The following is a 57,671-nucleotide window of genomic DNA, read 5'->3' on the forward strand; positions in this document are numbered from 1 at the left end:
GTGAGCTGAAAGGTTCATGCCCGGTTTAGGGCGGGGGAAAATCCGGAGATAACATCAAAGGATTACCTATCGCTATTCAAGGAGCTGCGTGACCTGACAAGCTATGACGAGTTGGGACTTGATATGTTAGGAGATGAAAAGACAGCGTTGTTTGTCATTATCTCCGATACGGACGATACATTTAACTTCATTGTATCAATCATGTACACGCAGCTTTTTAACCTGCTCTGTGACAGGGCAGACGATGTGTATCATGGAAGGCTGCCTGTCCATGTACGCTGCTTACTCGATGAGTTTGCGAACATTGGGCAGATACCAAAGTTTGAGAAGCTGATCGCTACAATCCGCAGCCGGGAAATATCAGCTTCCATTATTTTGCAGTCGAAGTCGCAGCTTAAAGCGATTTATAAGGATAACGCCGACACCATTGAAGGGAATTGTGATACCACCTTATTCCTCGGAGGGAAGGAAAAGACCACCTTAAAAGAGATGGCGGAAATTCTGGGTAAAGAAACAATAGACCTTTACAATACCTCGGATACAAGGGGTACGTCGCAGTCCTACGGTCTGAACTACCAAAAGACCGGGAAAGAGCTTATGAGCCAAGACGAGATTGCGGTTATGGACGGGGGCAGGTGTATCATGCAGCTTAGAGGGGTAAGACCATTCTTCTCCAATAAGTTTGACATCACGAAGCACAAGCAGTACAAGCTCCTGTCCGATTATGACGAGAAGAACGCCTTAGACATCGAAAAATATGTGAAGAACCTGTGCAAAGCAAAAGTTAGGGACAATGACACCGTTGATGAGGTGGAGGATGCGGGCGTTCTTGAAGCATGACAACTGAATACTGAAAAACTGAATATGGAACCCGTCAACCAGTCACAGAACTTTTGGACAAAAAGTCCAGAAGTGGAAAGGAGTTTTGAATGTACTTGGGAAAGGACAAAAACAAAGCACCCGGCACAGCCAATCGCCAAACTGAATGTACCGGATGCCCGCAGGGTTCTTCCCAAAGGATTGCCCTGTCTTTATCTTACCATAAGGCAGGGCATTTTACACGAAAAACTCTTTCAGAAACCAGACAAAACATTTGATGAGAAAGAAAGAGGTAGAACAATGGCATTTTTTACAACAGCGGTAACAGGATTAAAGACAGTCGTAACAGCAATCGGCGCAGGCGTGGGCGTATGGGGCGTCATCAATCTGCTTGAGGGATATGGAAATGATAATCCGGGTGCAAAATCACAGGGCATTAAACAGCTTATGAGTGGCGGGGGCATTATCATTGTGGCGCAGACGGTGATTCCACAGCTTTCCACACTGTTCTCATAAGAGATAACCCTTCATGGGCGGAATCATTGACAAAATCACTGATTTCATAAAGGAAATGCTTCAGGGGTGGGTGCTTGACAACCTCGGCACGATGTTTACCGACGTCAATGACAAGGTAGGCACGATTGCCGGGGAAGTCAGCAAGACACCAAGTACATGGAACTCCGGCATATTCAGCATGGTAAGGACGCTGTCGGAGAATGTGGTAATCCCCATAGCAGGGCTGATTATCAGTTTCGTGCTGATTTATGAGCTTATCACAATGGTAATAGACAAAAACAATATGCATGACTTCGATACAAGCCTGTTCTTCCGTTTTTTATTTAAGGCTTGCATCGCTGTCATGCTGCTTTCCAAGACTTTTGATATTGTCATGGCGGTATTTGACGTTGGAAGCCATGTAGTGACGCAGGCGGCATCTTCCATATCAGGCTCAACAAGCCTTGATGTGGAAGCAACGCTTACTTCCATGTTCAACAGCCAGATTGACACAATGGGCATCGGGGAGCTGATCGGTTTAGGTCTGGAAACTATGGTAATCAGCCTGTGTATGAAAATCATGTCCGTCCTCATCACCGTCATTTTATACGGGCGCATGATTGAAATATACCTTTATGTATCGGTAGCGCCAATCCCGGCAGCGACAGTTACCAACCGGGAATGGGGTACAATCGGGACAAACTATTTAAAAGGGCTTGTCGCACTGGCGTTTCAGGGATTTTTTATCATGGTATGCGTGGCGATTTATGCTGTGCTGGTGGCAGGCGTCGCAGTGGCGGGCAATCTGCACAGCGCATTATGGTCGGTAGCGGCATATACCGTAATCCTCTGTTTCAGCTTATTCAAGACAGGCTCTTTAAGCAAATCAATTTTCAATGCCCACTAAGCGCAAAAGGCTGTGCTTGGCGGGCATTGCCCACGAAAGGAGCAAAATTTATGGCAATTTCAGTACCAGTGCCAAAAGACCTGAGTGGAATCAAGACAAAAGTAGCATTGAACCTTACCAAAAGGCAGATTATCTGTTTTTCGGGAGCTGCCCTTGTGGGTGTTCCTTTATATTTCCTCATAAAAGGGGTATTAGGCACACAGGGAGCGGCGCTTATCATGGTGGGCGCAATGCTGCCATTCTTCTTTTTGGCAATGTATGAAAAAGACGGTTTCCCGGCAGAGAAGATTTTATACTTCATGCTCCGGCAGAAGGTACTCACGCCGGGAATCAGACCGTATAAATCGGAAAACCTCTATGAGCAGTTGGAGGAACGGGAAAAAATCAGGAAGGAGGTATGTTTCCTTGAAGAAAAAGCAAAAGGCGGCAGTGGGAAAGCCAAAGCCGCAGAAAAATAGGCAGACACCGGAAAAGGCAGGACTGACTTTTTCGGAAAAGAAACGTCTGACGGAGCTTAGGCGTGTCCTTGCCGGGAATAGCAAAGAACAGGCGAAGCCGGACACCGCACAGAAGACCATTACATTCAAAAAAATGTACCGGGACGGCATCTGTCAGGTGGCGGACACTTATTATACAAAAATGGTGGAATTTTTTGATATTAACTATGATTTACTGGAGGTGGAGGATCAGGCTGATATTCTGGAGGAATACAGCAAGCTGATTAACTATTTTGATCCGTCCATAAGATTCCAGTTGTTCTTATTCAACAGGCAGGTCAGCGAGCAGGCGCTTGCGGAGCAGTTCGACACTCCCCTGCAGGACGATGATTTTAATGATATTCGTGAGGAATACACGCAGATGTTAAAGCACCAGTCGGCAAAGGGAAACAATGGCATCATCAAGTCGAAGTACATTATTTTCGGCGTGGAAAGCACAGGCATCAAAGAAGCAAGGAGCAAGTTAAGCAACATTGAGAAAGATGTGGTACACAATTTAAACAACATCGGCACAAACGCCAGAGGTCTTGACGGGAAGGAAAGGCTCCGTATCTTACATGAGTATTTTAATCAGGGTACGATGGAGCCTTTCCGCTTTTCATTTAAGGAGCTGTCAGAGTCCGGGAAGTCAGTTAAAGATTATATTGCGCCGCCGGGGTTTGATTTCCGTTATCCGAGCCGCTTCAAGTCCGGCAGCATTTACGGGAGCGTGTCTTACCTTGACATGATTGCGCCCAAGTTTACGGACGAGATGATTAAGAAATTGCTGGATATTGATGATAACCTTACCCTTACCATGCACATGCAGACCATTGATCCGGTGGAAGCAATCAAGATGATAAAACGTGCGCTTACCGACATTCAGAAAATGAAGATTGAGGAACAGAAAAAGGCAGTCCGGAGCGGTTACGATATGGATATTCTGCCGACTGACATCGTGACGTATGAGAAGGACACTCTGGAACTGCTTGACGATTTGAACACAAGCAACCAGAAACTTATCAAAATGACATTTCTGATTACCTGTTACGGGAGGACAAAGAGGGAGCTTGAAAACCTGACGCAGAGGGTGTCCGGTATTATCCAGCAGGCAAACTGTAATTTACGGTGTTTGCAGTATTTACAGGAGCAAGGGCTTATGGCAAGTGCGCCGATTGGGTGTAATGACGTGGGGATTGAAAGGAACCTTACCACAAAAAGCACTGCTGTCCTTGTACCGTTCTGCACACAGGAGCTTTTCATGCCCGCACCTGCTATTTATTACGGTCTGAACGCACTTTCCAATAACATGATTATGGCAGACCGGAAAAGGCTTCGTACACCGAACGGAGTTATTTTGGGAACACCGGGAAGCGGTAAGTCTTTTTCTGCAAAGAGAGAGATTTTGTCCTGTTTCCTTATCACAAAGGACGATATTATTGTCTGCGATCCGGAAGGCGAGTATTTCCCTCTGGTGCAGGCGCTTCATGGGCAGGTGGTAAGGCTTGCCACCAATTCAAAGGATTATCTGAACCCGATGGACATTCAGCTTTCCCATAAAGGGGATAAGGAAGCGTTGAAGCTAAAGAGTGACTTCCTGATTACGCTGTGTGATTTGATTGCCGGAGGGAAGGACGGTCTGGAAAATGATGAGAAGGGCATTATTGACACCTGCATCAAGCATATCTATGACGGGTATTTCAAGCACCCGAAGCCGGAGAATATGCCCATACTGGAAGATTTGTATAATGCGCTGTTAAAGTATGAGCCGAGGGATGTTGCGCCGGAGATGCAGAGGGAAGCGAAGCAGAAGGCGGTTCGGATTGCCAACAGCCTTGTACTGTATGTGCATGGCTCACAGAATTATTTTAACCACAGAACGAATGTGGACGCAAACAACCGGATCATGTGTTTTGACATTCGTGACTTGGGAAACCAGTTAAAAGAGATTGGGATGCTGATTGTGCAGGATGCGGTCTGGAACAGGGTGTCGCAGAACCGGGAGCGCAAAGTTGCCACAAGGTACTACTGTGATGAGTTCCATTTGCTTTTGAAAGAAAAGCAGACAGCTATCTATTCGGTGGAGATTTGGAAACGATTCAGGAAATGGGGCGGAATCCCGACAGGTTTGACGCAGAACGTGGGCGATTTTTTGAAATCGGAAGAAATCGAGGGCATCTTGGGGAACAGCGATTTTGTATATCTGCTGAACCAGAACGCCAAAGACCAGCATATCTTGGCGGATAAGTTAGGATTGTCGGAGAAACAGCTCATGCACGTCACTAATTCTGAACCGGGAAGCGGTCTGATACTGTTTGACAATGTGGTTATCCCATTCGTGGATAAATACCCGGCTAATACAAAAACTTTTGCGATTATGAACACAAAACCGGAGGAATCCGTAACGAAGGAAGATGAGGAAGGTTAATGGCAGAAAAGAAAGGGAAGAAAAAACAGGATACCGCCTACCGTAAAGAAGTAAATGCGGAGTTCCGTAAGGGAGCTGAGAATGTCTTTACAGGTGGCGGCAGTGCTGCCTATCAGCCGAGGGATGCCGATACCAAGAAGCCGGGGCATGGTTCAGCCGGGAAAAGGCAGGCGGAAAAGGTTACGCAGGCGCATCAGGAAACTTTTGGACAAAAAGTCCAGAAGTCCGGGAACGGGCAGTTACAGGAAAATCAAACTTTTTCGGTACATAAGGGCGTGGATTCCCAAAAGGGAGATACCAGACAGCGGGAATCGAACCATGCTTCAAAAGCCAAAGCGAAAAAGCAGATGTACCAGACCACTTCTGGACAAAAAGTCCAAAAGTCCGATGCGAAGCCGGGGCAGGAAGAAAAGCCTGATTTTGTCAGGGAAAGCAGTGGATTTGTCGGGCAGGACAATTTCAGCCAGCCGGAGGAAATGGAGAAAAAACAGCCGGATACGGAAGATTACCACCGGAGGGATACTTACAGGCAGTCGCAGAAAAAAGGGAAATACCATAAAAAACGGGTACAAAAGGAACACCGGGTAAAAAGCGAAACAAAGGAAAAAACGGAAAATAAAACCTTTACCGAAGAATCTTTTGCGGAGAATACCGGAAATCTGTTTCAGGGGGAAGGAGGCTCTGAATTTACAGGCAGTAAAAAACTGCAAAAGAAACAGCGGCAGGCAGGGAAAGCCGGGAAGAAGGTACAGAAGGCAAGGGCAAAGCTGCCAAAGACAAGGGAATACACCTTGCAGAGAGTATTTGACGAGAAAACCGGGAAGGGAAAATATGTGGTTGTCCCTCTGGATAAGGAGAAACCCTTCAAACAGGAGGGCATACCGAAAACCACCATGCGCCGGGTGCAGAATGAGAGCCGGAATTTTGTGCATGGGAAGATCGCTGAAACGGAGAAAGAAAATTCAGCGGTGGAGGGCGCACACAAATCGGAGCAGAAAGGGGAAGAACTGTTTTCTTTCGTCAAAAGGCAGATAAAAGGAAAAGAGCAGAAACAACGGGCGAAGGTGGTAAAGCTGGAAAAAAAGCAGTTTAAAAAGGAAGTCAATTTCCAGTACCAGAAATTTTTGGAGGAAAACCCGCAGATGCAGAAAAAGGCGTTGCAGAAGCGGTTACAGAAACAGCGCATCAAGCGGGAGTACATCAAGGCTAGGAAGAAAGCGGCATCTGCCAAAACAGCGGAGCAGGCATTTGAAAAGACGAAAAATGGAGCGGTTACTGTGGCAAGAAAGTTACAGGAGTTTGCAAGGAAAAATGCCGGCTTGCTTGTGACGGTGGGCATCATGGCTCTGCTCCTTATGATGATTATGGTTTCCGTATCGTCCTGTGGGGCGATGTTTGCGGATACGCAGTCAACAATTTTAGCGGCGAGCTATTTAAGCAAGCCGAAGGAGATTGACGCCGCTGATTTGCAGCTTACCCGTCTGGAGCTTGACCTGCAGAAAGAGATTGACCGGGTGGAAACAGACAATCCGGGGTATGATGAATATTCCTATAATCTTGGCGCAATCGGGCATAACCCGTTTACCCTTATCAGCTATTTATCCGCAGTCCATACAGAGTTTACCGCAAGCGGGGTGGAAAGTGAAATACAGGCTCTTTTTGACGAGATGTATACGCTGACACTCACGCCGGATACGGAAACGAGGACAAGGACGGTCACAAAGACTGGAACAAGGACAGTCACCGATCCAGTTACCGGAGAAGAAACAGAGGAAGAATATGAGTACGAGGAGGAAGAAGAATACGAGGTCAGTATCCTCAGAGTGACACTTACGGTCATACCGTTAGAGAGCCTTGTTTCCGGGAAAATGGATACCGAACAGGCGGAGATTTTTGCCATGTATGGGGAAACGAACGGTCTGCTTCAGGAGTTTGCTTCGCCGCTTAACCTCTACTGGTATTATTATGTGTCAAGCTATTACGGATACCGGAAAAACGAGGTCACAGGGAATGAGGAATTTCACCGGGGCGTGGATATAGCAGTCCCGACAGGCACAACCGTATATGCAGCGCATGACGGTACGGTAACAGCGGCGGCATACGACAGCCATTATGGGAATTATGTAGCGATTGAGATAGACGGTTATACAACCAAGTATGCCCACATGGACAGCTTAAGCGTGAGTGCGGGGCAGACAGTGGAAAAAGGGGCGGTCATCGGGACAACGGGCAATACCGGGAGCAGTACAGGAAGCCATTTGCATATCGAATGTTTATATAACGGGGAGTATTACAACCCGCTATTTTATTTTGATGTGGGCGAAGGCACACTGTACGGGGAAACACCGGGCGGACTGCCGGGGAACGCCATACCACCGGATGCCTACGATGATGCATCGGTGCAGGCTCTTATGGAGGAAGCCGCAAAATATTTAGGATTCCCGTATGTGTGGGGCGGTTCAAGCCCTTCCACAAGTTTTGACTGTTCTGGTTTTGTCTGCTGGGTATTTACCAACAGCGGAGTACACAACCTTCCACGAACCACCGCACAGGGGATTTATGACCAGTGTACGCCTGTTTCCGCATCGGACGCAAAGGCAGGGGATATTATATTCTTTACCGGGACTTACAATTCAGCCGGGGCGGTGAGCCATGTGGGGATTTACTGCGGCAATGGTACAATGATACACTGCGGCGATCCGATCAGTTACGCAAGCATCAATTCCCCGTACTGGCAGAGCCATTTTTATGCGTTTGGCAGGCTTAACTGACAATAAAGTGATATAGCAATTTCATAACTAAAAAAGGAGAGTGATACTATTAAAATCGGATTGATTGATGGGACAGTCACAATTTCCCCAATTTGTGTCTGATGAAATTGTCTGCCTATCATAAGGCGAGGGGCGATACGGTGGAATGGCATGATGGGAGGAAACATTATGACCTTGTATATATGAGCCGGGTGTTTACAGATAGTTATTCAAAGGATTATTCTGGCACAATCCATGCTGACCACATTATAAGGGGCGGCACTGGGTATGGACTTGAAAACTATCTGCCGGAAGAAGTAGAGCATACATATCCAGATTACGCATTATACCCGAAATTTGCGGGAACAGCATACGGTTTTCTGTCAAGAGAGTGTCCTCGTGGATGCGGTTTTTGCATTGTAGGGGATAAAGAGGGGCGCAGGACAAAAGCGGTTGCTGACCTAGCCGAGTTCTGGAATGGGGAAAGGGAAATAAAGCTGCTTGATGCGAATCTGTTAGCCTGTCCGGATTGGGAACGGTTATTACAACAGCTTGTGCAAAGTGGCGCAATGGTGGACTTTACACAGGGGCTTGATGTGCGCTTGATTACTCCGGAGAAAGTGGAGATGCTGAATAAAGTGAAAACAAAAATGCTGCACTTTGCTTGGGATAATCCGGAAGATGACCTGACAGGGTATTTTAAAAGATTTTCAGAGCTTACAACTGTGAATGATTACCGGAAAAGACGGGTGTATGTGCTGACAAACTATAACAGCAGCCACGAACAGGATTTGTATAGGATATATACTCTGCGGGATATGGGTTTTGATCCTTATGTGATGGTATATGAAAAACCCACCGCACCGCCTGTTACCAGAAAACTGCAAAGATGGGTAAATAACAAATGGCTTTTCAGAGCTGTACTGGATTTTAATGATTTTGATCCCGCCGGATGGGAAAAACGGAAAAAACAGAAGGAAGTGAGGAATTTATGACAAAGGAACGCATTGAAAAGGAGCTTACCAAAGTGCGGGCGCAGCTTGAAACATTACAGGCGAAGCAGAAGGATTTGGAAGAACAGAAGCGCATGGCGGAAAGAGCCGAAAAAATGGATATTATGGAAAAGCATAAAATCTCGTCCGAGAAGCTGCAATTACTCATTAAATTCAGCGAGGACGAGATTTTGAAGTTATTGGAAGAAAAAGAAAACGCAAAGGAGATGTCAGGAAATGAAGAAAAAGTTATCAGTTAGGGCAGTGGCGTCGCTGCTGTTATCGGCATTATTGTTCTGTATGCCCATAGGGGTGGTTATGGCGAACAGTGGGAATACGGTAGACGCTTATGCGGAGGAAAGCAGTACCGAAGGGGAAACAGAGGAAAGCACCGGAACAGAGGGCAGCAAAGAAGCGGAGGAAAGCACTGAAACAGAACCCGGTGAGAGCGGCAGCGAATCAGAAGAAGAAACGGAGGGCGGAACGGTATCGGGGAATGAGATTCCAAAGCCGGAATGTACTTGTAAAGAAAAATGCTCGCAGTATTCCATTGACAAAGATTGTGAAGCCTGCAAGGAAGATTACAGCTTATGTGAATATGTGAACCCGAATATTAAAATCACGATCTCCACTCCGTCCGGGTGGCACAATGACACCACAAAGGTACATATCTCCATAGAAGATGTGGCACATTCCGGCAATTTCACCATAAAGACCGTACAGGCAAAAGTCGCACAGAATGGGAGCTGGACGGACATCACAGAGGATATGTATGTGAAGATTTCGGAGAATACCACCGTCTATGTGCTTGTGACAGACCAGAGGGGCAAGACCTATGAGAAAAACCGCTACATTAAATGTTTTGATTTCACAAAGCCTACCCTAAACGCTGCGGTCAGTGACGGTCTGTTAAGCGTACAGGCGCATGATACGGATTCCGGCATCAAGGCGGTGTATGTGAATGGGTACGAATTTACGGAGCTTACAAACGGTGTCTTAAATATCCGCCTGCAGCAGTTTGACGCAGGTTATCAGTATTTTACCATTTCCGCTATGGACAATGCCGGGAATATGTCAGAGGTCTATAAAACAGCCAACCCGTATTACACCGATCCGGAAAAGGAGGACAGCGGTGAGAAGAACCCGGCAGAGCAGCTCCCGGTCAATGCACAGGCAACCAAGCCTTCCTCTGCCACCGCACAGGTAACGGAGCATACCAAAACGGACAGTGACGGGAATACCGTATCAGAATTAAGCCCGGCTGAACAGAAAAAACAGGCAATGGCGGAAGCGGCTGCATCGGAGGAAAAGGAAGAATCCGGGGAGAAGGAAAAAAGCGAAACCGGGAAGGAATTTTATACAATCCAGACCGCATCGGAAAAAGTGTTCTACCTTATCATTGACCGGGACGGGGAGGAAGAAATGGTGTACTTCCTGACGGAAGTTACGGAAAATGACCTTTTAAACGTGACAGCGGACAACAGCGAAACCTTACCGAAAAATTCCGCTGCTCTGGAATCTGCAATCCCTGTGCCGGAGGGCGCACTGCCTAATAACAACGGGGAACAGGAAACAGAAGAAGAACTTACAGAAGAACCAGACGGGGACGGGGAAGAAAATACCGAAGAACCTGAACCAGAGCCGGAGAAAGCAGAAGAAAACCCGATGGCAACCTATATCATTCTTGGAATTGTGGCAGTTATCGCTATCGGCGGCGGCTATTATTTCAAGGTAGTCCGGAAAAAGAAAGAGGAATTTCTTGACGAGGACGATGATGAGGAGGACGAGGAAGAAGAATACGAAGATGACGAGGAAAATGAGGACAGCGAGGATGATTTTTTCGAGGATAAAGAAGGGGAGGACGAATAAATGCAGTTAGTGATAACGGAAAAACCAAGTGTTGCGAGAAGCATTTCAGAGGTAATCGGCGCAACGGAAATCAGTGACGGATATATGGAAGGGAACGGTTATGTTGTGAGCTGGTGCGTGGGGCATCTGGTGGAGCTGGCACAGCCGGAAAGCTACGGGGAGCAGTGGAAGAAATGGACGTATGAGAGCCTTCCCGTAAAGCCGGAAAAATGGCAGTATGAGGTCAAGCCGGACACGAAAGCGCAGTATGACGTGCTTTGCCAGTTGATGCACAGGAAAGATGTCACCGCCACAATCTGTGCCACTGACGCCGGGCGGGAGGGCGAGCTTATCTTCCGTCTGGTGTATGAAATGGCAGGCTGTGACAAGCCGATCAAACGCCTGTGGATTTCCTCAATGGAGGAAAGCGCAATCCGGGAAGGGTTTGAGAATTTACAGCCGGGGAGCGATTACGATAATTTATACCATTCCGCACTGTGTAGGCAGGAAGCGGACTGGCTTGTGGGCATCAACGGTACAAGGCTGTTCACTGTTTTGTATGGCGGGAAAGTCCTGAAGGTGGGCAGGGTACAGACACCTACCCTTGCGATGCTGGTGGACAGGGAAGCAAAGATTATGAATTTCCAGAAGGAAAAATATTACATGGCGCATATCCTGATGGATGGGATGGATGCCGCCACCGGGCGCATTGATGATAAAAAGAAAGCAGATGAGATTGCGGGAGCTTGCCGGAACGGGCAGGCTCTTACCACGTCTGTTGTGAAAGAGGAAAAGACAGTCATGCCGCCGAAGCTCTATGACCTCACTACGCTCCAGAGGGATGCGAACCGCCTGTTTGGGTTTACCGCAAAGCAGACCTTAGAGTACACACAGAGCCTTTATGAGAAAAAGTTAGCCACATATCCGAGGACGGACAGCCAGTTTTTATCTGACGATATGGGGCAGACCGCAGAGGGTGTAATCGAAGCGGTGTTCCATTCCCTGATATTTGAGGAAAATAAGGCTCCCAGACCGGATATAAAGAGGATTCTGAACAGTAAAAAGGTGACAGACCACCACGCCATTATCCCCACAATGGAGATTGCGAAAGCTGACCTTGCAGCACTGCCGGAAACGGAGCGTAAAATCTTATCTCTGGTTGCGAACCGCCTTTTATGCGCCACCGGGGAGAAGCATCTGTATGAAACAGTCAAGGCGGAGTTTTCCTGTAACGAACACACCTTTAGTGTTTCCGGGAAGTCTGTCACGCATAACGGGTGGAAGTCTTTTGAAGATGCCTTTAAGCGTTCCTTTAAAATCTCCGGGAATCAGGAGGAAGAAAAAGAGGAAAAGAAGCTGCCGGAACTGTCGGACGGACAGGCATTTGACGGTGTGCAGACGAAAATCAGCGAGCATTTCACTTCCCCGCCGAAGCATTTTACAGAAGATTTGTTATTATCGGCAATGGAACGTGCCGGGGCGGAAGATATGGGCGATGATGTGGAACGGAAAGGCTTGGGTACGCCTGCGACAAGGGCGGACATCATTGAAAAGCTGGTAAAGGACGGTTTTGTAAAGCGTGAGAAAAAACAGATCATACCCACTGAGGACGGATTGAAGCTGATTACAGTCCTGCCGGATGTTGTGAAATCCCCGAAACTTACTGCCGATTGGGAAAATGCCCTGACACTGGTAGCAAAAGGGGAGCTTCCAATGGAGGACTTCATGGCAGATATTGAAAACATGGTGTCGGAGCTGATACACACCTACCATGAAGTCAATGACGCACAGAAAAAGATGTTCGCACAGGAACAGACAGTGCTTGGGACGTGTCCGAACTGCGGCGGTCAGGTGGTAAAGGGTAAATTCGGTGCGTATTGTGTGAAGAAGTGTGGCATGAACGTGAGCCGGGTAATGGGAGCTGCCCTTACCGACACGCAGGTAAAGGATTTGCTTGCCGGGAAGAAAATCCTGTTAAAAGGGTTAAAGAGCAAGGCGGGCAAGCCTTATGATGCCTATATCATTCCGAGCGGGACGGAGGAATACCACTATACCAAAGACGGGGAAGAAAAAAGCGGGGTACAGTTTAAATTTGTCATAGAATTTCCAAAAAAGAAATCTTCCGGTGGGAAGAAAAAATAAAGGGAGGAAAAGATATGTTTACAACAGGAGATAAGTTATTAAATATGATGAAAGAGGAAGAAGTCAGCATTATGGAGCTTTCCAGAATGTCAGGAGTGCCGGAGAGGACAATCATGGATATTCTGGCGGGCATCAGAGAGCCGGAGCTTGGTGTGGTATGCAGGATTGCGGACGGACTTGGCATCTGTGTCCATGAGCTTCGTGCCGATGAGGAACAGTATGCAATATCTGTACAGAAAGATACCCTTGCAAAGCTGATTGTAGTCAGCGAGATTAACGGTGTGGAACTGGAGGAACTGATACATACCATTCTGGAAAAAGGCATTGAGGAACATGGTTTCTATGAGTAATGCCGGTAATTAGTAGAAAATGGGTTGCGGGATACATAAAGTATCCTGCAACTATAATGTGAGAAATTACAAGAAAAAATTGAGTTACAACTGATAGAATGATATAATTCCTATGATATGCTAGTTAAAAACAGATATAGTAAGTATGGGAGGATATATGTTAGAAGGATTTTTGAATGGTCTTGAGGAAAGCGAAATTCGTTTTATTTCAGAGAACCATGAGAATTTTAAAGTTATAGTAGATGAAGAACATTTTTTTCGTTTGCAGAATGAAATAATAGAAAAGGATATTGTTGAGGGGTATCTTTTTAACAATCGTAATTTTAAAATGTTTGGATGTATATATAATGGACGAAGTATTTCATGTAAAGGATACATTTACTCAAGCAGTAATAATCCTCCAGACGATCTTTCTATATTTGACAGAATTATGTTTACTGGAAAACCAATAGATATATTTGCGGGTGGTAGTGCTAATGTGATGAAGCCAATTAAGGACGGGGTAGATTGGAATGAGCGCTTATATGCAAAAGAGCCTCGATATTGGAATGAAATAAATACAAGATATTCGGCAAAGGTTAATGGAATTTGGTGTGAGGTAGGAATTGATTATACTATTTATTACAATGATAGGTGGGGAGAACGTAATATAGGTACTTGTACACCACGATTTTATATTGATTTTAAAGAATCGGCTGGAATTGAAATAATACCGGATTGTTATTTATGGGTATTTGATTTTATGAAATTTTTGAGTTTCCGCCGAAATATTAAATTTGATGAAATTAAGATATATAAGAAAAATATAGAGAAAAAATTTGAAAAAACGGGGATTGTTCATTTCAGAACGATAGATAGAGGGGAGTATACAAATATAGATAGAAATACAATCCTTACAAGAGATATTGGTGATAAATTCGGAGAACTTTTTCAATACATTGCAGAAAGGCGTCAAAGGGATACTTCGGATGAGTTGTTTGTTCCAGATAATGATAGGGAATATAAGGAAGTAAGCCATACGAGTTTTTTGGAATGTGCTTTAAGTTTTGAAGGAGAATATGACCGTACACAGGAAACAAAAACAGAAACTAATACAGAGTTCCAGCAAATAAAACAGTTGGCAAATGATGTTGTAATAAATGAATCATGTAAATTAGTTCATCAGGATGAAAGTGATGATTTAAGAGAGGAATTATTGGAATACATTAAAAACCGCTTTCAAAGTGATGCAGAAGAATTAAAAGAGCAACAGACATCGAGAAAAAAGAAGGACAAAATTGTAAAATATGCGAAAAAATTATTAGATGATCTTGATAAAATTGATTTCTCTTTAGAAGAACAATTCAATAATGTATTAAAGAAATACGCAGATGTTCTAAATGATTATAAGAAAATGTTAGCATTACGAATGAAAATCAGTCTTGAGGGAAATATCAATTTAGGTCAGACATTTTCCAAGATGAGAAATGAAATAGGACATGGACACCCGAAGGACTTAGATGATATTCACGCTTATACATATCAATTAGCTAGATGTATGATATATGTTATGATTTTGGATAATACGGGCATTTCACACGATGCAATAAAGCGTATAATTCATAAGATTTTTTAGGAAATGGAGATAAGACAGAAATGCACTTAGGAGGAATCTTAGGTGCTTTTCTTATTTGAAATTGAGGAAAGGAGCAGATAAGAATTGAATAAAGTTTACCGTCACTGGTGGCAATGGCTTATGAACGAACCATAGCCGCCTTTTTTATTGCCCAAAAACAATAAACAGGAAATGGAGGTTTACCATGAGAAAATATGACTTAATTTCCGCACTTTCCGCAGAAACGTCAAAGGAAGTGGCGAGGAATGAAGAAAGCTGGAAGAAATATCTGAACACAGCATCAAGGCTCTACAAATACCCGTTCAAAGACCAGCTCCTTATCTATGCCCAAAGACCGGATGCCACAGCCTGCGCTTCCATAGAGATATGGAATGACAAAATGCACTGTTGGGTAAACAAAGGGGCAAAGGGTATTGCCCTGATTGATGAAGAAGGAAGTCCTTACACCGGACTGCGGTATGTCTTTGACATATCGGACGTGCATAAGGCAAGGCGTATCGGGCGTTTCCCGCAGCTATGGGAAATGAAAGAGGAACATCAGGAAGCGGTGCTTGACCGTCTGGAAGGGATTTACGGGGATACCAACAAAGAAGCCGGGTTTACGGACAGGATCAGGGAGATTGCTGCCCGGATTGCACAGGATTGTTATGGGGAGCTTGCTTCGGATATGGAATATCTGAAAGAGGGAAGTTTTCTGGAGGAACTGGACGAACTGAATGTTGCTGTGCGTGTCCGGGAAACGCTGGCAGACAGTATCGCTTACATGGTCTTAAAGCGGTGCGGCATGGATGATGCGGAGCTGGCAGAGGAAATCCAGTTCCCTTATATCCATGAATTTAATACGGTGGAAACCCTGTCGCATATTGGGGACAGCATATCCGATTTATCCAAGCCTGTCCTTATGGAAATCGGGAAGGCAATCGGGGCGTATGACAGAGCGTATGCCAGAAATGAAGCATCGAAAAATTTAGTTGAAAAAGGACTTGCAAATACCGCTGACACACGCTATAATGCTTTAAAGCGTGAAAGTGAAACGCAAGACGTACAATCTACCACACAGACCGGAAATGCCGGGGAAAGGGGAAATAATGATGAATCTGACCTACGAGAAAAACGGGGATTATCTGATACCGATGTTACAGATGGACGAGCAGCCGGAGGGGACGCTGACGAAGTACGGACTGATGAGGAAGAATTACTTGCAGGAACACAAGAAGGGAATCTACACCGGACTTCTGCTGAAAGGGAAGCTGAAAGAGCATCTTCTGACTATTCAGGAACAGGCAGAACAGAGGATGGAATTGCTGACAGCGCAGATGGCGAAAGCGGAGGGCGTGACGGAGGAACTGAAAGCCACCAATCAGATGAAATGGGTGGGGATGATGAACAACATCAGGCACTCAGCGGAGGAAATCGTGCTGAAAGAGCTGATATACAGCCTGTAAATGAGGAAGAAATAACTGAAAATAGGGAACTGTCAGAGCCGGGTAATGAAGAAAACACATTATCCGGCTTTTCTTTGTCCGGGGAGGAAATCATTAATAGGCATTGGGCAGAGATAGAAAAAGGCATTTTGCAGTTTGATGAGTTTATGGAGCATAAATGCCCGGATATTGCCGGAGTAATGCTTTTTGAGCCGGATAAGGATAAGCAGACGGAATATATTAAAAACAGCTACAGGCATGGAGAATATACAGAGTTTTATGTTGGGGAGGAAAGAGCCGGGTACAGGGCAGATGAAAACGGCATGACGCTTTGGAGCGGAACATATCTGAACCGGAAAGCAGAAGCAGTTGTATCATGGGAAACTGTGAGGGACAGCATCGCCTTTTACATGGAGAAAGGCGAATATCTGAAAGAGGGGCAGATACCGCAGTGGGAGGAACCAGAGCCAAAGGAAACGGAAGTTTACCAACAGCTTAGTCTTTTCCCAAGTATCGAGGAGCAGATCGGCACGATTGAAGCGGCGCAGGCAGGAGAGAAATACATCATGCCCGCCGCTTTTTCCCTGCCCAAAGAACAGCTTGAAGCCATTTTGCGTACAGGCGGCGGACGGGATAATAACAGAAGCCGCATTTATGCCAAGTACCAGCAGGGCAAGACGCCGGAGGAAATGGCGGAGTTTTTGAAAAACGAATACCGGACTACCGGGAAAGGTTTTGATTTTGGGAACAATCCTATTTCTGTCTGGTTCAGTGAATCCGGCATGAGCATCGGCTACGGGATGTCTGCAAAGGAAAACCCGGTTGCGGTGATGGACTGGCAGGAAGTGGAGGGCATTGTTCGGTCTATGGTGGAGAATGGCACTTATATGGGCGCTAATGAAGTGTTCCTTGTGGACGCAGTGGAGCGGCAGAGGGTGTCAAATGACCTGTTCAATTTCTTCCGGGACGGTATCGGGGAAGTGCCGGAGAACATACCCATAAAGAATTATAACCACCCGGAAAGCATCACGAACCTTTGTGAGCTTTTATCCACGCAGGAAGGGCGGGATATTGTTTCCGGGGAGCTTTCCAAAGCGAAAGAACAGCTTGAAGCCGGGGAAAAGCAGATAAAGTGGCGATATGTGAAAAGACCGGAGCATTTGCTTTCAGAGATTGCAGATTTAAGTGTGGAAAAAAGAGAATATCCGGCACAGGACAGTGTGGAGGTGCGGAATGAGGATTTTATCACACAGGACGAGATAGACACCCGGCTGACAGGGGGCAGCGGCTTTCATCATGGGCATTTCCGGATTTATGAGTATTTCATGGAGGGGCATGATAAAAAAGATAATATTGCGTTCCTTAAAAATGAATATGGCACAGGCGGCAGTTCCCACGCACTGATCGGGAGCGATAAAGGGCATGAAGACCATGACGCAAAGGGTATCCGTTTGGAAAAGGGCGGTTATGGAAACCCATACGCAAAAGTCCTTTTGAAGTGGAATGTGGTGGAGAAACGCATCAGGGAGCTTGTAAAAGCGGATAAATACCTTTCGCCAAAGGGCAAGGAAGCCTATGCACAGTATAAAAAAGAGCAGGCGGAGGAAGCCATGCGCCGGGAACAGGAAAAGCTGGAGCATGGTATCCGGGTAGAGTGCAAAAATGCCATAGAACAGGCAATTGCGGAAAAATTTGACGGTTATACACTTCCGAGGGATACCGCCGAGGGCGTTATCAGGCAGTACGGGAAGGAGCGTGTAGAGCTTGTCCTTGCTAACACAATCACGCATTTATCCCATGACGGGCGGTTTTCACCGAACAATAAGGAATGGGCAAAAAGTCTTGTGCCTTCCGCTGACTGGCAGACAAGAGATTATATCGTCACTTCCCACCCGGCTGTACTGGACGGTTTTACCAATCAGGCAAGACGGTACATAGAGCGTGACAGGGAGCCGGAGAAGGCGGCTGTACCAGAACGGGAAGTAGGAACTTCCGGGGAAAAGGCACAAAATCCTGAACCGGAAAACAAAATCAGTGACAGTGAGAAAGCACTGATTGAAAGGCTTGCGGAGATGTCTGCTGTGGTAAAAATCTGCGGTGCGCTGTCCATGAAAGATGTGGTCGGCTGGAATGAGGATACCGGGGAGGTTGCCATTGAGGATGCCGACAGGCGGTTAGAGGGAAAAGCGGTTTATGATGCTTTGTTTTTAGAAGCCGCCGATTATGTCCTGATGCAGTCATTAAGCGGCAATACAGAAAAAGCGGTGGAGATGGACGCTCTGCTGAAGGAAGCACAGAAATATGCGGCACGTTATGAGAATGAGCCGGCACAGCAGAGGGAAGAAAAAGCTGCGGAGAAAATTTCAAGAACAGAGCCGGAAAGTTTATCTGAAGAACCGGAGCAGGAAACAGCAGAACGCTTTACTGTTACAGAAACAACAGATGCCTTTACAGAGCCTTATGCGATATGGGATAACGAAACGCAGGATTATTATGTGGCGGGCGATGGCACAGTGCCTACATTTACTGCGATAGAGGAAGCGGATATTTTCTGCGGTAAACTCAACGGAGATTTACAAGGAAAAGATTTATCAACAGAGGATTTACCGGATACAGAAACAGTTTCAGGAACAAAGGAGGTTTCTGGAAAAGAAGATGATTTCCCAGACATTGATGCACAGGCAGTCCGGGAGCATTTGGAAAAAGCAGGCATTGTGGACGGACAGCTTGTAGATGAAAACGCCTTAGAGAACGATCCGTTTATCAGGCAGGTCATGGGTGACGTGGAAGCACTGGCAGGGGAATCAGAGGAAGAATCGGAAAAAGCATCAGAAAAAGAGCCGGAGATTGATAAGTCTGGAGCAGTAAATTATCATATTTCTTTTAATGAAGCCGAAAACACCGGGAAAGGGTTTGCGCCGAAAGAGAAATTCCGCCAGAATATAGAAGCCATACGCACCCTTGAAAAGATTGAGGGCGAACACCGTACCGCCACACCGGAAGAACAGGAGATTTTAGCAAAATATGTAGGGTGGGGCGGTCTTGCCGATGCTTTTGATTCTTCCAAAGCGAATTGGGCGAATGAATATCAGGAATTAAAGAGCCTGTTATCCCCGGAGGAATACGCTTCCGCAAGGGAAAGCACATTAAATGCCCATTATACAAGCCCTGTGATTATTCAGGCAATCTATGACGCAGTGGGGAAAATGGGATTTACCAGAGGGAACGTGTTAGATCCCGCCGCAGGGATAGGGAATTTCTATGGCTGTCTGCCGGAGGGGATGAAGGAAAGCAGGCTGTACGGGGCGGAGCTTGACGGGTTGACCGGGCGGATTGCAAAACAGCTTTACCCTCATGCGGATATTAAAATAACAGGCTTTGAGAATACCAGTTATCCCAATGACTTTTTTGATGTTGCGGTGGGAAATGTGCCTTTCGGACAGTATAAAGTGTCTGACAGGCAGTATGACAAGCACAATTTCCTTATCCATGACTATTTTTTTGCAAAGACACTGGATAAGGTCAGACCGGGCGGCATTGTCGCTTTCGTCACTTCAAAGGGGACAATGGATAAGAAAAACCCGGAAGTGCGGAAATACCTTGCACAGCGGGCGGAACTTTTGGGGGCAGTCAGGCTCCCGAATACAGCCTTTAAGGAAAATGCGGGTACGGAGGTCACTTCGGATATTCTGTTTTTAAAGAAGCGTGACCGGGTAATGGATATAGAGCCGGACTGGGTGCATCTGACGGAAAAAGACGGTATTGTGATGAACCAGTATTTTTCAGACCACCCGGAGATGGTATTGGGAAAAATGGAGATGGTTTCCGGGGCGCATGGCATGGAAAGCGCCTGCCTGCCGGACGCTTCCCTTCCCTTGTCGGCACAGCTTAAAAATGCGCTTTCCCATGTGGAGGGCAGCATCGAGCAGGCGGATTTTAACGAAATTGACGATGAACTGGCAAAGGAGAACATACCCGCCGATCCGGACGTGAAGAATTACAGCTATACGGTGGTGGACGATACCGTATATTACCGGGAAAATTCCATTATGAAGCCTGTGGACGTGTCGGAAAAGGCAGAGCAGAGGATTAAGGGCATGGTGGCAATCCGGGACTGCACACAGGAGCTGATAAATTTCCAGTTGGAAGAATACCCGGAAGATATGATTCAAAACAAGCAGACGGAGTTAAACCAGCTATACGATGATTTCTCCAAGAAATTCGGTCTTATCAGCTCACAAACCAATAAAAGGGCGTTCAATCAGGATTCCAGTTACTGCCTGTTATGCTCCCTTGAAAGACTGGACGATGAGGGGAACTTCATCGGCAAGGCGGATATGTTCACGAAGCGAACCATTAAAAAGCAGGAGGTTGTGACAAGCGTGGACACAGCCAGTGAAGCGCTGGCGGTATCGCTGAGTGAAAAGGCGGGTGTGGACTTAGCTTATATGTCACAGCTTGCGGGTAAAAGTGAGGAAGAAATTACAAAGGAGCTTGCGGGGGTAATCTTCCAGAACCCGGTGACAGAAGAATGGGAAACCGCAGACGAGTATTTAAGCGGGAATGTGCGGGAGAAGCTGTCAGTGGCAAGAACCTTTGCGGAGAACCACCCGGAATATGCCATTAACGTAACTTCATTGGAGGGCGTACAGCCGAAGGAGCTTGACGCATCGGAGATTGAGGTGCGGATCGGCGCAACATGGATTTCCACAAAATATATTGAGGATTTCATGCGTGAAACCTTTGAAACGCCGGAATACCTGTTTGACCGTAAGGCAATGGGCGTACAGTATTCCAATGTGACCGGGCAGTGGAACGTGAAGGGGAAAAATGCGGACAGGGGAAATGCCCTTGTCAACATGACCTATGGCACAAGCCGGGCAAATGCTTACAGGATTTTGGAAGATTCCCTGAACCTTCGTGACACCCGTATTTTTGATGTGGTGACGGAGGACGGGAAAGAAAAGAGAGTTCTCAATAAAAAGGAAACCATGCTTGCAAGCCAGAAACAGGAAGCGATACGGGAAGCCTTTAAGGATTGGGTATTTCGTGATCCGGAGCGCAGGCAGGACTTATGTGCAAAGTATAACGAGCTTTTCAATTCCACCAGACCGAGGGAATATGACGGTTCACACTTAAAATTCCCCGGCATGACACCGGACATCATACTAAGACCGCACCAGCTTAACGCTGTGGCGCATCAGCTATACGGGGATAATACGCTGCTTGCCCACTGTGTAGGGGCAGGAAAGACCTTTGAAATGATTGCTGCAGCAATGGAGAGCAAGCGGTTAGGACTGTGCCAAAAGAGCTTATTTGTTGTGCCGAACCATTTGACAGAACAGTGGGCAAGCGATTTCCTGCGCCTGTATCCGGGTGCTAATATTTTAGCTGCCACGAAGAAAGACTTTGAACCGGCGAACCGGAAAAAATTTTGTTCAAGGATTGCAACAGGCGATTATGATGCTGTGATTATCGGTCACAGTCAATTTGAGAAAATCCCGCTTTCCACTGAAAGACAGATGGCGATGATTGAAAGGCAGATAGCAGAGATTGAAATGGCAATCGAAGCCTTGAAAGCAGAGAATGGGGAGCGTTACTCCATTAAGCAGATGGAGAAAACAAAAAAATCGCTGAATACGAGGTTGAGCCGCTTAAATGATGCAAGCCGGAAAGATAATGTAGTGACCTTTGAACAGTTGGGCGTAGATAAGCTGTTTGTAGATGAAAGCCATAACTATAAGAATCTCTTTTTATACACAAAAATGCGGAATGTGGCGGGCATCGCACAGTCGGAAGCACAGAAATCTTCTGATATGTTCGCAAAATGCCAGTATATGGATGAACTGACCGGAGGGAAGGGCATCACATTTGCAACAGGTACGCCAATTTCTAACAGCATGACAGAGTTATACACGAATATGCGCTATCTCCAGTACAATACCTTGCAGCGTTTAGGTTTGGGGCATTTCGACAGTTGGGCGGCATCGTTCGGGGAAACGCAGACAGCCATAGAGCTTGCGCCGGAAGGTACAGGCTACCGGGCGAAAACAAGGTTTGCTAAGTTTTTCAACTTGCCGGAGCTGATTGCACTGTTTAAAGAGAGCGCCGACATTCAGACACCGGATATGTTAAAGCTGCCTGTGCCGGAAGCGGATTATGAAAATATTGTGTTAAAGCCGAGCGAATACCAACAGGACATGGTACATTCCCTTGCAGACAGGGCGGAAGCGGTCAGGGATAGGAAAGTGCAGCCGAACATCGACAATATGCTCAAGATAACCAACGATGGAAGAAAGCTGGCGTTAGACCAGCGGCTTATAAATGCTATGCTCCCGGATGAAGAAAATTCCAAAGCTACAACCTGTGTGGAGAAGGCGTTTGAAATATGGGAGCAGACCAAAGAGCAGAAGTCGGCGCAGCTTATCTTCTGTGATTTATCTATACCGAAAGGAGATGGTACATTTAATGTATATGAGGACATCAGGGATAAGCTCATGGCGAAGGGAGTGCCGGAGAATGAAATCGCCTTTATCCATGATGCCAATACGGAAACAAGGAAAGCGGAGCTGTTCGCAAAAGTAAGGAGCGGGCAGGTTCGTTTTTTATTAGGCTCAACCGCAAAAATGGGAGCCGGAACCAATGTGCAGGATCGGCTTATCGCTTTGCACCACCTTGATGTGCCTTGGCGTCCTTCCGACATTGAGCAGCAGGAAGGCAGGATTTTAAGGCAGGGCAACATGAATGACAAGGTAAAGATTTTCCGGTATGTGACGGAAGGCACATTCGATTCGTACAGTTGGCAGCTCATTGAAAATAAGCAGAAATTTATCGGGCAGATTATGACGAGCAAATCTCCGGTGCGGAGCTGTGAGGACATAGACGAAGCGGCGCTCACTTATGCGGAGGTGAAGGCTCTTGCAACCGGTAATCCCTATATTAAGGAAAAGATGGATTTAGATATTCAGGTATCGAAGCTAAAACTGTTAAAGGCGAACCATACCAGCCAGAAGTACCGTTTGGAGGACAATATCGTGAAGCATTACCCGATACAGATTGCTTCCATGAAAGAACGCCTTGCGGGGTATCGTGCCGATATTCAGACCTATACACAGAATAAGTTCCCGGATAAAGATACCTTTTCTATAAAAATCGGGAACCGGGTATATACGGACAAAAAAGAAGCCGGGGCAGCACTGATTGATATGTGCCGGAGCGCAAAACAGCCGAATATGGCGGTCACAATCGGGGAATATCAGGGATTCAAAATGAGTGTTTCCTATGATTCGTTCTTTTCCAAGTTTACGGTCAATTTGAAAGGCAGCATCAGTCATGAGGTGGAAATCGGCGCTGATCCGTTAGGGAATTTGCAGAGGTTAAGCAACGCCTTAGAGGGCATGGGTAAGAGAATGGAAGAAGTGGCGCAGAAACTGGAAAACGTGGAGCATCAGCTTGAAACCGCAAAAGTGGAGGTTACAAAGCCATTCCCGCAGGAAGCGGAGCTTGCGGAGAAACTGGAACGCCTGACGGAATTAAATGCCCTGTTGAACATGGATGAAAAGGGCGGCGATGGGATTGATATGGACGATGAACCGGGGAATGACGGGGAACAGGAGGAAATGGATACAGAGGAAATGGGGCATGATGCGGAAGCTGTGGCGGATGCGCCTTTTAAGCCGCAGATTAACCGGGCGGTATCGGAAAAAGTAGCGGAGCATGGGAAAGGGCAGATGTTATCAGACAGTCCGAGAGGGCGCATTTCCGTAAAAGAAAAACTTGCCGAGATGCGGCAGAAGGCTTATGGACAGAAAATGCCGGAAAAGCCGGAGATTCAGAAAAGCAAGGGAAAAGAAGAAACTTTATAACATTTAGAACAGGCAGCCATAAAAAGCTGCCTGTTCCCATTTTACAGACAGGAGGACAACATGAACAAGCATACAATCAGTGATTTATACCAGATGCAGTCACTTCCGCTTTCCGCTAAAATACGGATGACAGAATACCGTATCCGGGAATGGGTGGACTATTATGGGGATGATGGCGTTTATATCAGTTTCAGCGGGGGCAAGGACAGTACAGTTTTATTGGATATTGCAAGGAAAATGTACCCGAAAATAGGGGCTGTATATGTGGATACAGGACTTGAATATCCGGAAGTGAGGGAATTTGTGAAACAGCATGACAATGTTGAAATCATCAGACCTAAAATGAATTTCCGGCAGATTATTATAAAATACGGCTATCCAATGATAGGAAAAGAAGTGGCAGGCTGTGTATATGGCGCAAGGAGATATGTGGAAAAACTGATAGAACAGGAAAAAGGTGCAGACAGTGGGGGAATAATTCCCAATTATAGCTATATAGCGGATCTGATAGGGATAGACCGCCGGGAGGATAGGGAAAATACAGCGTACAAAAGCCTGAGCCGGGGTGAAATACCAAGTTCGGATATAAAAATGCCTGTCCGCTACCTTATCCTGCAGGGGAAATATCCGCACAAAGAAAATGGGGTGGAAACATCAGAATATTCCAAGATGTACAATAAAGAAAGATATAAATTCTTTTTGGAAGCTCCTTTTGAAATATCAGACCACTGCTGTTCGATTATGAAAAAAGCGCCTATGCACAATTATGCAAAAAAGACAGGGAAAATGCCAATGACAGCGCAGATGGCGAGTGAAAGCAGGTTAAGGACTACAAACTGGCTGAAAAGTGGCTGTAATGGTTTTAACATGAAAAGCCCTATCAGCAATCCTATGTCGTTCTGGACAGAACAGGATGTGCTGGAATATATCTACCATAACCATATACCCATTGCGGATGTATATGGGGAAGTAGTGGCAGATTGTGGAAAAGGGCAGGCACAGGAAAATTCAATGGATTTGGGGATTTTTGATACGGGGAAGCCTGTATTTGAAACTACTGGATGCAATAGAACAGGGTGCGTTTATTGTGGATTTGGCTGTCATAGGGAAAAGTCACCGAACAGGTGGGAACTTGCGGAGAAACTGTCTAATCCTGAAATCATAGATTATATGATGCGTGGCGGGGCATTTGACGAAAGTGGTATCTGGAAGCCGGATAACAGAGGGCTTGGGTTCTGGTTTGTTATAGAATGGATCAATGTGCATGGAAATCTGCATATTATCATGCCGCACCGGGAGAAATATCTTGGGCAGTACATGACGGAAGATACAGACAAGTATCTTGTTGCATAAAAATGGGAAAGCGGAGGAATTTGACAATGGGAAAAAAGAAAACAGAAGAAACGATTGTAACATTTACAGTGGCGGAGTGTGGGGAATACCACAATCTTGGAGAATATCATGAGGGTATCAGGACATTAGAGGAAGCGGTCAGATTATATCAGCAGATACCGTCGGAACGCATGAACGGTATCCCTTCCATTGGTATCAATCTCCATGTAGTGGGGACTAACAAGTTGGAAGATTCACAGGCTGACATACTTTCCGGAAGTGAGATTGATATAGGATTTATCAGCTTTATGCCGGAGTTTAGCGGGAATCCGCAGGTACAGGCAGCAATAAAAGAAATCATTGAGCTTTTTCCGGATAAAGAGGTCATTGATTATTAAGTTATAAGTTGAAATGGCAGTTGTGCAGAGGGCAGTCAGGAAAAGACTGTCTTTTATTATGCGTAAATTAAAGGAGGATTGCAAAAATGGAAACAGCAGAACAGAACACAAAACAGGTCATGGAAGAAAATGAGGCATTAAAACAGCTTATAGAACTGCTTAACCAGCAGGATATGGACGGACAGTCACAGGATTTCATGGGGATTTTCTGGTATGTGGCGGGTATGCAGATGCAGCTTACCGCAATGGTGGATGAATTACAGGGTGTCCGGGAGCAGCTTTCGCAGATGCAGGAAAACCAGCCAAAATCTGTGACAGAGAAGCTCATGGATAAAGTGGCGCACCTTCAGGAGAAAATCACAAGCCTTTCGGAATGCCTGTCATCGGTAAGAAACAATTTGGTGGAAACAGCGCAACAGGCGGTCAGCGCCTTTAAGGAAAAAGGGAAAGCGGAGATGTGCAAGGTTCTCCAGACCGGAATTTCCGGCGTGAAGTCCATGCTTTCCGATTACCGGGAGCGTCTGGTTGATGTAATGACGGACTGTGAAAAGACAGCCAACCAGATTGACAGCATCGGGGACGAACTGAAGCAGATCGGGAACAGCGTTTCCAACGTGGGCAGGCTGTTAGCCGGGAAAGGCACGAAAGAGGTATCGGATGAAAAGCCGGGTGTCGGCATGACAAGGGTAATCAATAAGCCTGTAAAAAAGGCGGTGGAGAACCTTCGGAAGAAGATTGACGGGATAGATAAGGCATTTGAAAAGCTGGATCGGCTTTCTTCCAGTCTGGATGCCGGGAAGGAAGCGGAGAAAGGAGGGCGGGTGTCCGTAAAGGATAAACTGTCGCAGATGAAAGAAAAGGCAGGGCAGAAGAAAGCGCCGGAGCAGGATAAGGCAAAGCCAAAAAGCAAAGAGGAATGTTTATAAAAATAACTGCAAATAAAAATATCCGGAACGGGGGCAGAGAGGGAAACCTATCTGCTTCCTGTTTTTATGGAGGAAAAGGAGAAATAGCTGTATGGCAGATGCGAGAACTGAAAAACAGAAAGTGAAGGAGATAACGGACAGGCTGGAGGAAGGCTTGAAGGAATTATTTGAAGGGGAAAAGTACAAAAGCTATCTGAATACCATGTCAAAATTCCATAATTACAGCGCAAACAATATCCAGCTTATCGAGATGCAATGTCCTGACGCAACCTACGTTGCCGGGTATAAGGCATGGCAGAAGAATTTTGAGCGCCATGTGAACAGGGGCGAGAGGGGTATCCGTATCCTTGCGCCTTCGCCTTATAAAATCAAAGAGGAACAGGAAAAGATTGATCCGGTCACGAATGAGCCTGTGCTTGACCGGGACGGGATGCCCGTTGTGGAGGAAGTGGAGATAAAGATACCTGCTTTCCGGGTTGTCACAGTGTTTGACTATTCACAGACGGACGGGAAAGAGCTTCCCGGACTTGGCGTGAGCGAGCTGCAAGGGAATGTAGAGCGTTACCGGGATTTTATGGAAGCACTTGCAAGGGTTTCCCCTGTACCAATCCGCTATGAGGGCATGGAAGGTGACAGGAAAGGCTATTTTATTGATTTAAACCACCCTATCGCTATCAAGGAGGGCATGGGAGAAGCGCAGACTGCAAAAACCGGGGTACATGAGGTAGCACACGCAAAACTCCATGCAAAGGAGGTTGAACAGGAAACAGGGATTGCCAAAGACAGGGAAACAAAGGAAGTGGAAGCCGAGAGCATCGCCTATACCGTCTGCCAGCATTTCGGGATTGACACGTCCGACTATTCTTTTGGGTATATCGCCGAGTGGAGCAGCGGGAAGGAAATGCCGGAGTTAAAATCTTCCCTTGATACGATACGCCGGACTTCCTCGGAGCTGATAAAGGGGATTGAAGCACAGCTTTTGGAGATTGATAAAGAACGTGCTGCAGAACAGGCACAGGAGGACATCATTCTGCTTGTGGCGAATACAGACCGTTCAGAATATGACCTTTTGAGCGTTAGGGGCATGGAACGGACAGAGCTTTTTAATTCCCTGCATGATATGAAAGATGATGACAGGCAGAGCGTGGAAGCCTACCTTGAAAGAGCCGGGGCGTGGGTAACACTGCTTGGGAATGAACGGAGCGAGGAAGTGGAGGAATACCACTTAGATTACGCTTACAATACGGATACTTATGAGATAACCGATTTTAAGGCATTGCAGGAAGAACGGGAGAGAGCTAACAAGCCGATTGAATATGCCGATGTTGTTGTCCGGATAGCCATGCCCGAAAACGGGGAGTATGAAACCATTAAAATCATAAATATGCAGTCAGAAGTGGAAAATGCCTTATATGATATGCTGCCCGGCGAAGGAAATGAGTGGGGTGGGAGTGTTACGGACTATCTGAAAGAAAAAGGCTTTGAATGTGTAACAATTATGAAAAGCGGTGGGGTAAATGACGGTTATCCGCAGTTTTATGATTTTGAGGTAGATATGGGCAAAAAGGAGATTCATGCTGCTTCGGAGCTTCCAATCATGCAGCGGGCAGAGCAGCTCATTAACCTCATGGAGTTCCACAGGTCGGTATATGGCACTGACGAGCGCAACCTGATTATGAACCATGCGTTTAAACTGGATGATATGGAGAAAACCACTTCCCTTGCATATTCCCTTGCGGAGCAGAAAGACGATTTACCTCTGCTGTTAGAAACAAAGGAAGTGGCACAGGCGGAGATAGATGCCCTTCCGGATGGCATGGTAGGTTTATCGGAGATGCACGAGTATGGCTATCTTTGGAATGAAATGCTGCCGCTGACAAAAGAGCGGGCATCAGAACTGTTTGAGGAAGGTATGGAGGTATATCTGCTCCATTCAGACGGTTCGGAAACGCTTGCTGAAGATTGGGGCGCAGTGCAGGGGCATGACGGTCTGTTTGGCGTGGAACAGGACGATTGGAGTGCTTATCTGGAACAGGGATTAGAGGAAGATGCACCAAGCCCGGAAATGCGGCTTCTGTATGGAAATGAGAGCAGGTTTGGTATCTATCAGCTTAAAGATACGGAGGAAACAAGGGATTTTCGTTTTATGGCAATGGACTATCTTGAGATGAAAGGTATCCCGGTTTCTAAAGAGAATTACACTCTGGTCTACACCGGGGAGCTGAAGGAGGGCATGAGCCTTGAAGATATTTATACCCGGTTCAATATAGACCGTCCGGTGGATTTTACCGGACATTCCCTTTCGGTCAGTGATATAGTAGTGCTGCATCAGGACGGGGAGAATACAAGCCATTATGTGGATGCTGTTGGTTACAGGGAGATACCAGAGTTTACGAAAGAACTTTCGGTATTTTCAGAAACCAGAGAAGAAAAAAATACAGATATAGAGGATGTGGCAGAAGTGGCGGAAAATACCGCAGAAAGCGGCATACAGGAAGAAGCGGATGCGGATAAATTTACCTACTATGTCATTGAGGATTTATCTGCAGGGGTAGGCAGTAATCCGGAAAAAGGCGAGGTAGAGCGATTTGACAGTCTTGTGGAAGCAATCACAAAGTTTAAGGAGTGCCGGGAGAGGGAAGATTCTGATCAGACAGGCATGACAAAGGCAGTATTTGGATTTGGTATCAATGGAAAGGAATTTGATGTTCTCCATGTGAAAAATAACCGGAACTGTGTGCCGCTTGAATTTACGCAGAATGAAGTGGAAAACAGTCGGTTCAAGAGTGATTTGCAGACTTTATATCAAGAGGTCGGTTTTGACCGGGCAGAGGTTTACCGGGAGAGAACGCCGGAGGAAACAAAAGATTTAGTAAAAGAACTGTTTGAGTTTCAGCTAAAGACCAGCGGCATAAATGATGTTTCAATGTATATGGACAGGTTTGATATTCTCTATGAACAGGGGAAAATGGGAAATCTGATGCCAGAGGGGGAGCAAAACCATATCCTTGAAAATATCCCTTTTACGGAATGGAAGAATCCGTACATAGATGCCAGTGGCAGGGAAGAAACAGAGCTTGCTTTCCAGTTGGCAGACCGCTATATCAGTATTCAGGAAGCCAGTGAAGGGTATGACTACACAATTTACGATATGGGTTACTGGAAATTGGACGGTGGGGTGTATGACAATCCGGATATAACAATCAGACAGGCACTTGATGAGATTGTGGCGGATTTGAAAGAGCCGGCGCACCGGAGCGCTTTGGAAGGCAACATACAGGCGGATGATGAACTGATACCGATTGATTATGACGGATTGATGGAAAAGGCAGAGCAGGCGGAAATGGCGCATCTGGAGGAACGTATCAGAAATGAAGTGCCGGAAGCGGCGGAAAGCAAGGTTGTAGCTGATTTTAAAGCCCGGACAGAGGAATTATGGAATGGCATCAATGGGCAGACACAGGAGGATATAGAACTTACCATATACGCCTATTTGCAGTCCAAGATTGACGAGTATGATATGGACATAGAGCTTGTGGATGTGGCGGTGTCCGGGAGCAGGTGCAGAGGTCTGGAACAGGACAATTCTGACCTTGATGTGGTTGTGGAATACCGGGGCGGGGAAACGGAGGATTTCCTGTTTAACACATTTAATGAGGACGGGTTAAGCATTGGCGGCGTGAAAGTTGACATCAACCCTATCACAGAAGGAAAGACCGGGACGCTTGGGCAGTATCTTCCGGGGGTAGAATCGTACCTTGCGGAAAGACGTGCTGCCCTGCAGGAGAGGAATACAGAACAGGCACAGGAAGAAAAGCAGACAGTGATTACCCTTACAGTGGCAGAGTGTGGGGAGTTCCATAACCTCGGAGAATACCATGAGGATATAGCAAGCGTGGAGGAAGCAATCGAAATTTTCAACCAGATACCGCCGGAGAGGATGAATGGTATCCGGAGCATCGGCATCAACATTCATACGGAAGGAACGGAAGCGTATGAGGACACACAGATGGATATTGTGTCGGGCAGGACTGCCGATCTGGAGATTTTAGATTATGTGCCGGACATTACAGACAATCCCAAAGCGGTAGCGGTAATTGCGGAGCTGATCGACAAGCTGCCGGATATTGAAGTGCTTGGCTCACTGGAAAAGTGGCAGGCGGCTTTCCTTGCCGCAGAAATAGACCAGCTTTCCTATGACTATGACACTTATCAGTACAATGATACGGTGAAGGACAGGGAAGCACAGGTAGCAAATATCGCAGAGGACATCAGGAACGGGAATACGGAGTATCTGAATGATTTCCTCAATGCCATGATTTCAGACAGCATGAGGGAGGGCATAACGGATTTATTCGGGAAAGGGACGGAGCTTGATGATAGTGAGGGTGTACAGACTGCAAGGAAGGCAAAGGAGCTTTTAGACAAACTGGCAGAGTATAAGCCGCTTGCGAAGATTGAGGAACTGGAAGAATGTAACTATAACATGATTGATAACGTCCTGAACAATGAGAAGCCAAAAGAGGAAAAAGAACACAAGGCGGGCAGGGTTTCCATAAAGGAAAAACTGGCGGAGAAAAAGGCAGTCATCGAGCAGAGGGATAAGTCAGGAAAAGAAGCTCCGGAAAAGGGGACGGAGAAAAAATCAGAGAGGGAGATATGAGCTATGGATAAATTTACAGTGGAAGAAGTCAATCTGATGTGTGTGTTTGAGGGGCAGGACAGAAGGGGCATGATTGCCGACATAAAGAATGTGATTCCCCACATACAGGACAGCGAAATGGTGGAGCTTGCCGGGCAGGTCTTAGGGAAACTGGAAACTATGAGCGATGAGGAATTTGCGGAGATTGAACTGGAAGCGGCAGAATAATTTATCGTGAAACTTTTATAGCATTATTCGACAGGAAGTGCTATAATTCTTTTTAGTCAGATTAGAGCAGGTAGGGATAGTCTGCGGTTGTCCTTTCTGGAAACGGAAAGGAGGTCGGTATGAATACGTTAGAAGTGCTTACGTTGGTGCTGGTGATTTTTGCAGCCTTGACATACATAGACAATAAACACAACCGCAAGTAACGGAAAAGGCTATCCTCTACTGCGAATAGGGGATAGCCAGTGATCCGTTTGTTTTTCTAAAATTGATTACTCGTTTCCGATTGTACAACCGTCGGACGTGCTAGAATCCTTCGGCTTCTATGATGATTATAAACCAACACTGCAGATTTTGCAAGAGGGTTTAGGAAGTGGGGGTGCTTCGGCACTCCTATTTTTTTGCGGATTTGTTGACTATATTACAGGAAAAGAGCCTTGCCTGCAAGAGATTTTTACGAATCATATAAAAAGGCAGGAAGGAAAGGGTGGGATTCAGCAGGCGTCGGCACTGTGCGTAATGTGTATAACTCCCCTTCTCATGGAGTTGTGGGCAACATTGTTTGCAGGATGTGGGAAAGCTGCATTTTGCTTTTCCATGTCCTGTGAACGGTGTTGTCCATGACGGAATGGGGAGTTATGCACATTTCCACAGTGCTTTTTTTGGCTTTTAACAGGCGATTCTCCGCCCTTTTTACCGGGCAGGGGTGTTATTCCTGTCTGGCTCTTTTGGTGCGTCTTTTAGCGGCTCTGAGCGCCCTAAATACTGGTTGAGATTTTCAAGTTTCCGGTTCAGCGTTTTCAGTTCCTTATCACAGTTTTTGTAGGTGGCAGCCAGTTCTTTCTTCTGTGCGGTCAGCTCCTGATATTCAGCTTTCAGCTTGTCAATGTTCAAGCCTTTTAGACTGATGCCCGCCTGCTCCAGCATACGCCTTGCGCCGCCATAGAGAATGATCTGGCTCTCATGCTTACGGAAATATGCATCGGGGTTTTTAGCTTTTTTGTAGGCGATGTTATAGGATTTATTTGCCTTATACTGTTCTGCATACTTGATGATTTCCGCAAGGTCTTTGATGCGGTTTTCTAACTTACGGACAGTCTGTTTTGCTTCCTTCCCGGTGGCGGCTATGGTGGCTATTTTTTGTTCCAGTTCCTTAATAGAACCGGCTTCGTTGTAAGCCTGTGCAGCTATCTTTAAATTTTCAATCGCTGCCCACCTTTGCAGTCCCGGACTGTTCTGGAATTTTTCATCAGAGGTGTCAACCAGTCTTTTGCCTGCGTAATCTTTTTTCGGGATAACAGCTTTCCGCTCCCGTTTCAATTCAATCCGTTCTTTGATGCGTTCTTTTGTGTATTCCCTGCCGAGTGACTTCACACTGCCACGTACAAAACGGTCTTTTCCAAGCGGACGGAATGAGATATATTTTGGCGCATCTTCCCCAGAACTTTCCCCTTTTATTTCATAGCCTTTTGCCCGCATCAGGAGTAGAAATTCCTCATAAGTGGAGGATGATTTTATGGCAGCATTGATGTCCTTTCTTATCTGTGTTTTCCATGCGGCACCGTTTTTGTCTGACTGCCATTCGTTATATTTTTTGCCACGCTCCCCGCCGGGGATAATGACGGAAAGGTTATGCTCGCTGCACAGCTCATCGCTTAATTTTCGGATGCGGTAATAGGTCTGTTTACAGTCGTGGTATTTGTTATGTTCAAGGTTGTCGGCAGCACAAAAAATGATGTGGTTATGGACGTGACCTTTATCAATATGTGTGGTGACAACGTAAGAATATTTCCCTTCTAAAACTTTGTCGGCAAGCTCTTTCCCTATCTGGTGCGCTTCTTCAAAACTGACCTCTCCGGGAGCGAAAGCCTGTATCAGATGATAGGCTTTATTCGGGCTGTTTTCCCGGCAGTGGTCTAAGGTATATTTGAAGTCAATCGCTGCGGTTTCCGGCGCACAGGCATAAGAGGAAATGTAGATGCTTTCATCAGTCTTATCCGGGTTACAGATGTAGGCTACCGCTTTATCAACGGTTGCTGTGATAGCATGGATTTTTGTGTATGCCATACCTGTTTCATCAACTCCTTTACTTCGTCCATATCTTCCTGATAGACATGGTTTGTACTGTTAATTCTTTTCGCAATCTGGTTCAGGCTGGAGCTGATCCGTCCAAGCTCTGTGTTGTACTCCCGGAGGAAACTGTAATCAACATCATAGACATATCCGTAGAGGATAAGTTTCCGGAGGAAAGCTGATTTGCTTTTCATGCCGGACAGCTTAAACTTCTCATCAAGGATAAACTGCTCTTTATCGTCTAAATGAAATTCATTCCGGTTGGTGCGTGTCCTGTTTGCCATTTCTGATACTTCCTTTCCTGTTTTTGGGTACAAAAAAACTGCTGTAAAATGCTCGGTTTACAACAGTCTGGTTTCGTGTCTGTTCAGTTGTTTTTGGATAGAATTATCCATGTATTATTATAGCAAATCTGCGGAAAATGTTCAAGGACTGGCAGGGAAAAAGCAGAAAGAAAATCAAAGAGGGTTAGGGATACTTCCCTATGGTAATTTCATCATACGGACGGTAGGGAAGTATGGGGAATTTCGCCTATGTGTCCGGACATAGGCAGTGCTTGCTATTCTACCCTCGACACTCCCGGAGGGTGTGTTGGTTTGTGGAGTTTTTGTGCCTTTATAATGATTCTCGACTTTCAACTTGCTTTTTGATATAATAAAAACACACAAGGCATAGGAGGAAAAACAGAAATGTTAAGACCGAAAGAAGTTGTTCAGTTATGGGTAGATGCATTCAATAAACATGATGTGGAAGCAATTACAGCCCTTTATCATGAAAATGCGACGAATCACCAAGTAGCGAATGAACCAGTAGTAGGAATTGAAGCAATCCGTACCATGTTCACAGCCGAATTTTCAACAGCGGATATGACAGCTATCGTGGAAAATATTTTTGAGGATGGGCAATGGGCAATCTTGGAATGGCGTGATCCATTGGGGTTACGGGGGTGTGGTTTTTTTCAGGTAGTGAATGGGAAAATTTTATTCCAACGAGGCTATTGGGATAAGCTTTCATTTTTGAAACAGCACAATCTTCCAATAGAGTAAATATAGCATTAAGGAGAAAATATGGAATACCGGACATTGGAAAATACAGATTCCGTTTGTATATACGAAGCGTTTACACAGGCATTTTCTGATTATCAGGTTTCAGTTGATATGCCTTTTAAATCTTTTGAAACAATGCTGAAAAGAAATGGATTTATGCCTGCGGTTTCAGTTGGAGCCTTTGCAGATAGAACGCTTGTCGGTTTTATCTTGAATGGAGTGAGAGATTGGGATAACGAAAAGACAGTCTATGACCTCGGAACAGGAGTTATCCCCGATTTTCGGAGAACAGGAATTATGGGGGAATTATTGAATCTGGTTAGCACTATATGTATAAAAAATAAAATCAGCATGTATCAACTGGAAGTGATTCAAGATAATGAGAAGGCGCTCACTTTATATAAAAAACAGGGATTTCGAATTAACAGAATATTGAATTGTTACCAACTGACGGGCAAGATAAAAGAACCGGGCGTACATAAAGTGTGGAAACTGGAACATCCGGAAAAATTACAAGATGATCAATGGACAGCGGTCAAAGATTTTTGGACTTATCCACCTTCATGGCAAAACGCAAAAGATGCTGTTTGTGCAATCGCTAAATCCTTTTCTTATACGATTGTTAAATTTGATGGAAACTTGATTGGATATGGTATTGTGGACAAAATAAAAGGAGATATTGCGCAGTTAGCGGTACATCCCCAATATCGCAGAATGGGAGTTGCCACAGAGATTTTGTTAGATTTACTTAAACAAACAAAGAGTTTAGAGATGAGGGTAATAAATGTGGATGAACGGGATCAGGCATTGAACGCTTTTTTGAAGAAATTGAAATTTAGTGTATTTGTTAAACAATATGAAATGAGAAAACATTTTTCTGATTAGGATATTGTATAGATGAAGAAGCTGACTTTGAGGACAGTTGTCAGTAAAGGAGCAGTTATGAGATATAACAAAACAATAATATTAAGTAATGGCATGGAATGTTGTTTGAGGAATGGAACAGAGAGTGATGGTCAGCTTGTAGTGGATAATTTCAATCTGACACATAGTGAAACAGATTATTTGCTTACATATCCAGATGAAAACAGTTTTAATGTCGAACAGGAGAGCCAGTTTCTGAAAGAAAAAGCTGAGAGTGAAAGAGAGATTGAATTGCTTGCCATAGTTGACAGTGTAATTGCGGGAACAGCAGGAATTGAGGCAATCGGTACAAAATATAAGGTACGGCATCGAGCAGAATTTGGCATCAGTGTTGTGAAAAAGTATTGGGGACTTGGAATTGGTAAGGCTTTGCTGGCTTCGTGTATCGAATGTGCTAAAACAGCGGGATATAACCAGCTTGAACTTAAAGTAGTTGCTGAAAATGAAAGAGCAGTTTCTATGTATGAACGGGCTGGATTTGTTGAGTGTGGAAGAAATCCCAAAGGATTTCGCTCCCGCATAGTCGGATTTCAGGAAGTCATTTCCATGAGATTGGAATTGTGATGATCGATAAATTTATTCCAGTTTCAAAATGGAGGTTACTGTCTGCTGGGGTGACTGGTTGGAGTTGTTTAGCAAAAGCCAGTATGGGGAGTAGCCAAATTTTCCTTAATGTTTTTTAAATATTATCTTCCTTTTCAGATTATGGTTCTTTCGATTAATATTACAGCATTCAAAACGAATGCCAACGCCAAAGATACACTTGTTTTGAATTTACTGACTGTTTTCAATCTCGTTTTCTATAAAATAATTTGCTATTTCAAAAGCCCTTATCCGTCTTTTCGCCAAAGTAATCTGTGACTTATATCTCTCTGGAGTTTCTTTTGCTTCAAAGGTTATTATGGTTTCCCGCAATTTATGCAATGTTGAATCAATTTGCCGTTTTGCTTCCATTAAATCTTCCTTACTATATTCCATTGTTACCCTCCATAACTTCTGATTGTTGCTGTCTTGACTATTATGTATCTTTTCTTTCCAAAATGGTATAGGCTTTTATTTTTGTAATGCTGCAAAACTTTTCTTCTGTAAGGTATGCAAAGGATATTTCCCTTTGCCGCCGCTTGCATTAAGCCGCCGCTATTGGAAAGCCAAAAGCAGCGGCTTTTTTTGCGATATGACCGAAAAGTCCAGAAAGCAGGATATGTCATCATTTGTCACTTCTTCTCAATGTAATTACCGCATGGCATAGCAAGCCAAATACAAGAGAAAAACAGCCACCGCCAAATAGTGATGCTCCCCACCCTGCACCCGACATTGTCATAAAACCGCCAACAAAGAAAATACCAATGCCAAGAAATATCCCGACACCATAAAAAAGTCCAATTGCCATATCATACTTATTAAATTGTCGTTTCTCCTTTTTTTCACATGTTTCCATTTTTGTTATTATCTCCTTCGCAAAATCGTCCATGTGGACGCCAAAAAGAAAACAAATTTTTTTCAATGTATTTAAATCGGGTTCATTAACATCTCTCTCCCAATTCGATAGCGCCTGCCGGGTAACATTCAATTCCCCGGCCAGTTCTTCCTGTGTCATTCCCGATTGTGTCCGCAGATGACGTATTTGTTTTCCTGTTGTAATATCCGTCTGTTTCTGGTTCAAAATAGTTCCTCCTCTCTGATGCTGATTTTATCAATGATATTTCGCAATAGCCAGCAATGAACGTTTGCATTGCGCAAGATGTTACATTATCTTCTGAAACATATGCCGGATCTTGTCTAAACGGCTGTTCGGGCGGCGTGGCTGAAACACAGGCTCGCCGGAAGTTTCCTGATACCCTTTTAATTCTGTAATGCAGACACTTCTTCCATTTGTATAAAAATTCAAATCATTTCTATATTCACCGATACAACGGGCAGGGATTTCCCCCTTAAAAATAACTTCATCTTTTTCAAGTCTGGTTGATTCAATGATTGCGCAATACTTTGGTGCGTCATTATAAGCCCGTGAAAGATATTCCTGCGGTGCAAAAAGGGTAAAGGAAAGGTATGGTTCCAACAGTTGTGTTCCTGCTTTTTTCAATGCCTGCTCCAACACGACAGGCGCAAGAAAACGAAAATCAGCGGGGGTGCTGACCGGGCTGTAATAAACTCCATAATCAAAACAAATTTGGCAGTCTGTCACTCCCCAGCCATATAAGCCCTGCTCCATTCCATAACGCACACCCTCCATGACGGCATTTTGAAAACTTTGGTTTAAATAGCCGAGAGATACCTCGCTTTTATATTGTGTTCCGCTTCCAACAGGAAGCGGTGTTACAGTCAGACCAATAGATGCCCAAAACGGATTCGGCGGCACTTCAATATGAATCGTGCAGCTCGCTTTTTTTTGCGGTCTTTCCAGATAAATAACCGAAGGCTCTTTCATAGCCACGCCCACATGATATTTTTCTTCTAATAGCGAACAAATAACTTCTAACTGTACTTTTCCCAAAAAAGATAATATAATCTCATGTGTAACAGTATCAATGTCAAAATGCAAAAGAGGGTCTGTATCAGCAATCTCTGCGAGGGCATTTAACAGGGCTTCCCTTTGCTCCGGCTTTTGCGGCTCTACCGTTGTCCGAAGTAATGGCATGGGATTATCAATCCGTGTTTTGTGAGGCAGGAGTTTTTCATTTCCCAGAATGTCGTTCAGTTTCAAAGTATCATCAGCTAAAATAACAATTTCTCCCGGACAGGCATGGTCAACCGGGACGATTTCACCATTTGACGGAATACACATTTCTGTAATCTTTATTTTTTCCTTTTTTGACAGCAGCAGGGTATCCCGTAAATGGAGCGTCCCATGATACAGGCGTAAATAAGAAAGCCGTTTTTTCCGCTCTGTATACTCAACCTTAAAAACATATCCACATAATTCAGACTGAATATCGTCTGTTTCTGTAATGAAAGTTTCTGTAATCGCTTCAATCAGTTTTTCTGTTCCTAAATTGTCTTTTGCACTCCCATGATAAACAGGAAACAAAGAGCAGCATCTGGTTCTTTTGCACTTTTCATATTGTAATTCCTGTATATCCAAAGAATCCTCTGCAACATATCGTTCTAATAGTTCATCGCTTCCGGAAATAATCATATCCCATTTGTCCAAATCAGAAATATCGGTCATGGTTATCTTTGGCGACAGGGAAACCTCCTGCATGACAATCATATCACTGGTAAGTTTATCTTTAATGCTTTGGTAAACACGCCGCAGGTCGATCCCATTTTGGTCTATCTTATTTATAAAGATAATTGTCGGGATGTCCATTTTCTGAAGCGCATGGAATAATATACGGGTTTGTGCCTGTACGCCGTCTTTTGCCGAAATGACTAAAACAGCTCCGTCAAGGACAGATAAAGAGCGGTATGCTTCGGTTAAAAAATCCATATGGCCGGGAGTGTCCACAATATTGATTTTATAATCATTCCAGCAAAAAGAAGTAACCGCTGTCTGAATAGTAATTCCCCGTTGCCGTTCCAAAATCATAGTGTCTGTTCTTGTAGTTCCTTTATCCACGTTTCCTTGTTCCGCAATCGCTCCACTGGTGTACAGCAGGCTTTCCGTCAATGTTGTTTTTCCTGCGTCTACATGGGCGAGAATTCCAATATTGATTATTTTCATGTGATTGTCCTCCTTTTACAGCCCCAAAAGGGCATAAAAATCCCCAGCAGTAAAATACTTTTACCACTGGGGATTATAATTTGCGGACATACACATATACAGCATACACCTGTTTGTGATTGCTGTTTTTCGGATATGTCAAAATTGATAAGGCAAAAGTATTTTTAAATTGGGTACAAAAAACCAAGCCCCCACAAAAGGGACTATCATAATCCTTTGTTCCCACTATTTGATTATAGTTTTATTTAAGAATACCTTGCCGCATATTTTTTACTCCTTTTTTGGAATGATGCTATTATATCACATTAGTTTTAGGAAAGAAAGTACCTAAAAGAAATTTTTCTTCCCCTTATATGTAACAATCATACCGACTTTCTGGCGTTCAGAATGGTTTCTGCTGTCTGCTGTGGTGTTTGGTTGGAATTGTCCAGCCAAAAGCCGATCCGTGGTGTTGTCTGCATAAATGTATCGTATAAGGTTTCGACCGTAAAGCCGGAATAGCCTGTTTTCTCCCTGTATCGTTCCCTTTCTTTTATTGTTTCCACATCTGGACAAAGAACGATAACCTCAACAGGGTATTTATGCAGATAATTTATCATTCGGTTTAATTCATCACCGTAGTAGTTATCTTGGATCACTACAGAAAAGCCGTTATCAAAGTATGACTTTGCCGCATCAGCAGTCAATTTGTATCGAAGGTACAGCTGGCGGACTGCTTCCGCTGATGGGGTAGCTGACATATTTTCTCTGCCTGAAATAATCATTTTTCGGAACACATCACCACGAAGATGGACGCATTTTTCTATTGATTTTGCCAGTAAATCGGAAACTGTAGATTTTCCAGAAGCCATTAAGCCTGTAATGAGATAAATTTTTGGATTCATTTCACTTCCTCCGGTACAAAAAATATGTACATGTAACTAATTCAACACATTTTTAATTTGAATAGGGACATTATAGCAGTTACTAAATACAAATTCAATGTATACGGAAAGAAAGGTATAAGGAGTGGGAGGGATTCCGCCGTAGTCGGCATTGTAGGAAAATCCAAAAGTTTAAATTTTCCCACAATGCTTATTTTTTGGTCTTTGGTTCAGCTTTGAATATGGTGTTTATTACGGCCCGGTCAGTACTCCGGCAGATTTCCGCCTTCTTGCGCCTGTTGTGTTGGAACAGGTATAAAAAAGCGGGAACACAAGTTTTAGAACCCTATCTTTCTTTTACCCTATTTGCGCCACAGGAATATCTTTCACGAACTTATCATGATGCTGTGAAATATGATGCGGTAATTGAAACAACTTCGTTATAAAATAATGAGGCAATTTTAACTGGAGAAATACCAGCTCGGCGGATCGGGGAATATAAAAGTGATTTGAATTTCTATACAAATGGAAGAAGCGTTTGCTTGGCAGAATTGAAAGGGTATCAGGAAACTTCAGAGGAACCTGTAGTACAACCTTGCCGCCCAAATAGTCGGTTAGATAAGGTTCGCCATATGTTTCAGAAGATAATGTAATGTCTTGCGCAATGCAAGTGTTCATTGCTGGCTATTGCGAAATATCATTGATAAAATCAGTATCAGAGAGGAGGAACTATTTTGAACCAGGAACAGACGGATATTACAACAGGAAAGCAAATACGTCATTTGCGAACACAATCGGGAATGACACAGGAAGAACTGGCCGGGGAATTGAATGTTACCCGGCAGGCGCTATCGAATTGGGAGAGAGATGTTAGTGAACCCGATTTAAATACATTGAAAAAAATTTGCTATCTTTTTGGAGTCCACATGGACGATTTTGCGAAGGAGGTAATAACAAAGATGGAAACATATGAAAAAAAGGAGAAACGACAATTTAATAAGTACGATATGGCAATTGGACTTTTTTATGGTGTTGGTATATTTCTTGGCATTGGTATTTTCTTTGTTGGCGGTTTTATGACAATGTCGGGTGCAGGGTGGGGAGCATCACTATTTGGCGGAAGCTGTTTTTCTCTTGTATTTGGCTTGATATGCCATGCAGTTATTACATTGAGAAGAAATGACAAATGATGACATATTCCGCTTCCTTAAAAAGAAGCGTTCTGTACAGCAAAACGAGCCACAGTTTTACAGAGGAAGGAGGTAATTAGGCGGCTAAGGGTAGCCGCCCTTGTTTTAGAAAAGAGATAGGAGAGGGAGTGGATTTACTTTGAAAAATTTTTATATGTCCGAAGATAGGCTTCCACAATAGCGAGAATTGTTGTAATCTGTTCTTCTGTACATTGTGACAGATAAACCAACAGCCGCTGGTAGTCGAGGTTGTCTGCCGGGACAGTTGGATAAAAAAACGGATCGGCGGAAATATGTAAGGCTCGTATGAGCTGCCCTAGCTTTTCAAGGCTTGGCACGTTTCCATGATTTTCGATTTCCTTGATATAGCGTGAGGAAACGCCGGATTTTTCTGCCAGTTCTTCATAGGTCAGTTTTTGTTCAGTCCTAGCCTGTTTCAGACGAAATCCCATTTCCTTGTCAATTTTCTTTTTTCTTGCCATATATGCACCTCCATGTATAGTGTATATTGCACATTTTACTTTTGAAATGTACTAATAATTCACTTTATAAGAGGGGCATAATGCACACAACGAAATAGAATAACTTTGGATATTGCATATAAAAAAACGCAGTATCCAGAGGTTTTTTGCGTGGATTTTATCCTTTGGGTACGTTTAGGGGAATTTATGTGTTCTGAACGGTCTGAGGGATATTTTTTTGACTTCGGGAACCTGTCCGGCTATTGGCGTGGGAAGGTTCTTTTATAAGGTGCTTTACTGGAAGTGAAGCAGAATATACCTTAGAGAGTGAACTATACGCACTCGTAGCTTGTGGAGAAAACAGAATAACAGATATGAATAGCGTCCAACGGGCATCAGCCTGTCAGGGCGTTTTTTATATACATAAAATTTTTACTCCCACCCGAACATCAGCCTATCGCCATTTGGCAGATACAACGGAAAGGGAAAAGGCGTATGCCTTTGTCACGTCACAACGGGGGAGGAGGTGAACTCGTATGAAGAAACCTTCTTGCCATGATGAACTGACAATCAGACATCGCTTTGACCGCCTGTGTCAGATGTCGCTGAAAGGTGAAGCGATTAACTATTACCGGCACATGGATTACCGCAGGGAGCATGAAGCCATGTTTTCTGAACTGTCTGAAAAGGAGCTGAACCAGTTGTTTGTTATGGATGAGTATGGAGTGGAAAACAGTCATTTTACAGTACATGGATATGACATTGAAGTGAAAGACACCCTGATTGCGGAAGCATTGCAGGCACTTTCAGAACGGAAGCGGAATGTAATACTGCTTTCGTATTTTCTGGAAATGAGCGATGCGGATATAGCAAGGGAAATGAACCTTGTACGCAGTACGATCCACGAACACCGGACACGCTCCCTTGAGATTTTAAGAAAGATTATGGAGGAAAAAGCAGATGAAAAAGAGATGTAAGAATAGCGAAGAAAAGAATTTGCTGCCTTTCCATATCATAAAGGCAGCATCAGAAGGCGATGTAATGGCAATCAACACAGTCCTGAAGCATTATGAGGGATACATAATTACCCTGTCCACCCGGAAAATGTATGACGAGGGAGGACGGCTGCATTTTTGTGTTGATGAAACGCTGCGCCGGAGGCTTGAAACAAAGCTGATTACGAAGATACTGGCGTTTGAAGCGGTATAAGGGGCGGCTATCTGCCCTTTTCCATAGCTGATTATCAGCGGTGTACCTTGAAAATTGAATATTGTATTGCATACAGGACGTGAGGATATGCAGAGCCACTAAGCAGATGCGCCATGACGTACCTGCCTTGTCTTATGACGGGGTGAACGTGAGGAAATGTTGAAACGGTACATTGAAGCAAAGGTAAGGAGCGAGTGAGATCGGGCAAAATATGTAGCAGTTACATGGGGCGATGAAGCATATCTGTAATAATGATACTTCCGGATTGCAGAGCAGTCTGCAATCCGGTCAATAAAATGACGGTGCAAGACCGATGTGGGCAGTGTAATGAGCTGCCACCTGTATTGCAGTTTTTATCTGCTAATAAATGGGGAGAAGCGTATTCTGCCTATTTATTAGCAGATAAGGCTGTGCAAGGAAATAGGAGGATATTTGGAAATTTACGAAAGGATGATTGCTTATGGAAGGAAAGAAGATATTAAGATATAGCATTCAATTATCTATGCTAAAACAACTATTAAATCTGAAGCTAATAAATGAGTTGGAGTATGAGCAGATTCAAAAAAAGCTAATGCGGGATTATGGGATAGTGTCCAACATTACAGCTTGACTTATGAACTGTATTGCATTATAATAAAAGCGAACACTACGATAGGAACACAAAAAAGGAGGAAGATATGGAAGTAGAAATTATAAAGGCAAACAATCCATTCGATGAATCTTCCAAAGTCCGAAAAGTAGACCGCTTGAGAGTTGCAGCATATTGTCGTGTCAGTACGGATGATGAGGATCAGATTAAAAGTTATAATTCGATGGTCAAGCATTATACCGAATTGATACAAAATAATGAGCAGTGGGTATTTGCGGGCGTATATGCGGATAAAGCGATTACAGGAACGAAAGTTGATAAAAGAGAAGATTTCCAGCGTCTGATTCAAGACTGTATGGATGGTAAGATTGATATGGTTATTGCCAAGAGCTTACCTCGATTTGCAAGAAATACATTGGATACCTTGAAATATGTCAGGATGTTAAAAGAAAGAAAAATCGCAGTTTATTTTGAGGTTGAAAAGATAAATACATTGAAAGATGGCGAATTTTTAATGACAATTTTAAGCTCTGTTGCACAGCAGGAGGTAGAGAATACCTCGGCATATGTAAAAAAGGGATTAAAAATGAAAATGAAGCGTGGAGAATTGGTCGGATTTCAGGGGTGTTTAGGATATGATTACGATGTTGCAACAAAATCAATTTCCATAAATGAAGAAGGTGCAGAAGTTGTAAGGTATATATTTGACAGGTATGTTGCTGGTGCGGGAAGCTCAATGATTGCCAGAGAATTAAATGAACAGGGGATTACAACGATAAGAGGTAATAGTTGGACATCTTCCAGTGTAATGGGAATTATCAATAACGAGAAATATAAAGGCGATATACTATTAGGAAAAACGTTTACCGTTGATCCGATTTCAAAAAGAAGATTAGAAAATCTTGGAGAAGAAGATAGGTTTTATATCAAAGACCACCATGAACCCATTATTTCAGCCGAAACTTTTGCTAGGGCGCAAGAGATTCGAGAGCGGAGAAATGGAGGAAGGAAGTCGGTTACTCCGGGGAAACGAGAGAAATATAGCAGACAATATGCATTTAGCTGTCTGTTGGAATGTGGGTTTTGTGGAGCAAATTTATCAAGGCGAAGATGGCATAGCAGTTCTAAATATAAAAAGACGATTTGGCAATGCGTTAAATCTACAAAGGACGGAAAAAGATTCTGTCCGGATAGCAAGGGAATACCGGAACAAGTAATAGAGGAAGCATTTATCGAATCGTATAAAATGCTGTGTGCAGATAACAAGGATGTACTGGAAGAATTTATTTCCAGAGTAGAAAAGACTTTGAGTGAGGATTCCATAAGAGATAAACTCATAAAGCTACAAAAGAGTGCAGATAATCTTCAAGCTAAAAGAAAAAGATTGTTGGAAAATTATCTCGAAGGAATTGTTGCACAAGATATTTACGAAGAAACAGATGTAGGTTATGAGAGGAAATTATCAGATATAAAAGCCAATTTAAAGATTTTAGAGCAACAAATGGATGATGAATTTTCTTTAAAGCAGCGAGTGGCAGATTTTAAAAAGGCATTATCAAAAAATGGTGTATTGGAGGAATTTGACAGAGGAATATTTGAGAGCATAATTGAAAAAGTCATAGTCGGTGGCTATGATGAAGATGGAAACAAAGATCCCTATAAAATCACTTTCATATATAAAACAGGGTTTAAAAATGAAATTGGAAAGGCAAAAGAGCGTTTCGACAAGTCTAAGAGTGTGAGCGATAAAGCCAAAGAATTGTGTTCCCATATCGTAGACGAGGTAAAAGGTGTGTGTTCCTATGTTAGTGACAACACATGTGGAGACCGTCACGCTTCTCGTGCGGAGACCTTGATTCTAGGCGGGATTTTTAGCGGGAAATGGAGTTGTGTTTTTACAAAAATAAAGATGGATAAGTTGCTGTGAAAGTGGAGATGGGGTAACGCCGTGTGAGTATAAAAATGATTTTTATCTCGGAGAAAGAATCTACGGGACAAAACCTTATACTTTTCTGCAAGATTAAAGTTTTCAGTTAAATATTATTGTATTTTATTAAATAGAGAAAATGGTGAAAAATTAATGAAGATTTGGATTGAGATGAGTCGGGATATAGAGCATGGTGGTAATGAATGGGGATTCACTAAATGTATATGGGCACCGACGTATAAGAAAGGTAAAGGTAGTAATAAGTCGTGGCTATATTGGGAGAATGTAAATAAGGTGAAATCGGGTGACGTTATTCTTCATCTTAGAGGAAAAGATAAGGAGGCAGAAATTGTTGGATATTCTATTGCCAAAACAGATGGTAATAGAACTGAAGAACGCCCACCTATTGCAGGTGAATGGGGTTATTGTAATAGTTTTTATAGAGCAATCTTGACTGAATTTTTAAGATTTAAAAGTTCTATTAATCTTTATCAGTTGTTTCTAGATAAAGAATTAGAGTTAAAAAGTTACTATGAGAAAAAAAGTAAACCTAAGAATTTATTTTTTACTATACAATCTGGTAGACTGCAATGCTTAAATGGTGGATATCTTTCAGAGGTTGATGCAGAGCTATTGGAAATATTATTAGATGGTATAGAAAAGTTTGATGATGAGTCTGTGCCTATTGGTGTATCTGTTTCGGCATCTATGACCTTAAAACAAATTAAAGCAAGGGTAGGACATGAACGCTTTGCAATCAATGTAAAAAATAATTATAACTATCAGTGCTGTTTTCCAGGATGCAAGGTTGCAGACAAAAATTTTTTGGTTGCTTCTCACATTGCAAGATGGGCCGATAATACAGAGAAACGTGGAAATACTTCAAATGGACTATGCCTTTGCCCTATTCATGATAAAGCTTTCGAAATAGGATACTTTTCATTGGATGATAATCTTAGAGTATGTGTAGAAAAGAAAATTGACCATAGCCAAATATTTGAAGATTATATTTCAAAATTTATAGGTCTACCAATATCCAAAGGACATATTGAACCAGATCGTGAAGCCTTAAAAGAGCATAGAAAAAGATGTAATATCCTGGATCAGGATTAAAGAGATGTCTTATATGGAGAGGATTGTATCGTTGTATCTTGATTATGCAGAATTGCAGGCGGAACGTCAGATTCCAATGAGTATGGAAGACTGGTCGAAGCGGCTGGATGGTTTTTTGGAATTCAATGGAAATGAAATTCTTACAGATGCGGGAAAAATCAGCGCAGAACAGGCAAAACTTTATGCAGAAACAGAATTTGAAAAATACCGCATTGTGCAGGATAGAATGTTTATATCAGATTATGATAAATTCTTACTTGAACTGGAAGAAAAATCAAAGGAGTAATTTAGCTTAAAATTGGTAAAAATGTTTCTGCCAAGGCTCACTTCCGCCCTTCGGGAATATTTTTCACACCCTCAACACATGTGGAAACCGTGGTTCTGCTGGAGAAGAAAGCCCAGTAAATCAAAGGGGCTCGGGGATTTGACGTGGATATGTTGGTGTGCTTTTGTGGTTGATTGGGGAGAAATATGTTTCCAGTTACTGTGGTGGGGTAAAGAAATTGAACGTTTTGGCAAATAGAATCGTAAGTTAAGGAGGGAAATCAATGAGTAACGAGACTAACAAATTAAAATTGCTTGAAGCAGAAAACAAATCCCTCATAAATGAAATACAATACTTAAGATCTTTGCTTGAAAAAAACGGGATAGAATATTCCGAAGGAAGTCTTTCCCCAAACGAGAATATTGAGGAAATCCAGCCAGAATGCGTTATTAACGAAAATATTACTGTAGAGCAGATTGATTTATTTATCACTCTATTTCATGGCAGAACAGATGTATATGCAAGACGGTTTATTAGTAAGGCCGGAAATGTTGGATATTCCCCTGCGTGCAGTCACTTTTGGCAGTATGGTTTATGTCCCAAAAGAGAAGGCAAAAAGACGAAATGTTTTGATTGTCCCAATCGGAGTTGGATTAAGCTGAACAGGAGACTGCTCCGGGAACACCTTGAAGGAAATAGAGAAGATGCCACCGATGTAATCGGTGTTTATCCGATGCTGCCAGATGAAACGTGTTTTTTTCTGGTATTTGATTTTGATAATCATGATAAGAGGAAGGAAACAGACGAAAATGAAGGTGCGAATACTGATACTGCCTGGATAGAGGATGTAAATGCAATGCGCCAAATTTGTATAAACAACGGTGTTGATGTATTGGTAGAGCGCTCAAGGTCAGGAAAAGGTGCACATGTATGGCTCTTTTTTGAAAGCCCAATTGCAGTTTCTACAGCAAGAAGATTTGGCATGGCATTATTGACGAAAGGTGCTGAATCAGTGGAGCAAAAAAATTTTAAATCGTATGACCGCATGCTGCCGGTACAAGATAAAATGCCGGTCGGAGGATTGGGGAATCTCATCGCGCTACCAATGCAAGGTCAAGCATTAAGAAAGGGAAATAGTGCTTTTATTGACATCGATTGGAGGGTCGTTCCTGAACCATGGAATCTTATGAAAAATGTTAAAAAACTGACGCCACAGTATGTTGATGAAAAAATAAAGGAATGGACTTCCGAGGGGGTATTGGGGATTCTGGCTACTGATCTGAGTGGTGATGTGCTGGCAGAAGGTGACATAAATAAAACAAAGCCATGGGAGAAAAAAGAAAAGCAGTTTATTATAAAGGATGACATTGATGGAGTTGTAAATATTGTATCAGCAAATCAGTTATATGTAGAGAAACAGAATATAAAAGCACGTACTCTTAATCGGATTCGTAGACTGGCAGCATTTAGTAATCCGGAATTTTACAAGAATATGGCAATGGGATTTTCAACAAATGGAATTCCAAGAATTATTCAGTGCAGCGCAGATACGGAAAAATATATCTGCCTTCCGCGGGGATGTGAAGATAAAGTGCTGGAATTATTTCATGAGGCGGATGTTGCATATCATTTAACAGACCAAAAAGAAGATGGCCGCTGCATTAAGGTGAATTTCATTGGGGAACTGTATCCGGAACAGTTAAAAGCGGCTGAAAGAATGCCTCAGTACCATTATGGGATACTTGGTGCTGCTACCGGATTCGGAAAGACCGTGATTGGGGCCTGGATTGTTGCTGAATGCAAAGTAAATGCATTAATATTAGTTCATAATCGGGAGATTATGAAAAATTGGATAAATGATTTAGAGTCTTTTTTAGAAATCGAGGAACCATTACCAACATACCAGACGAAAAGAGGGATACGCACAAGAAAGAGTTTAATTGGAAAACTATATGGTGGCCATGACTCACTTGGAGGTATTGTAGATGTAGCGATGATTACTTCCTTTGGGAAAAATGATCTGATTGATGAAAGAATAAAAGATTATGGCTTGGTTCTTGTGGATGAATGTCATCATGCAGGAGCACAGACGCATGAAGCTGTAATCAGAGAAATACAGGCCAGAAGAATATATGGTATGACGGCAACACCTAAGCGCGAGGATGGGTTGGAACAAAAAGTATTTATGCAGCTTGGACCGGTCAGATATCGTCTGACGGCGAAAGACCGAGCCAAAATGCAGGATTTTAATCATTATGTATATCCACGATTTACAAGTTTAGTAGATACATCAGAGAAAAACTGGAGTATCAATGTACCAATTGACGAAAGTGTTGTTCTGGTGGCGATTGGAAAGTATATTGGCGAAGGTTTTAATTATCCTCGGCTTGATACAATGATGCTGGCGGCTCCGATATCCTGGCAGGGAAAAGTAGAGCAGTATGCCGGACGTTTGCATCGGGATTATGAAGGTAAAAAAGAAGTTATTATATATGATTATGTGGATTCACATGTAAGGGTTTTGGAACGTATGTATCACAAAAGGCTGCGAACATATAAGAAAATCGGATATGAAGTTTGTTTGAATTTGTCTCTTGACAAACAAAAAGCAAATGCGATATTTGACATGTAGTCATATTTGGCAGTATACGAAAAGGATTTGTTAGAGGCAAACAAAGAGATTGTAATTTCAAGTCCTGGCATTAACAAGGCAATGGTTAAATGGACATTGGAAATAGTACAGAATAGACAGTTGAATGGAGTTAATGTGAAGATATTGACGTTGCCTTATGAAACATATCCTGAAAACCGCATTGAAGTAATCAGAGAGCTTATAATGGAATTAAAGCAATCCGGAATAGATGTCAGATTAAAATCAGGTATGCATGAACATTTTGCTGTGATTGACAGATGTATTGTCTGGTATGGGAGCATCAATTTGCTGTCTAAAGCCAGGGACGAGGATAGCCTAATGCGTGTACAAAGTCCAGAAATCGCAGATGAATTACTTGAGATTTCTTATAAAGAATAAGATTTGCAGTTACGAGGTGGAGGAATGCCAATGAAAAAAGAAATGACAGTAACTGAATTAAAGAGATATCTTTCTGATACTGATGCTGCCGATTAAAAAAACTGCTCTGTCAGATATATAAAAATTCTGAGACGGCAGAAAAAATGATTAATGTTTGTATATTAGGTAATGGCTATGAGAAAAAACTATTGGCTCAGTATAAAGAAAAGATGTATAAAGTATTCTTCTCGTGCGCAAACCCTGATTCTAGGCGGGCTAGTGGGATTATTTAAAGAAAATAGAGTTGCGTTTTTAAAGGAATAGAGATAGATAAGTTCCCGCAGATAGGGGCACGGGGATAACGCCTGATAGTTCAAAAATGAAGGTTTTGTTATGTGAATTAAACTATGTAGACCTATATATGCAGGGTAACAGACTATACCCCGGGAGGACCGTATGAATCTTAAAGAATATCAGTACTTATGGCAGGAAGAAAGCATATACTATGCGGAGCGTGTCAGCCGGTACAGCTACGTCATTACAACCCGTCCTCAGGAGGCCGGAGAGGACCGCAAGGTACTAATTATAGAGGATGATGAAGTATATAAAGCAGTCATACAGAAAATGCTGGATGCGGGCCGTGCGGTTGACTGCGGACGATGGAAAGAGGATGAATGCGCAGAACAGCCAATAACCACTCAGGGAGGTCTGATGGAACTGGCGGAAATGGAATATGCCTTGGAGAAGAAAGGTATCGTCAGCAGGATTGAGCCTGAGCCGCCCTACCCCCTGTATTGGTGTTGCAGAGAAACGGTGTGGAAAGAATAATATCATTTAAAAGGTAATCGCTAATTGAAAGCAGCTTTTCATTATAAGGGAATTCCATGGAATCAGATTCGTAGTCCGCAGAGGAACTGGACCGGCATGCGGCAAAACTGAAAAGGCGGGAGTAAAATGAGTAAATACAATAATTTGTGGAAATATGTGCAGGAAAACGGAAGCCAGTCATTCAAGCTGACGTTTGATGAAATTGCTGAAATTGCAGGTATAGAAATTGACCACTCTTTTTTGAAATTCAAAAAAGAATTAACAGAGTACGGTTATGAAGTCGGTAAAATATCCATGAAAGAACAGACAGTTATTTTTAATAAAATAGATTGCTGAAATTTTGTTTGCAGTGTTGGCTTTTGTATGGTTTTGCATATATATGGTTCGGTTTTCCGCGGATGGAAGGACAGAAGAGGTGATTGTAAACAGAGACAAAGAACCGTATAAGGAATCTGATATTGAGCGGGATAAAATCCAGGTGATGAATCGGATTAATCGCTTATGCGGGCGCACAGGAAATGCAGAACTAATGTTAAAAAACATAAAATCAGGGCAATAAAGGAAGCGGGAGGCAAGAGAAAAATACGAAAAAAGTTGATTAAACTCAGAGGGAGAAGTGGAAAAAATAATGGATTATAGACACCTAAAAGAGCGGTTGATAAATATGTTTGACCCCGAAAAACTGCGTTCTCTTCCGGAAGAATGGGGCTTTTATAATGAGACAGAAAGAGATATAAGGCGCATCGGATATGCCACCAATCTAACAAATGAAATCATAGAAAAAGCGGAGGAAGAAGAGGTGGATTTCCTTCTCACACACCATGATTCATGGGAATTCATATATGGACTTAAGGCGCAGTGCAACGAAATGCTTCAAACATCCGGTATCACCCATGCCTTTTTTCACGCACCATTAGATGATGCAGACTTTGGCACAAGTGCATCGCTGGCGAAAGCCTTGGGAATGAGAAATTGTAAAAAAGTAATGCCGTACAGGGAGTTGTATTATGGGGGAATTGTGGGTGAAATAATACCCATGGATTTTGATTCTTTTGCAGTAACGCTTACTGAGATATTGCAGGAAAGTGTGCGCTGCAATCGGAACAATGACAGGCCAATCCGGCTGATTGCTGTTGCTGCGGGCGGGGGAAACATGACCGGTGATATGAAGGCAGCGGTGGAGCTGGGATGTGATACATATGTCACAGGGGAATATGCTCTGTATTCACAGCAATATGCCAGGTTTTGCGGGATGAATCTCTTTGTAGGAAGCCATACCAACACAGAGATTTTAGGTGTGAAAAACATGGCGGAACAGCTGGCCGGCGGAAACCAGGTGGATTTAATCAGAATCAAGGAACCAAATGATTAGTTTTTAAACATAACCCATTGACAAAAGGAGGTTCAGAAAATGAAGAAAGTAAAGATAACTGTTTTAAAAACCACCCTGGACAAAGAACTGGCCCTGGAATACGGGGCAGAGGGCCTGACAGCCTGTCCCATGATGAAAGCAGGACAGGTATTTTATGCGGACTATGCAAAGCCTGAAGGGCTTTGTGATGAGGCATGGAAGGCCATTTACCAATATGTGTTTGCCCTGGCCCATGGCGCTGGAAGTGAGCTGTTCTATTATGGTGATTGGATTAGAAAACCGGGAGTCGCCATATGCAGCTGCAATGATGGACTGCGGCCTGTTATATTCAAACTGGAGTCTACTGACCAGGAATCTGCTATGGATTACGAGCCGGTCCGGTAAGAAAACTGCAGCAGTTTAAACCGTTTAAAGGGTTCATATCAGAAGAACAATGCCCGCCCGCCATACTGTACTTAGAGATGATACAGCATGGCGGGACGGGCATTACTTTATGGAAATTTACTTATCTGCGCAGTATATCACACGTCAATCCGACTGTTCCTGCCATCATTTTTCCGGACTCTGAAAAATAGAAAAACCAGGAGGAAAATAGGTAAACAGCAGAAAACAAAGCAGCAGAAGGAACACGGCCATGGATGTTACGTGACTGTATTTTCCCAAAAGGCAGTTTCCCGACAGCCTGCGGTATATGAGAAATGCAGCAATCACGGAACTGTAAAATAAGGCTATATCCAACACAAGGAAGTTACGCCCCAGCAATTTTGTATAGGAGTAAAACAGGACTGGTATCAGGAGGGTTCCCATGAGCAGTCCGGCATGAAATGCAGATGTGCGGCAGGGGTCGGTCACACCCTTCAGGCTCCATAGTCCAAACAGGAGCATGGGGAAAAACAGCAGTTTCATATGCTCCCAAACAGATTCATTGACAGGGGAAATGAGGCCGATAAGGGAATTGCAGCCGGACCAGCGGTAGGTGAAATGGAGAAGCGTCCCCATCAGGGCTACGGACAGAATCCCGGCAGTTGTTAGTGAAGTATTCATATGCACCTCCTGTTACACTGTATGAAACCAGGTCATATGATAGAACATTGGACAAAGATTGGAAGGGCTTTCGTTTTCTTTTTGACAAATATTATAAAACAATGTACACTGAAAGTATAACTTTAAGTCATGAATATGCCTATGGAGGGATAATATGCTGAGGGATGGTATGGAAGACGGATTCAGCCCGGGTTCCATGCTGCATTTGTGGACAGCCCAGACAGATGCAGTCCTTGATTGTATCAGGGAGAATGGATTTTCACAGGTTAAAATGGAGTTTATTGACAAAAAGTATGAGGAGAGCGCCTGGGTGTTTAAGGAGGCGTACGGCTTTTTTAAACAGAGGGCCAGGCTCATGGTGGAACCGCCTGATGGAGCGGAGTCTCCTGTCTGGCTTTTTTTTGACCCGAACTGGGTATATTTGTCCCAGGACAGTTATCTGCTGGAGCTGTCCGTTCCCAGGGAGCGGGTTGTTCTGTTTGACCGTGAAAAGTGGCAGAAGGTACTGAATCTTTCCTATGTGGGTAAGAGTCAGGAGGACGAAGCCAGGTTTGAACAGAAAATGAACCGGATGGGAGTGTCTACATACTGGGAAGTTTTTCAGTCGGCCTTTTATCCGTACCTGAAGTCGGAAATCAGGAAGAGCTGGGACCGCATATTTGATATAGACAATACGGAACAAATCAATCTGGGAGCTGCTGTGTGGCAGCTCAGGCAGGAGGATGTGGTGGGGATAAATTCTCATTCAGCTTCAGAAGAAAGGGATGGTTTTAGTGGAAAATGAACGAGTGAGGAGAAAATATTTTAAGGACTTAAACCGAAAAGTTTACATAGAAAGGGCTTTGGAAATCATCCGGGATGAGGGGACCGAGGCCATTTCCATACGAAGGATGGCCAAGGAATTCCAGTGCAGTACCACCAGCATGTACCGGTATTTTGAGAATGTGGAGGAGCTGCTTTATTATGCCAACCTGGGGTATCTGGACGAGTACCTGGAGGAGCTGAACATCCACGAAAAGGAGTGGCATGATATCTGGGACATGCACATTGGCATATGGGAATGCTACTGCCGCATTGCCTTCCGCTATCCCCAGGCCTTTGATATCATTTTTTTCAGTTCCGCCAGCCGGAACCTGACCACGGCCATCCGTGAGTATTATGACATGTTTCCGGAGCGAATCAACATAGTCAGCCCCTATCTTCAGGTTATGCTTCAATCCACGGACCTGTTTGAGCGTGATATGGTCATGGCGGAGCGCTGCGCGCAGGCAGGCGTGATTACGGAGGAGAATGCCGTGAAGATGAACCGTATGGTCTGCCTTTTGTATAAGGGGTACCTGAAGGACATCCTGGATTATGGCCTGGAGCCGGAAGCGATTGAGGATAAGGTCCAGGAGTTTAAGCGCGATGTGGAAGTTATTGTAGGCATATATGCCAGCGACACCCTGGGCCATGATTATATGGCAAATGCCAGATAGAAAACCACCAGAAATAAAATGAATTGCCGCGGCCGTCAGAAGTGATTTCCGCGGCTCATTTTTTATGGAGCCGGAGCGTGTTCAAAATTTATTTCTGCCCGGATGTTGGAACGTGATTTTCAGATGCACTCAGAAGAATGTAATTTTCAGACGCACTCAGAAGCTTCATGGGAAAATAGTAAATATAAAATGCCAAACAGGAGGGATTGATATGAGCAAAAAAACAGAGAACGGATTTTACACGGTTTACACCAGGCAGTCCGGAAAGGTCCTGGAGGAATTGGAGAAAACAGGGTCCTACCGGGTGAAGGAGGATTATATCAGGATGAAGAATGACTCTATTTCAGAGTACTACCTGAAACTTTACCGGTGGTTTGCTGAACGGTGCAGGGAGAGGATTGATGTTCCGGAGGGCTGCTCATTTCCCATATGGCTGTCCATGCATGACGAATACAGATTGAGGAACACGGAGGACACCGTGTGCTTCACGCTCAGGATACCGGAGGACAAGGTCCACGTCATCTCCGAGTATGCCTGGGGGTTCCGGGTCAATTATATGTATGTGCCGTTAAATCTGGAGGACGAGCGCGCCTTTAACGAGGAGCTGAAGCGGTATGGGATTGAGAATGAAATGGCCCTTGTGACAGAGGCGTTGGGCAACTATTATCCCATGCTGAAAAAGAGAATCATAGCCAGCTGGGACCGGGTGTTTGAGCTGGAGCCCAACTCCCCGGCGGACGAATTAGGGGTATGTTTTGAGATTAAACAGGAATGGATTCAGACAATTGAGACTCTTACATGATGCATAAAGTTACCATGGTATTATCCAACAATGTTCTGAAAATCGTCAAAATGCACAAAAAGGCTTGCAAACCGGGCAGTTAATGTTAAAATATTAACTGTTAATAGCCGGAACTATAGAAAATTTCTATAAGAAAGGAGCAGTTCATTTATGAAACTGGAACTCGGTAATTTTTATGTAAAGGATATCGTTTTTGGTGACAAGACCAAGTATGAGAATGGTGTCCTTACGGTAGACAAAGAGGATTGCCTTGCCTTTGTCAAGAAAGACCCGCACATTACGGAGGCAGATTTAAGAATTGTAAAGCCTGGCGATATGGTGAGGCTGGTACCTGTTAAAGAGGCAGTGGAGTGCAGGGTAAAGGTAAACGGGGACGCATTGTTCCCAGGTTATACAGGACCGCTGTCACAGGCTGGAAATGGAAGGACACACTGTCTGAAGGATATGAGCCTTTTGGCTGTGGGCAGACACTGGGGAGGTTTCCAGGACGGGCTCATTGACATGGGAGGGGAAGGCGCTAAATATACATATTTCTCCCAACTTAAGAATCTGGTGCTGGTTGCGGATACAGATGAGGATTTTGAGAAACGGGAGCAGCAGAAGAAGAACAGGGCCATCAGGGAAGCTGTTCACAAACTTGCTGAATACATTGGTTCCTGCGTAAAGGATATGGAGCCGGAAGAGGTTGAAAGCTACGAGCTGGAGCCGGTCATTAAGAGGGCGCCTGAGACTGAGAAGCTTCCATCCGTTGTATACGTGATGCAGCCGCAGTCCCAGATGGAGGAGATGGGCTACAACGACCTCTGCTATGGATGGGACTGCAACCACATGCTTCCCACCTTTATGAATCCCAATGAGGTATTGGACGGAGCCATGATATCCGGAAGCTTTATGCCATGCTCTTCCAAGTGGGCTACCTATGATTTCCAGAACTGTCCTGTCATCAAGAGACTGTACAAGGAACACGGCAAAACCCTTAATTTCCTGGGCGTTATCATGTCAAACCTGAATGTTGCCCTGGAGCAGAAGGAGCGTTCCGCATTATTTGTGGCACAGATTGCAAAATCCCTGGGAGCAGACGCAGCCCTGGTGACAGAGGAAGGCTACGGCAATCCGGATGCTGACTTTACAGGCTGCATCGTTGCGCTGGAAGATGCCGGCGTTAAGACCGTAGGTCTTACAAACGAGTGTACAGGCCGTGACGGCAAGTCCGACCCGCTGGTTTCCATGGATGAGAAGGAAGATGCCATTGTATCTACCGGTAATGTTTCTGAATTGATTGAACTTCCGCCAATGCCTGAGGTAATCGGCGAGCTGGAAGCCCTTGCCAGGGACGGCCTGTCAGGCGGCTGGGCCGGGGATGAGATTTTAGGACCGTCAGTGAGACCGGATGGCTCCATCATCATGGAAAATAACGCCATGTTCTGCGGAGACCAGATTATCGGCTGGTCCACCAAGACTGTCAGGGAATTTTAAGGAAAATCAGTGAAAGGAGTTTCGTTATGAAGAACGTTATCTGTTATATCAACCAGTTCTTCGCAGGCATTGGCGGCGAAGACAAGGCTGATTTTGAACCGGAAATCAGAGACGGCGTCATGGGACCTACAGCAGCTATCAATCAGATGCTGACAGAGCTTGACGCCCAGGTCACCACAACCATCATCTGCGGTGACAACTTTATGAGCACACACAGGGATGAAGCCATTGAAAGGATTCTGACTGCATTAGAGGGCAGGGAGTTTGACCTTTTCCTGGCCGGACCAGCCTTCCAGGCCGGCCGTTACGGCGTTGCCTGCGGCGAGATTGGAAAGGCGGTTGCCGCCAAGTTCGGCGTACCGGTTATCACATCCATGCACGCAGAGAACCCTGGTGTTGAGATGTTTAAGAAAGAAATGTATGTCATGATAGGAAGCCATTCTGCAGCCAGCATGAAGAAGGATGCAGGCGCTATGGTAAAGCTGGCGGATAAGCTGTTAAAGGGCCAGGCACCGGAAGGACCGGATGCAGATGGATATTATGCAAGAGGCATCCGCCATCAGGTATGGCGCGGGGACGGCGTGACTGCTGCTGACCGTGCAGTGGATATGCTGATTGCCAAGGCATCCGGACAGCCGTACCAGTCTGAGCTGATTATTCCCAAGAAGGATTTGGTTCCCATTGCACCGGCTCTTAAGGATTT

The 57,671-nt window shown here is 44.2% G+C and carries 47 protein-coding genes and 2 pseudogenes (1 of these 49 running past the window's edge); 41 read left to right on the plus strand and 8 right to left on the minus strand.

Annotation, left to right across the window (positions count from 1 at the left end; translation table 11 throughout):
• Positions 1 to 66 precede the first annotated feature (66 nt).
• The 19 genes and pseudogenes from I2H39_RS20175 to I2H39_RS20260 form a co-directional block, all read left to right on the plus strand.
• Positions 67 to 840: pseudogene (locus I2H39_RS20175) on the plus strand (VirD4-like conjugal transfer protein, CD1115 family); the annotation flags it as partial.
• A 279-nt stretch (positions 841 to 1,119) separates the two neighbouring features.
• Positions 1,120 to 1,335: a Maff2 family mobile element protein gene (locus tag I2H39_RS20180; protein ID WP_002584833.1), complete on the plus strand. Its 216-nt coding sequence runs from the start codon at positions 1,120 to 1,122 to the stop codon at positions 1,333 to 1,335.
• A gap of 13 nt (positions 1,336 to 1,348) precedes the next feature.
• Complete coding sequence (locus I2H39_RS20185) at positions 1,349 to 2,221, plus strand: VirB6/TrbL-like conjugal transfer protein, CD1112 family (RefSeq protein WP_195627374.1); 873 nt, start codon at positions 1,349 to 1,351, stop codon at positions 2,219 to 2,221.
• A 50-nt stretch (positions 2,222 to 2,271) separates the two neighbouring features.
• A complete protein-coding gene (locus tag I2H39_RS20190; protein ID WP_195627375.1) occupies positions 2,272 to 2,679 on the plus strand; it encodes a PrgI family protein in 408 nt (135 codons plus the stop codon).
• Positions 2,627 to 5,125 (plus strand): VirB4-like conjugal transfer ATPase, CD1110 family, encoded by a 2,499-nt coding sequence (locus I2H39_RS20195; RefSeq protein ID WP_195627376.1) that lies wholly within the window; start codon positions 2,627 to 2,629, stop codon positions 5,123 to 5,125. The genes I2H39_RS20190 and I2H39_RS20195 overlap by 53 nt, the downstream gene beginning before the upstream one ends.
• Positions 5,125 to 7,896: a CD1108 family mobile element protein gene (locus tag I2H39_RS20200; RefSeq protein ID WP_195627377.1), complete on the plus strand. Its 2,772-nt coding sequence runs from the start codon at positions 5,125 to 5,127 to the stop codon at positions 7,894 to 7,896. The genes I2H39_RS20195 and I2H39_RS20200 overlap by 1 nt, the downstream gene beginning before the upstream one ends.
• A gap of 182 nt (positions 7,897 to 8,078) precedes the next feature.
• Complete coding sequence (locus tag I2H39_RS20205) at positions 8,079 to 8,870, plus strand: hypothetical protein (protein ID WP_227146982.1); 792 nt, start codon at positions 8,079 to 8,081, stop codon at positions 8,868 to 8,870.
• Positions 8,828 to 9,127: a cell envelope biogenesis protein TolA gene (locus I2H39_RS20210; protein ID WP_347708596.1), complete on the plus strand. Its 300-nt coding sequence runs from the start codon at positions 8,828 to 8,830 to the stop codon at positions 9,125 to 9,127. The genes I2H39_RS20205 and I2H39_RS20210 overlap by 43 nt, the downstream gene beginning before the upstream one ends.
• Positions 9,105 to 10,736 (plus strand): CD1107 family mobile element protein, encoded by a 1,632-nt coding sequence (locus I2H39_RS20215; RefSeq protein WP_195627380.1) that lies wholly within the window; start codon positions 9,105 to 9,107, stop codon positions 10,734 to 10,736. Before I2H39_RS20210 ends, I2H39_RS20215 begins: the two co-directional genes overlap by 23 nt.
• Positions 10,737 to 12,857 carry a type IA DNA topoisomerase gene (locus I2H39_RS20220; RefSeq protein ID WP_195627381.1) on the plus strand — a complete coding sequence of 707 codons (2,121 nt, stop codon included), beginning with the start codon at positions 10,737 to 10,739 and terminating at the stop codon, positions 12,855 to 12,857.
• A 14-nt stretch (positions 12,858 to 12,871) separates the two neighbouring features.
• Entirely contained in the window at positions 12,872 to 13,207 is a 336-nt protein-coding gene (locus tag I2H39_RS20225; RefSeq protein ID WP_195627382.1) for a helix-turn-helix transcriptional regulator, read from the plus strand.
• A 157-nt stretch (positions 13,208 to 13,364) separates the two neighbouring features.
• Positions 13,365 to 14,822 (plus strand): hypothetical protein, encoded by a 1,458-nt coding sequence (locus tag I2H39_RS20230; protein ID WP_195627383.1) that lies wholly within the window; start codon positions 13,365 to 13,367, stop codon positions 14,820 to 14,822.
• A 1,142-nt stretch (positions 14,823 to 15,964) separates the two neighbouring features.
• Positions 15,965 to 16,267 carry a TnpV protein gene (locus I2H39_RS29305; protein ID WP_319638392.1) on the plus strand — a complete coding sequence of 101 codons (303 nt, stop codon included), beginning with the start codon at positions 15,965 to 15,967 and terminating at the stop codon, positions 16,265 to 16,267.
• Between the two features lie 1,304 nt (positions 16,268 to 17,571).
• Positions 17,572 to 24,111, plus strand: coding sequence for a DUF3849 domain-containing protein (locus tag I2H39_RS20235; protein ID WP_347708599.1), 6,540 nt, complete (start codon positions 17,572 to 17,574; stop codon positions 24,109 to 24,111).
• Positions 24,112 to 24,237: 126 nt separating this feature from the next.
• Positions 24,238 to 25,464: a phosphoadenosine phosphosulfate reductase family protein gene (locus I2H39_RS20240; protein WP_240305703.1), complete on the plus strand. Its 1,227-nt coding sequence runs from the start codon at positions 24,238 to 24,240 to the stop codon at positions 25,462 to 25,464.
• A 26-nt stretch (positions 25,465 to 25,490) separates the two neighbouring features.
• The gene (locus tag I2H39_RS20245) at positions 25,491 to 25,841 is read left to right on the plus strand and encodes a hypothetical protein (RefSeq protein WP_195627386.1); all 351 of its coding nucleotides are present in this window, start codon (positions 25,491 to 25,493) and stop codon (positions 25,839 to 25,841) included.
• Positions 25,842 to 25,927: 86 nt separating this feature from the next.
• Positions 25,928 to 26,767: a DUF6674 family protein gene (locus I2H39_RS20250; RefSeq protein WP_195627387.1), complete on the plus strand. Its 840-nt coding sequence runs from the start codon at positions 25,928 to 25,930 to the stop codon at positions 26,765 to 26,767.
• A gap of 91 nt (positions 26,768 to 26,858) precedes the next feature.
• Complete coding sequence (locus I2H39_RS20255) at positions 26,859 to 31,430, plus strand: YodL domain-containing protein (protein ID WP_195627388.1); 4,572 nt, start codon at positions 26,859 to 26,861, stop codon at positions 31,428 to 31,430.
• Positions 31,431 to 31,433: 3 nt separating this feature from the next.
• Positions 31,434 to 31,637, plus strand: coding sequence for a transposon-transfer assisting family protein (locus tag I2H39_RS20260; RefSeq protein WP_195627389.1), 204 nt, complete (start codon positions 31,434 to 31,436; stop codon positions 31,635 to 31,637).
• A gap of 690 nt (positions 31,638 to 32,327) precedes the next feature.
• Here I2H39_RS20260 and I2H39_RS20265 read toward each other — a convergent pair.
• The gene (locus I2H39_RS20265; RefSeq protein WP_195627390.1) at positions 32,328 to 33,701 is read right to left on the minus strand and encodes a relaxase/mobilization nuclease domain-containing protein; all 1,374 of its coding nucleotides are present in this window, start codon (positions 33,699 to 33,701) and stop codon (positions 32,328 to 32,330) included.
• Positions 33,650 to 33,991: a plasmid mobilization relaxosome protein MobC gene (gene mobC / locus I2H39_RS20270; protein ID WP_073282792.1), complete on the minus strand. Its 342-nt coding sequence runs from the start codon at positions 33,989 to 33,991 to the stop codon at positions 33,650 to 33,652. The genes I2H39_RS20265 and mobC overlap by 52 nt, the downstream gene beginning before the upstream one ends.
• A gap of 405 nt (positions 33,992 to 34,396) precedes the next feature.
• Between mobC and I2H39_RS20275 the strand changes: the two genes are divergently transcribed.
• The 3 genes from I2H39_RS20275 to I2H39_RS20285 are packed head-to-tail and all read left to right on the plus strand — an operon-like array spanning position 34,397 to position 36,241.
• The gene (locus tag I2H39_RS20275; RefSeq protein WP_002584851.1) at positions 34,397 to 34,753 is read left to right on the plus strand and encodes a nuclear transport factor 2 family protein; all 357 of its coding nucleotides are present in this window, start codon (positions 34,397 to 34,399) and stop codon (positions 34,751 to 34,753) included.
• Positions 34,754 to 34,774: 21 nt separating this feature from the next.
• Complete coding sequence (locus I2H39_RS20280; protein ID WP_002584852.1) at positions 34,775 to 35,638, plus strand: GNAT family N-acetyltransferase; 864 nt, start codon at positions 34,775 to 34,777, stop codon at positions 35,636 to 35,638.
• 57 nt (positions 35,639 to 35,695) lie between these two features.
• A complete protein-coding gene (locus I2H39_RS20285; protein ID WP_038270859.1) occupies positions 35,696 to 36,241 on the plus strand; it encodes a GNAT family N-acetyltransferase in 546 nt (181 codons plus the stop codon).
• Between the two features lie 210 nt (positions 36,242 to 36,451).
• On the opposite strand, the gene I2H39_RS20290 is transcribed toward I2H39_RS20285, so the two are convergent.
• The 4 genes from I2H39_RS20290 to I2H39_RS20305 all read right to left on the minus strand — a co-directional run bounded on the left by I2H39_RS20290 (position 36,452) and on the right by I2H39_RS20305 (position 40,225).
• Positions 36,452 to 36,655 carry a hypothetical protein gene (locus I2H39_RS20290; protein WP_002584854.1) on the minus strand — a complete coding sequence of 68 codons (204 nt, stop codon included), beginning with the start codon at positions 36,653 to 36,655 and terminating at the stop codon, positions 36,452 to 36,454.
• 229 nt (positions 36,656 to 36,884) lie between these two features.
• Complete coding sequence (locus I2H39_RS20295; RefSeq protein WP_002584855.1) at positions 36,885 to 37,340, minus strand: XRE family transcriptional regulator; 456 nt, start codon at positions 37,338 to 37,340, stop codon at positions 36,885 to 36,887.
• An 81-nt stretch (positions 37,341 to 37,421) separates the two neighbouring features.
• Positions 37,422 to 39,341: a tetracycline resistance ribosomal protection protein Tet(32) gene (gene tet(32) / locus I2H39_RS20300; RefSeq protein WP_195627391.1), complete on the minus strand. Its 1,920-nt coding sequence runs from the start codon at positions 39,339 to 39,341 to the stop codon at positions 37,422 to 37,424.
• A gap of 362 nt (positions 39,342 to 39,703) precedes the next feature.
• Complete coding sequence (locus I2H39_RS20305) at positions 39,704 to 40,225, minus strand: AAA family ATPase (RefSeq protein ID WP_002584857.1); 522 nt, start codon at positions 40,223 to 40,225, stop codon at positions 39,704 to 39,706.
• Between the two features lie 214 nt (positions 40,226 to 40,439).
• Between I2H39_RS20305 and I2H39_RS20310 the strand changes: the two are divergent.
• Together I2H39_RS20310 and I2H39_RS20315 are read left to right on the plus strand one after the other, a co-directional pair.
• Positions 40,440 to 40,857, plus strand: a pseudogene (locus I2H39_RS20310) (tetracycline resistance ribosomal protection protein Tet(32)); the annotation flags it as partial.
• 81 nt (positions 40,858 to 40,938) lie between these two features.
• Complete coding sequence (locus I2H39_RS20315; RefSeq protein WP_195627392.1) at positions 40,939 to 41,394, plus strand: XRE family transcriptional regulator; 456 nt, start codon at positions 40,939 to 40,941, stop codon at positions 41,392 to 41,394.
• 134 nt (positions 41,395 to 41,528) lie between these two features.
• Here the strand turns inward: I2H39_RS20315 and I2H39_RS20320 are convergent, their stop codons facing one another.
• On the minus strand, positions 41,529 to 41,876 hold the full coding sequence (locus tag I2H39_RS20320) for a helix-turn-helix transcriptional regulator (protein WP_002584859.1): 348 nt from the start codon (positions 41,874 to 41,876) through the stop codon (positions 41,529 to 41,531).
• Positions 41,877 to 42,391: 515 nt separating this feature from the next.
• On the opposite strand from I2H39_RS20320, the gene I2H39_RS20325 reads away from it, so the two are divergent.
• From I2H39_RS20325 to I2H39_RS20370, 12 genes are all read left to right on the plus strand, one after another.
• Positions 42,392 to 42,832 (plus strand): sigma-70 family RNA polymerase sigma factor, encoded by a 441-nt coding sequence (locus I2H39_RS20325; RefSeq protein WP_002584860.1) that lies wholly within the window; start codon positions 42,392 to 42,394, stop codon positions 42,830 to 42,832.
• Complete coding sequence (locus I2H39_RS20330; RefSeq protein ID WP_002584861.1) at positions 42,816 to 43,064, plus strand: helix-turn-helix domain-containing protein; 249 nt, start codon at positions 42,816 to 42,818, stop codon at positions 43,062 to 43,064. Before I2H39_RS20325 ends, I2H39_RS20330 begins: the two co-directional genes overlap by 17 nt.
• A gap of 460 nt (positions 43,065 to 43,524) precedes the next feature.
• A complete protein-coding gene (locus tag I2H39_RS29310) occupies positions 43,525 to 43,674 on the plus strand; it encodes an SHOCT domain-containing protein (protein ID WP_002584862.1) in 150 nt (49 codons plus the stop codon).
• A 67-nt stretch (positions 43,675 to 43,741) separates the two neighbouring features.
• Complete coding sequence (locus I2H39_RS20335) at positions 43,742 to 45,580, plus strand: recombinase family protein (protein WP_195627393.1); 1,839 nt, start codon at positions 43,742 to 43,744, stop codon at positions 45,578 to 45,580.
• A 153-nt stretch (positions 45,581 to 45,733) separates the two neighbouring features.
• Positions 45,734 to 46,693 carry an HNH endonuclease gene (locus I2H39_RS20340; RefSeq protein ID WP_227146993.1) on the plus strand — a complete coding sequence of 320 codons (960 nt, stop codon included), beginning with the start codon at positions 45,734 to 45,736 and terminating at the stop codon, positions 46,691 to 46,693.
• 13 nt (positions 46,694 to 46,706) lie between these two features.
• Complete coding sequence (gene rhuM, locus I2H39_RS20345) at positions 46,707 to 46,979, plus strand: RhuM family protein (RefSeq protein WP_240305701.1); 273 nt, start codon at positions 46,707 to 46,709, stop codon at positions 46,977 to 46,979.
• A gap of 262 nt (positions 46,980 to 47,241) precedes the next feature.
• A complete protein-coding gene (locus tag I2H39_RS20350; RefSeq protein WP_227146999.1) occupies positions 47,242 to 49,590 on the plus strand; it encodes a DEAD/DEAH box helicase family protein in 2,349 nt (782 codons plus the stop codon).
• A gap of 6 nt (positions 49,591 to 49,596) precedes the next feature.
• On the plus strand, positions 49,597 to 49,989 hold the full coding sequence (locus I2H39_RS29315) for a phospholipase D-like domain-containing protein (RefSeq protein WP_227147001.1): 393 nt from the start codon (positions 49,597 to 49,599) through the stop codon (positions 49,987 to 49,989).
• A gap of 435 nt (positions 49,990 to 50,424) precedes the next feature.
• Positions 50,425 to 50,796 carry a hypothetical protein gene (locus I2H39_RS20355; protein WP_195627394.1) on the plus strand — a complete coding sequence of 124 codons (372 nt, stop codon included), beginning with the start codon at positions 50,425 to 50,427 and terminating at the stop codon, positions 50,794 to 50,796.
• A gap of 126 nt (positions 50,797 to 50,922) precedes the next feature.
• Positions 50,923 to 51,132: a hypothetical protein gene (locus tag I2H39_RS20360; protein WP_138306428.1), complete on the plus strand. Its 210-nt coding sequence runs from the start codon at positions 50,923 to 50,925 to the stop codon at positions 51,130 to 51,132.
• A gap of 328 nt (positions 51,133 to 51,460) precedes the next feature.
• Positions 51,461 to 52,168: a Nif3-like dinuclear metal center hexameric protein gene (locus tag I2H39_RS20365; RefSeq protein ID WP_227147004.1), complete on the plus strand. Its 708-nt coding sequence runs from the start codon at positions 51,461 to 51,463 to the stop codon at positions 52,166 to 52,168.
• 39 nt (positions 52,169 to 52,207) lie between these two features.
• Positions 52,208 to 52,552, plus strand: coding sequence for a TIGR04076 family protein (locus tag I2H39_RS20370; RefSeq protein WP_138306430.1), 345 nt, complete (start codon positions 52,208 to 52,210; stop codon positions 52,550 to 52,552).
• A gap of 165 nt (positions 52,553 to 52,717) precedes the next feature.
• Here I2H39_RS20370 and I2H39_RS20375 read toward each other — a convergent pair whose 3' ends face one another.
• Positions 52,718 to 53,212, minus strand: coding sequence for a DUF6512 family protein (locus I2H39_RS20375; protein WP_138306431.1), 495 nt, complete (start codon positions 53,210 to 53,212; stop codon positions 52,718 to 52,720).
• A 154-nt stretch (positions 53,213 to 53,366) separates the two neighbouring features.
• Here I2H39_RS20375 and I2H39_RS20380 point away from each other — a divergent pair, with 154 nt between their 5' ends.
• The 5 genes from I2H39_RS20380 to I2H39_RS20400 all read left to right on the plus strand — a co-directional run.
• Positions 53,367 to 53,996: a DUF3841 domain-containing protein gene (locus tag I2H39_RS20380; RefSeq protein WP_138306432.1), complete on the plus strand. Its 630-nt coding sequence runs from the start codon at positions 53,367 to 53,369 to the stop codon at positions 53,994 to 53,996.
• Complete coding sequence (locus tag I2H39_RS20385; protein ID WP_347708597.1) at positions 53,986 to 54,690, plus strand: TetR/AcrR family transcriptional regulator; 705 nt, start codon at positions 53,986 to 53,988, stop codon at positions 54,688 to 54,690. Before I2H39_RS20380 ends, I2H39_RS20385 begins: the two co-directional genes overlap by 11 nt.
• Positions 54,691 to 54,901: 211 nt before the next feature.
• On the plus strand, positions 54,902 to 55,492 hold the full coding sequence (locus I2H39_RS20390; protein WP_195627396.1) for a DUF3841 domain-containing protein: 591 nt from the start codon (positions 54,902 to 54,904) through the stop codon (positions 55,490 to 55,492).
• A gap of 150 nt (positions 55,493 to 55,642) precedes the next feature.
• Entirely contained in the window at positions 55,643 to 56,968 is a 1,326-nt protein-coding gene (locus tag I2H39_RS20395) for a glycine/sarcosine/betaine reductase component B subunit (RefSeq protein ID WP_138306435.1), read from the plus strand.
• Between the two features lie 26 nt (positions 56,969 to 56,994).
• Positions 56,995 to 57,671: the 5' portion of a glycine/betaine/sarcosine/D-proline family reductase selenoprotein B gene (locus I2H39_RS20400; RefSeq protein ID WP_195627397.1), read on the plus strand. The gene runs 643 nt beyond the window's last position; only the first 677 of its 1,320 coding nucleotides appear in the window; the start codon lies at positions 56,995 to 56,997; its stop codon lies off the right edge, out of view.

The organism is Clostridium sp. 1001283B150225_161107_B6, from assembly GCF_015556325.1.
Taxonomy (GTDB): Bacteria; Bacillota; Clostridia; order Lachnospirales; family Lachnospiraceae; genus Enterocloster.

Bases quoted from the DNA above. Each gene is read 5' to 3' on its own strand.
- I2H39_RS20180 (WP_002584833.1), top strand. From the start codon at position 1,120: ATGGCATTTTTTACAACAGCGGTAACAGGATTAAAGACAGTCGTAACA.
- I2H39_RS20185 (WP_195627374.1), top strand. From the start codon at position 1,349: ATGGGCGGAATCATTGACAAAATCACTGATTTCATAAAGGAAATGCTT.
- I2H39_RS20190 (WP_195627375.1), top strand. From the start codon at position 2,272: ATGGCAATTTCAGTACCAGTGCCAAAAGACCTGAGTGGAATCAAGACA.
- I2H39_RS20200 (WP_195627377.1), top strand. From the start codon at position 5,125: ATGGCAGAAAAGAAAGGGAAGAAAAAACAGGATACCGCCTACCGTAAA.
- I2H39_RS20205 (WP_227146982.1), top strand. From the start codon at position 8,079: ATGAGCCGGGTGTTTACAGATAGTTATTCAAAGGATTATTCTGGCACA.
- I2H39_RS20210 (WP_347708596.1), top strand. From the start codon at position 8,828: ATGGGAAAAACGGAAAAAACAGAAGGAAGTGAGGAATTTATGACAAAG.
- I2H39_RS20215 (WP_195627380.1), top strand. From the start codon at position 9,105: ATGAAGAAAAAGTTATCAGTTAGGGCAGTGGCGTCGCTGCTGTTATCG.
- I2H39_RS20220 (WP_195627381.1), top strand. From the start codon at position 10,737: ATGCAGTTAGTGATAACGGAAAAACCAAGTGTTGCGAGAAGCATTTCA.
- I2H39_RS20225 (WP_195627382.1), top strand. From the start codon at position 12,872: ATGTTTACAACAGGAGATAAGTTATTAAATATGATGAAAGAGGAAGAA.
- I2H39_RS20230 (WP_195627383.1), top strand. From the start codon at position 13,365: ATGTTAGAAGGATTTTTGAATGGTCTTGAGGAAAGCGAAATTCGTTTT.
- I2H39_RS29305 (WP_319638392.1), top strand. From the start codon at position 15,965: ATGGACGAGCAGCCGGAGGGGACGCTGACGAAGTACGGACTGATGAGG.
- I2H39_RS20235 (WP_347708599.1), top strand. From the start codon at position 17,572: ATGGAGGGGCATGATAAAAAAGATAATATTGCGTTCCTTAAAAATGAA.
- I2H39_RS20240 (WP_240305703.1), top strand. From the start codon at position 24,238: ATGACAGAATACCGTATCCGGGAATGGGTGGACTATTATGGGGATGAT.
- I2H39_RS20245 (WP_195627386.1), top strand. From the start codon at position 25,491: ATGGGAAAAAAGAAAACAGAAGAAACGATTGTAACATTTACAGTGGCG.
- I2H39_RS20250 (WP_195627387.1), top strand. From the start codon at position 25,928: ATGGAAACAGCAGAACAGAACACAAAACAGGTCATGGAAGAAAATGAG.
- I2H39_RS20255 (WP_195627388.1), top strand. From the start codon at position 26,859: ATGGCAGATGCGAGAACTGAAAAACAGAAAGTGAAGGAGATAACGGAC.
- I2H39_RS20260 (WP_195627389.1), top strand. From the start codon at position 31,434: ATGGATAAATTTACAGTGGAAGAAGTCAATCTGATGTGTGTGTTTGAG.
- I2H39_RS20265 (WP_195627390.1), bottom strand. From the start codon at position 33,701: ATGGCATACACAAAAATCCATGCTATCACAGCAACCGTTGATAAAGCG.
- mobC (WP_073282792.1), bottom strand. From the start codon at position 33,991: ATGGCAAACAGGACACGCACCAACCGGAATGAATTTCATTTAGACGAT.
- I2H39_RS20275 (WP_002584851.1), top strand. From the start codon at position 34,397: ATGTTAAGACCGAAAGAAGTTGTTCAGTTATGGGTAGATGCATTCAAT.
- I2H39_RS20280 (WP_002584852.1), top strand. From the start codon at position 34,775: ATGGAATACCGGACATTGGAAAATACAGATTCCGTTTGTATATACGAA.
- I2H39_RS20285 (WP_038270859.1), top strand. From the start codon at position 35,696: ATGAGATATAACAAAACAATAATATTAAGTAATGGCATGGAATGTTGT.
- I2H39_RS20290 (WP_002584854.1), bottom strand. From the start codon at position 36,655: ATGGAATATAGTAAGGAAGATTTAATGGAAGCAAAACGGCAAATTGAT.
- I2H39_RS20305 (WP_002584857.1), bottom strand. From the start codon at position 40,225: ATGAATCCAAAAATTTATCTCATTACAGGCTTAATGGCTTCTGGAAAA.
- I2H39_RS20320 (WP_002584859.1), bottom strand. From the start codon at position 41,876: ATGGCAAGAAAAAAGAAAATTGACAAGGAAATGGGATTTCGTCTGAAA.
- I2H39_RS20325 (WP_002584860.1), top strand. From the start codon at position 42,392: ATGAAGAAACCTTCTTGCCATGATGAACTGACAATCAGACATCGCTTT.
- I2H39_RS20330 (WP_002584861.1), top strand. From the start codon at position 42,816: ATGAAAAAGAGATGTAAGAATAGCGAAGAAAAGAATTTGCTGCCTTTC.
- I2H39_RS29310 (WP_002584862.1), top strand. From the start codon at position 43,525: ATGGAAGGAAAGAAGATATTAAGATATAGCATTCAATTATCTATGCTA.
- I2H39_RS20335 (WP_195627393.1), top strand. From the start codon at position 43,742: ATGGAAGTAGAAATTATAAAGGCAAACAATCCATTCGATGAATCTTCC.
- I2H39_RS20340 (WP_227146993.1), top strand. From the start codon at position 45,734: ATGAAGATTTGGATTGAGATGAGTCGGGATATAGAGCATGGTGGTAAT.
- rhuM (WP_240305701.1), top strand. From the start codon at position 46,707: ATGGAGAGGATTGTATCGTTGTATCTTGATTATGCAGAATTGCAGGCG.
- I2H39_RS20350 (WP_227146999.1), top strand. From the start codon at position 47,242: ATGAGTAACGAGACTAACAAATTAAAATTGCTTGAAGCAGAAAACAAA.
- I2H39_RS20355 (WP_195627394.1), top strand. From the start codon at position 50,425: ATGAATCTTAAAGAATATCAGTACTTATGGCAGGAAGAAAGCATATAC.
- I2H39_RS20360 (WP_138306428.1), top strand. From the start codon at position 50,923: ATGAGTAAATACAATAATTTGTGGAAATATGTGCAGGAAAACGGAAGC.
- I2H39_RS20365 (WP_227147004.1), top strand. From the start codon at position 51,461: ATGTTTGACCCCGAAAAACTGCGTTCTCTTCCGGAAGAATGGGGCTTT.
- I2H39_RS20370 (WP_138306430.1), top strand. From the start codon at position 52,208: ATGAAGAAAGTAAAGATAACTGTTTTAAAAACCACCCTGGACAAAGAA.
- I2H39_RS20375 (WP_138306431.1), bottom strand. From the start codon at position 53,212: ATGAATACTTCACTAACAACTGCCGGGATTCTGTCCGTAGCCCTGATG.
- I2H39_RS20380 (WP_138306432.1), top strand. From the start codon at position 53,367: ATGCTGAGGGATGGTATGGAAGACGGATTCAGCCCGGGTTCCATGCTG.
- I2H39_RS20390 (WP_195627396.1), top strand. From the start codon at position 54,902: ATGAGCAAAAAAACAGAGAACGGATTTTACACGGTTTACACCAGGCAG.
- I2H39_RS20395 (WP_138306435.1), top strand. From the start codon at position 55,643: ATGAAACTGGAACTCGGTAATTTTTATGTAAAGGATATCGTTTTTGGT.